At 70.0% G+C, this 56,030-nt stretch carries 55 protein-coding genes and 2 pseudogenes (1 of these 57 running past the window's edge); 23 read left to right on the forward strand and 34 right to left on the reverse strand.

Annotation, left to right across the window (positions count from 1 at the left end):
* Window positions 1-269: 269 nt before the first annotated feature.
* Both AB0C02_RS12510 and AB0C02_RS12515 read left to right on the forward strand, forming a co-directional pair.
* The gene (locus AB0C02_RS12510) at window positions 270-779 is read left to right on the forward strand and encodes a hypothetical protein (protein ID WP_357546693.1); all 510 of its coding nucleotides are present in this window, start codon (window positions 270-272) and stop codon (window positions 777-779) included.
* A gap of 186 nt (window positions 780-965) precedes the next feature.
* Window positions 966-1,520 carry a class F sortase gene (locus tag AB0C02_RS12515; RefSeq protein ID WP_357546698.1) on the forward strand — a complete coding sequence of 185 codons (555 nt, stop codon included), beginning with the start codon at window positions 966-968 and terminating at the stop codon, window positions 1,518-1,520.
* Window positions 1,521-1,536: 16 nt separating this feature from the next.
* On the opposite strand, the gene AB0C02_RS12520 is transcribed toward AB0C02_RS12515, so the two are convergent.
* From AB0C02_RS12520 to AB0C02_RS12535, 4 genes are all read right to left on the reverse strand, one after another.
* Window positions 1,537-2,535, reverse strand: a complete 999-nt coding sequence (locus AB0C02_RS12520; protein ID WP_357546702.1) for an aminoglycoside phosphotransferase family protein — start codon at window positions 2,533-2,535, stop codon at window positions 1,537-1,539.
* 179 nt (window positions 2,536-2,714) lie between these two features.
* Window positions 2,715-3,224, reverse strand: coding sequence for a hypothetical protein (locus AB0C02_RS12525; RefSeq protein ID WP_357546707.1), 510 nt, complete (start codon window positions 3,222-3,224; stop codon window positions 2,715-2,717).
* A 115-nt stretch (window positions 3,225-3,339) separates the two neighbouring features.
* Window positions 3,340-5,151, reverse strand: coding sequence for a glycoside hydrolase family 15 protein (locus AB0C02_RS12530; protein WP_357546712.1), 1,812 nt, complete (start codon window positions 5,149-5,151; stop codon window positions 3,340-3,342).
* A gap of 93 nt (window positions 5,152-5,244) precedes the next feature.
* Complete coding sequence (locus AB0C02_RS12535; RefSeq protein ID WP_357546716.1) at window positions 5,245-5,721, reverse strand: hypothetical protein; 477 nt, start codon at window positions 5,719-5,721, stop codon at window positions 5,245-5,247.
* 288 nt (window positions 5,722-6,009) lie between these two features.
* On the opposite strand from AB0C02_RS12535, the gene AB0C02_RS12540 reads away from it, so the two are divergent.
* A complete protein-coding gene (locus AB0C02_RS12540) occupies window positions 6,010-6,438 on the forward strand; it encodes a YchJ family protein (RefSeq protein ID WP_357546721.1) in 429 nt (142 codons plus the stop codon).
* On the opposite strand, the gene AB0C02_RS12545 is transcribed toward AB0C02_RS12540, so the two are convergent.
* The 8 genes from AB0C02_RS12545 to AB0C02_RS12580 form a co-directional block, all read right to left on the reverse strand.
* Window positions 6,414-6,980 (reverse strand): gluconokinase, encoded by a 567-nt coding sequence (locus AB0C02_RS12545; RefSeq protein ID WP_357546733.1) that lies wholly within the window; start codon window positions 6,978-6,980, stop codon window positions 6,414-6,416. The two genes, AB0C02_RS12540 and AB0C02_RS12545, sit on opposite strands and share 25 nt — an antisense overlap.
* A complete protein-coding gene (manD, locus tag AB0C02_RS12550) occupies window positions 6,970-8,199 on the reverse strand; it encodes a D-mannonate dehydratase ManD (RefSeq protein WP_357546749.1) in 1,230 nt (409 codons plus the stop codon). The genes AB0C02_RS12545 and manD overlap by 11 nt, the downstream gene beginning before the upstream one ends.
* Window positions 8,200-8,225: 26 nt before the next feature.
* Window positions 8,226-9,242: a sugar kinase gene (locus tag AB0C02_RS12555; protein WP_357546761.1), complete on the reverse strand. Its 1,017-nt coding sequence runs from the start codon at window positions 9,240-9,242 to the stop codon at window positions 8,226-8,228.
* A complete protein-coding gene (locus AB0C02_RS12560; protein ID WP_357546763.1) occupies window positions 9,239-9,862 on the reverse strand; it encodes a bifunctional 4-hydroxy-2-oxoglutarate aldolase/2-dehydro-3-deoxy-phosphogluconate aldolase in 624 nt (207 codons plus the stop codon). Before AB0C02_RS12560 ends, AB0C02_RS12555 begins: the two co-directional genes overlap by 4 nt.
* Window positions 9,863-9,866: 4 nt before the next feature.
* Window positions 9,867-11,015 (reverse strand): galactonate dehydratase, encoded by a 1,149-nt coding sequence (gene dgoD / locus AB0C02_RS12565; protein ID WP_357546767.1) that lies wholly within the window; start codon window positions 11,013-11,015, stop codon window positions 9,867-9,869.
* Between the two features lie 5 nt (window positions 11,016-11,020).
* Entirely contained in the window at window positions 11,021-11,836 is an 816-nt protein-coding gene (locus AB0C02_RS12570) for a carbohydrate ABC transporter permease (RefSeq protein WP_357546774.1), read from the reverse strand.
* Window positions 11,833-12,783: a sugar ABC transporter permease gene (locus tag AB0C02_RS12575; RefSeq protein ID WP_357546786.1), complete on the reverse strand. Its 951-nt coding sequence runs from the start codon at window positions 12,781-12,783 to the stop codon at window positions 11,833-11,835. The genes AB0C02_RS12570 and AB0C02_RS12575 overlap by 4 nt, the downstream gene beginning before the upstream one ends.
* 79 nt (window positions 12,784-12,862) lie before the next feature.
* Window positions 12,863-14,152, reverse strand: a complete 1,290-nt coding sequence (locus tag AB0C02_RS12580) for a sugar ABC transporter substrate-binding protein (RefSeq protein WP_357546804.1) — start codon at window positions 14,150-14,152, stop codon at window positions 12,863-12,865.
* Window positions 14,153-14,290: 138 nt separating this feature from the next.
* Between AB0C02_RS12580 and AB0C02_RS12585 the strand changes: the two genes are divergently transcribed.
* From AB0C02_RS12585 to AB0C02_RS12595, 3 genes are all read left to right on the forward strand, one after another.
* On the forward strand, window positions 14,291-15,046 hold the full coding sequence (locus AB0C02_RS12585) for an FCD domain-containing protein (protein WP_357546815.1): 756 nt from the start codon (window positions 14,291-14,293) through the stop codon (window positions 15,044-15,046).
* A gap of 121 nt (window positions 15,047-15,167) precedes the next feature.
* The gene (locus tag AB0C02_RS12590) at window positions 15,168-18,017 is read left to right on the forward strand and encodes an endonuclease/exonuclease/phosphatase family protein (RefSeq protein ID WP_357546829.1); all 2,850 of its coding nucleotides are present in this window, start codon (window positions 15,168-15,170) and stop codon (window positions 18,015-18,017) included.
* Window positions 18,018-18,155: 138 nt separating this feature from the next.
* On the forward strand, window positions 18,156-19,034 hold the full coding sequence (locus tag AB0C02_RS12595) for a GNAT family N-acetyltransferase (protein ID WP_357546836.1): 879 nt from the start codon (window positions 18,156-18,158) through the stop codon (window positions 19,032-19,034).
* 52 nt (window positions 19,035-19,086) lie between these two features.
* On the opposite strand, the gene AB0C02_RS12600 is transcribed toward AB0C02_RS12595, so the two are convergent.
* The 6 genes and pseudogenes from AB0C02_RS12600 to AB0C02_RS12625 form a co-directional block, all read right to left on the reverse strand.
* On the reverse strand, window positions 19,087-19,476 hold the full coding sequence (locus tag AB0C02_RS12600) for a DUF2267 domain-containing protein (protein WP_357546840.1): 390 nt from the start codon (window positions 19,474-19,476) through the stop codon (window positions 19,087-19,089).
* Between the two features lie 118 nt (window positions 19,477-19,594).
* Window positions 19,595-20,167 (reverse strand): GNAT family N-acetyltransferase, encoded by a 573-nt coding sequence (locus AB0C02_RS12605; protein ID WP_357546851.1) that lies wholly within the window; start codon window positions 20,165-20,167, stop codon window positions 19,595-19,597.
* A 59-nt stretch (window positions 20,168-20,226) separates the two neighbouring features.
* On the reverse strand, window positions 20,227-22,086 hold the full coding sequence (locus AB0C02_RS12610; RefSeq protein ID WP_357547735.1) for a transketolase: 1,860 nt from the start codon (window positions 22,084-22,086) through the stop codon (window positions 20,227-20,229).
* 98 nt (window positions 22,087-22,184) lie between these two features.
* Window positions 22,185-23,565: pseudogene (locus AB0C02_RS12615) on the reverse strand (MFS transporter).
* 98 nt (window positions 23,566-23,663) lie between these two features.
* Window positions 23,664-24,626: a hypothetical protein gene (locus AB0C02_RS12620; RefSeq protein ID WP_357546864.1), complete on the reverse strand. Its 963-nt coding sequence runs from the start codon at window positions 24,624-24,626 to the stop codon at window positions 23,664-23,666.
* 25 nt (window positions 24,627-24,651) lie between these two features.
* Window positions 24,652-25,092: a hypothetical protein gene (locus AB0C02_RS12625; RefSeq protein WP_357547736.1), complete on the reverse strand. Its 441-nt coding sequence runs from the start codon at window positions 25,090-25,092 to the stop codon at window positions 24,652-24,654.
* 98 nt (window positions 25,093-25,190) lie between these two features.
* On the opposite strand from AB0C02_RS12625, the pseudogene AB0C02_RS12630 reads away from it, so the two are divergent.
* From AB0C02_RS12630 to AB0C02_RS12645, 4 genes and pseudogenes are all read left to right on the forward strand, one after another.
* Window positions 25,191-25,916 (forward strand): annotated as a pseudogene (locus AB0C02_RS12630) (transcriptional regulator); the annotation flags it as partial.
* 52 nt (window positions 25,917-25,968) lie between these two features.
* Window positions 25,969-27,183 carry a helix-turn-helix transcriptional regulator gene (locus tag AB0C02_RS12635; RefSeq protein ID WP_357546871.1) on the forward strand — a complete coding sequence of 405 codons (1,215 nt, stop codon included), beginning with the start codon at window positions 25,969-25,971 and terminating at the stop codon, window positions 27,181-27,183.
* A gap of 116 nt (window positions 27,184-27,299) precedes the next feature.
* On the forward strand, window positions 27,300-28,499 hold the full coding sequence (locus AB0C02_RS12640) for a helix-turn-helix domain-containing protein (RefSeq protein ID WP_357546876.1): 1,200 nt from the start codon (window positions 27,300-27,302) through the stop codon (window positions 28,497-28,499).
* Between the two features lie 2 nt (window positions 28,500-28,501).
* A complete protein-coding gene (locus tag AB0C02_RS12645) occupies window positions 28,502-28,681 on the forward strand; it encodes a hypothetical protein (RefSeq protein ID WP_357546883.1) in 180 nt (59 codons plus the stop codon).
* Between the two features lie 269 nt (window positions 28,682-28,950).
* Here the strand turns inward: AB0C02_RS12645 and AB0C02_RS12650 are convergent, their stop codons facing one another.
* Both AB0C02_RS12650 and AB0C02_RS12655 read right to left on the reverse strand, forming a co-directional pair.
* Window positions 28,951-29,520 (reverse strand): GNAT family protein, encoded by a 570-nt coding sequence (locus tag AB0C02_RS12650; RefSeq protein ID WP_357546898.1) that lies wholly within the window; start codon window positions 29,518-29,520, stop codon window positions 28,951-28,953.
* A 166-nt stretch (window positions 29,521-29,686) separates the two neighbouring features.
* Entirely contained in the window at window positions 29,687-30,142 is a 456-nt protein-coding gene (locus AB0C02_RS12655; protein ID WP_357546908.1) for a MarR family transcriptional regulator, read from the reverse strand.
* A gap of 88 nt (window positions 30,143-30,230) precedes the next feature.
* On the opposite strand from AB0C02_RS12655, the gene AB0C02_RS12660 reads away from it, so the two are divergent.
* On the forward strand, window positions 30,231-30,629 hold the full coding sequence (locus tag AB0C02_RS12660) for a nuclear transport factor 2 family protein (protein ID WP_357546922.1): 399 nt from the start codon (window positions 30,231-30,233) through the stop codon (window positions 30,627-30,629).
* Window positions 30,630-30,660: 31 nt separating this feature from the next.
* Window positions 30,661-30,825 carry a hypothetical protein gene (locus AB0C02_RS12665; RefSeq protein ID WP_357546924.1) on the forward strand — a complete coding sequence of 55 codons (165 nt, stop codon included), beginning with the start codon at window positions 30,661-30,663 and terminating at the stop codon, window positions 30,823-30,825.
* Window positions 30,826-30,896: 71 nt separating this feature from the next.
* On the opposite strand, the gene AB0C02_RS12670 is transcribed toward AB0C02_RS12665, so the two are convergent.
* The gene (locus AB0C02_RS12670) at window positions 30,897-31,712 is read right to left on the reverse strand and encodes an alpha/beta hydrolase (RefSeq protein WP_357546932.1); all 816 of its coding nucleotides are present in this window, start codon (window positions 31,710-31,712) and stop codon (window positions 30,897-30,899) included.
* 418 nt (window positions 31,713-32,130) lie between these two features.
* Between AB0C02_RS12670 and AB0C02_RS12675 the strand changes: the two genes are divergently transcribed.
* The gene (locus AB0C02_RS12675; RefSeq protein WP_357546940.1) at window positions 32,131-32,451 is read left to right on the forward strand and encodes a hypothetical protein; all 321 of its coding nucleotides are present in this window, start codon (window positions 32,131-32,133) and stop codon (window positions 32,449-32,451) included.
* A 165-nt stretch (window positions 32,452-32,616) separates the two neighbouring features.
* On the opposite strand, the gene AB0C02_RS12680 is transcribed toward AB0C02_RS12675, so the two are convergent.
* Together AB0C02_RS12680 and AB0C02_RS12685 are read right to left on the reverse strand one after the other, a co-directional pair.
* Window positions 32,617-33,237 (reverse strand): maleylpyruvate isomerase family mycothiol-dependent enzyme, encoded by a 621-nt coding sequence (locus tag AB0C02_RS12680; RefSeq protein ID WP_357546941.1) that lies wholly within the window; start codon window positions 33,235-33,237, stop codon window positions 32,617-32,619.
* A 658-nt stretch (window positions 33,238-33,895) separates the two neighbouring features.
* Window positions 33,896-34,750, reverse strand: a complete 855-nt coding sequence (locus AB0C02_RS12685; protein ID WP_357546945.1) for a sulfotransferase — start codon at window positions 34,748-34,750, stop codon at window positions 33,896-33,898.
* Between the two features lie 463 nt (window positions 34,751-35,213).
* On the opposite strand from AB0C02_RS12685, the gene AB0C02_RS12690 reads away from it, so the two are divergent.
* Window positions 35,214-35,864 carry a carboxymuconolactone decarboxylase family protein gene (locus AB0C02_RS12690; RefSeq protein WP_357546956.1) on the forward strand — a complete coding sequence of 217 codons (651 nt, stop codon included), beginning with the start codon at window positions 35,214-35,216 and terminating at the stop codon, window positions 35,862-35,864.
* A 160-nt stretch (window positions 35,865-36,024) separates the two neighbouring features.
* Entirely contained in the window at window positions 36,025-36,264 is a 240-nt protein-coding gene (locus tag AB0C02_RS12695; RefSeq protein ID WP_357546966.1) for an SDR family NAD(P)-dependent oxidoreductase, read from the forward strand.
* Here AB0C02_RS12695 and AB0C02_RS12700 read toward each other — a convergent pair.
* A complete protein-coding gene (locus AB0C02_RS12700) occupies window positions 36,237-38,216 on the reverse strand; it encodes a zinc ribbon domain-containing protein (RefSeq protein WP_357546974.1) in 1,980 nt (659 codons plus the stop codon). The two genes, AB0C02_RS12695 and AB0C02_RS12700, sit on opposite strands and share 28 nt — an antisense overlap.
* A gap of 121 nt (window positions 38,217-38,337) precedes the next feature.
* On the opposite strand from AB0C02_RS12700, the gene AB0C02_RS12705 reads away from it, so the two are divergent.
* Window positions 38,338-38,808 carry a hypothetical protein gene (locus AB0C02_RS12705; RefSeq protein ID WP_357546977.1) on the forward strand — a complete coding sequence of 157 codons (471 nt, stop codon included), beginning with the start codon at window positions 38,338-38,340 and terminating at the stop codon, window positions 38,806-38,808.
* Between the two features lie 403 nt (window positions 38,809-39,211).
* On the forward strand, window positions 39,212-39,862 hold the full coding sequence (locus AB0C02_RS12710; protein ID WP_357546988.1) for a DinB family protein: 651 nt from the start codon (window positions 39,212-39,214) through the stop codon (window positions 39,860-39,862).
* Window positions 39,863-40,082: 220 nt separating this feature from the next.
* On the opposite strand, the gene AB0C02_RS12715 is transcribed toward AB0C02_RS12710, so the two are convergent.
* The 3 genes from AB0C02_RS12715 to AB0C02_RS12725 are packed head-to-tail and all read right to left on the reverse strand — an operon-like array spanning window position 40,083 to window position 42,522.
* The gene (locus tag AB0C02_RS12715; protein WP_357546993.1) at window positions 40,083-41,147 is read right to left on the reverse strand and encodes an ABC transporter permease; all 1,065 of its coding nucleotides are present in this window, start codon (window positions 41,145-41,147) and stop codon (window positions 40,083-40,085) included.
* A complete protein-coding gene (locus AB0C02_RS12720) occupies window positions 41,144-42,064 on the reverse strand; it encodes an ABC transporter ATP-binding protein (RefSeq protein WP_357547000.1) in 921 nt (306 codons plus the stop codon). Before AB0C02_RS12720 ends, AB0C02_RS12715 begins: the two co-directional genes overlap by 4 nt.
* Window positions 42,061-42,522, reverse strand: a complete 462-nt coding sequence (locus tag AB0C02_RS12725) for a GntR family transcriptional regulator (RefSeq protein ID WP_357547020.1) — start codon at window positions 42,520-42,522, stop codon at window positions 42,061-42,063. Before AB0C02_RS12725 ends, AB0C02_RS12720 begins: the two co-directional genes overlap by 4 nt.
* A gap of 160 nt (window positions 42,523-42,682) precedes the next feature.
* On the opposite strand from AB0C02_RS12725, the gene AB0C02_RS12730 reads away from it, so the two are divergent.
* The 4 genes from AB0C02_RS12730 to AB0C02_RS12745 all read left to right on the forward strand — a co-directional run bounded on the left by AB0C02_RS12730 (window position 42,683) and on the right by AB0C02_RS12745 (window position 44,557).
* Window positions 42,683-42,805: a hypothetical protein gene (locus AB0C02_RS12730; protein WP_357547032.1), complete on the forward strand. Its 123-nt coding sequence runs from the start codon at window positions 42,683-42,685 to the stop codon at window positions 42,803-42,805.
* A gap of 174 nt (window positions 42,806-42,979) precedes the next feature.
* Window positions 42,980-43,336: a helix-turn-helix transcriptional regulator gene (locus AB0C02_RS12735; RefSeq protein WP_357547038.1), complete on the forward strand. Its 357-nt coding sequence runs from the start codon at window positions 42,980-42,982 to the stop codon at window positions 43,334-43,336.
* The gene (locus tag AB0C02_RS12740; RefSeq protein WP_357547045.1) at window positions 43,333-44,355 is read left to right on the forward strand and encodes a hypothetical protein; all 1,023 of its coding nucleotides are present in this window, start codon (window positions 43,333-43,335) and stop codon (window positions 44,353-44,355) included. The genes AB0C02_RS12735 and AB0C02_RS12740 overlap by 4 nt, the downstream gene beginning before the upstream one ends.
* Window positions 44,321-44,557 (forward strand): VOC family protein, encoded by a 237-nt coding sequence (locus AB0C02_RS12745; protein WP_357547050.1) that lies wholly within the window; start codon window positions 44,321-44,323, stop codon window positions 44,555-44,557. Before AB0C02_RS12740 ends, AB0C02_RS12745 begins: the two co-directional genes overlap by 35 nt.
* A gap of 291 nt (window positions 44,558-44,848) precedes the next feature.
* Here the strand turns inward: AB0C02_RS12745 and AB0C02_RS12750 are convergent, their stop codons facing one another.
* Window positions 44,849-45,868 (reverse strand): YafY family protein, encoded by a 1,020-nt coding sequence (locus AB0C02_RS12750; protein WP_357547056.1) that lies wholly within the window; start codon window positions 45,866-45,868, stop codon window positions 44,849-44,851.
* Between the two features lie 90 nt (window positions 45,869-45,958).
* Here AB0C02_RS12750 and AB0C02_RS12755 point away from each other — a divergent pair, with 90 nt between their 5' ends.
* Entirely contained in the window at window positions 45,959-46,477 is a 519-nt protein-coding gene (locus AB0C02_RS12755) for a VOC family protein (RefSeq protein ID WP_357547060.1), read from the forward strand.
* A gap of 95 nt (window positions 46,478-46,572) precedes the next feature.
* Here the strand turns inward: AB0C02_RS12755 and AB0C02_RS12760 are convergent, their stop codons facing one another.
* Complete coding sequence (locus AB0C02_RS12760) at window positions 46,573-47,178, reverse strand: YdeI/OmpD-associated family protein (RefSeq protein ID WP_357547066.1); 606 nt, start codon at window positions 47,176-47,178, stop codon at window positions 46,573-46,575.
* Between the two features lie 139 nt (window positions 47,179-47,317).
* On the opposite strand from AB0C02_RS12760, the gene AB0C02_RS12765 reads away from it, so the two are divergent.
* A complete protein-coding gene (locus AB0C02_RS12765; RefSeq protein WP_357547072.1) occupies window positions 47,318-49,285 on the forward strand; it encodes a zinc ribbon domain-containing protein in 1,968 nt (655 codons plus the stop codon).
* Window positions 49,286-49,602: 317 nt separating this feature from the next.
* Here AB0C02_RS12765 and AB0C02_RS12770 read toward each other — a convergent pair whose 3' ends face one another.
* The 5 genes from AB0C02_RS12770 to AB0C02_RS12790 all read right to left on the reverse strand — a co-directional run.
* A complete protein-coding gene (locus tag AB0C02_RS12770) occupies window positions 49,603-50,100 on the reverse strand; it encodes a DinB family protein (RefSeq protein WP_357547074.1) in 498 nt (165 codons plus the stop codon).
* Window positions 50,101-50,226: 126 nt separating this feature from the next.
* Window positions 50,227-50,853 carry a hypothetical protein gene (locus tag AB0C02_RS12775; RefSeq protein ID WP_357547078.1) on the reverse strand — a complete coding sequence of 209 codons (627 nt, stop codon included), beginning with the start codon at window positions 50,851-50,853 and terminating at the stop codon, window positions 50,227-50,229.
* 246 nt (window positions 50,854-51,099) lie between these two features.
* Complete coding sequence (locus tag AB0C02_RS12780; protein ID WP_357547085.1) at window positions 51,100-51,786, reverse strand: response regulator transcription factor; 687 nt, start codon at window positions 51,784-51,786, stop codon at window positions 51,100-51,102.
* Window positions 51,783-53,729: a sensor histidine kinase gene (locus AB0C02_RS12785; RefSeq protein ID WP_357547100.1), complete on the reverse strand. Its 1,947-nt coding sequence runs from the start codon at window positions 53,727-53,729 to the stop codon at window positions 51,783-51,785. The genes AB0C02_RS12780 and AB0C02_RS12785 overlap by 4 nt, the downstream gene beginning before the upstream one ends.
* A 98-nt stretch (window positions 53,730-53,827) precedes the next feature.
* On the reverse strand, window positions 53,828-56,030 hold the 3' portion of the coding sequence (locus AB0C02_RS12790) for a hypothetical protein (protein ID WP_357547113.1). It continues 968 nt past the right edge of the window; only the last 2,203 of its 3,171 coding nucleotides appear in the window; its start codon lies off the right edge, out of view; the stop codon is at window positions 53,828-53,830.

Consider the following 56,030-nt stretch of genomic DNA (forward strand, 5'->3'; position numbering starts at 1 on the left):
CCACCGCCACAGCCTGACCGCCGCGACGCCGCCCGGCCGACAGGCCGAACGGCGTGTCATCCAACACCGCGAACGTTCGTGGTCACGGCACTAGCCCGCCTCCGTCGCCTCCAGCGAGGAAGACACGGGACGGCAACGAAGATTTCTCATTTACGCCGAGTGACCGTCGCAACCCTCCTAGTGTTGGCCACACCGGTGCTAGTCACGGAGTTGGCCACCCCGAACGACGTCCCACGCAGTCAGCGGACGAAAAGTGAGGGAAGACGCGGATGAAGGCACAGAGAAGTTTCGGATCTGCGGCGGTCGGCGTGGGTCTCGGCGCACTTTTGCTCCCGGCCGCCGCGCTCGCGGACACCACGGTCTCACCCGCCACCACCCCGGTCGGCGGGACGGTCGTACTCACCACGACGGAGTGCAACCCGGCGAACGGTGACGCGCTCTTCCACGTCACCGGGCCCGACCGGGACGAGAACATCCGATCCACCACGGCCGCGGCCGGGGGCGGGCTGAGCGCCGAACTCTTCACCGCCGGGTTCACCCTCGGCACGTACAGCGTCAACACCACCTGCGGTGACGGCAGCAACGGCGGCTCGGCCACCTTCACCGTCACGCCGATCGGCGCCACCCCGGTCGGCGGCGCCCCAGCGGGCGGCGGCGGCAAGGACGGCGACACCGGGGTGCTCGTCACCGGCGGCGTGCTGGCCGCCGCTGCGGTCGCCGGCGGGACGTACGTGCTGGTGCGCCGTCGACGGCGCGGGGCCACCACCACCGCCGCCTGACGGCCTCGCCACACCATCCCTGAGCAAGGGTGCCCGCGCCGGGCGACATCCGGCGCGGGCACCGCTCCAACGTCGGACGGAGGTGGGAACCTGTCGCCGAAGAGCAGCCCCACGGAAGGGCCGTCGAAGGCTCGGACCGCCGCCATCGTCGCCGCGGTCACGATCGCCGGAGCCACCGGCACCGGCATGGTCGCCGCCGGTCTCGGCACCACAGCCCTCCGACCACCGCAGCCGGACGCCTCCGTCGCCCCGACCGCCGAACGCTCCGGTCCGCCCGGGCCGGTGCTCCCCCGCTCCGAACCGGTCCGCGTGGCCATCCCCCGCATCGGCGTCGACGCCCCGATCGTCCCGGTCGCCACGGACGACGATGGCGAGTTGGAGGTGCCGCCGCTGGAGCAGCCGGAGATCGCCGGCTGGTACCGGCAGGGCCCCGCCCCCGGTGAGGCCGGCAACGCCGTGCTGGTGGGGCATGTGGACTCGCAGAACGGGCCGGCGGTCTTCTTCGACCTCGGCCGGCTACGCCCCGGCGACACGGTACGGGTCACCCGGGCCGACGGCCGGCTCGCCACGTTCATCGTGGACGGTGTCGGGGCGTACCCGAAGGACCGTTTCCCCTCCGACCGGGTGTACGGCGGCGGCGCGGACGCCCGGCTGCGCCTGATCACCTGCGGCGGCCGCTTCAACCCGCGCACCGGGAGCTACCCGGACAACATCGTCGTCTTCGCCACCGCCACCCGCTGACGCGCACCTGGGCCGCTCACGGTTTGTCGAGGTCGGACAGCTCCTCGTCGAGCAGCTCGGGGAGGCGGGTCACCCGCCACGGCTCGGACTCGGCGGTGATCCCCCGGCTCGGCATCTCCACGGTCATCAGCAGGTAGAGGTAGAGCCGGTAAAGGCCCAACCGGCGGCGTACGTCGGCGTCGAACGGAAACGGCGAGATCGCCTGGTACGCCCGCACCACCGGATGCTCCGGTTCGTCCTCGGTGCGCCGGAACAGCAGCGGCGAGACCAGGTCCATCAGCGGGTCGCCCCAGAGGTAGCGCTCGCCGTCGACCAGGCCGCTGAGCCGGGGCGTGCCGTCCGGGCCGTCCGTCGCGAGCACGTTGCCCGCCCAGCAGTCGAAGTGCAGCAGCGCCGGGCGGCGTACCGCGTCGAGGACGTGGGCGTGCCGGTCGACCAGTTCGCGAATCCGGCCCGCCGGCGCCGGCAGCGGCACCCGCCAGTCCGCCGCGTCGGCGAGCATGTCGTCCACCATGGCCAGATACGCGCCCCGCCAGGTGTCGGCGCTGGCTCGCCCGCCGTCGTAGCCGTAGCGGTCGCCGGTGATGCCGTGCAGGGTGGCGAGCGCGACGCCGAACTCGGCCTCGACCACGGCGGTGTCGACGCCGGCCTCGGTCAGGTCCCACAGGGTCCGGCCGGCCAGCAGGCCGGTGAGCAGCCAGTCGCCCAGCACCGGATCGCTGCCGTGGTGCAGCAGCGGTGGGGCCGGGACGGCGGGTGCCCGCTCGGCGACCAGCCGCAGGTAGCGCGCCTCGGCGCCGATCATGTCGCGTTCGTAGCGCAGCAGCGGCACGGACGGCGGCGGTCCCACTTTCAGCACCACGGCCTGTCCGTCGTCCAGGGTGACCCACCAGACGGCGGCGAACCCGCCGCCGGTCAACGGGCCGCACTCGACGACCCGGGGCGCGGGACCGAGGGACGCCGCCACGTAGCGACGGATCTGGTCGGGGTCGAGGCGGCGTTGGGTGGGGCTCATCCGGCGCGCCCCGCTGGACCGGCGGCTTGCCTTATCGACAGCTTCATATCGCGCTTCAGATTAGTGGCCCCACGGGCTGCGCAACATCCCGGAACGAGGCGGCGAGGACACCACGCGTGGTGTTTGACCATCGGCTCGGCGGGAAGACACGCGCGCCGCGTGGGCCGGTCGGCCCGACGTCACCGGACGGTGTGACCGCCCGGGCCGCGGCGCAGCAGCGAGGGAGGAGCGATGGCCCAGGCGGCCACCAGACCCAGCAGCGCTCGGAAGGCCACCGGGGCGCGGAAGGCCCCGATGCCGAACAAGGCGGCGGCGAAGAAGGTCGCGACCGCCACCAAGCGGGCGACGGGGGCGACCGCGGCCAAGACGCCGGGTGGCAAGCCCACCCCGACGACCGCCCGGGCCGCGAAGAAGAAGGACACCGCGGCCACCACCGCCACGCCCACCCGACGGCCGACCGCCAAGGCGACCGCCGCGAAGAAGGCGACGCCCGCGAAGAAGGCCCCGGCCACCAAGGCGGCGGCGAAGAAGGCACCCGCCACGCGGGCCGCCGCGAAGAAGACGACCGTCAGGACGGGCACGGCCCGCAAGGTCACGGCGAAGAAGGTCGCGGCCACCGCTCGGGCCCGCCGGGTCGCCGAGACCCGGACGCCGGCGAAGAAGGCGACCACCATGGAGTCGTTCGGCAACCGGCGGACGGCCCGGACGAGCGCCCGCTGAGACCGGGTCGCCCGGGTCGGGCAACGCGGCCGACCATGCCCCATTCGTCGGCGCTCACCGTGGACTTCGGGCCTGTCCCGGCAGTCAGGCGGATCCAGAACCCGTCGCGGGTGCGTCTCGAATCGCGAGTGCGGCCTGGACGAGAGAGGCATGGGTCAGCGTCTGGGGGTAGTTGCCGAGGTGGGCGCCGGTCGCGGGATCCAGCTCTTCGGCGTAGAGGCCGAGCGGGCTGGCGTGGGCGAGCATGGTCTGGAACAGTTCGACCGCCTCGACGCGGCGTCCGGTGCGGGCGAGGGCTTGAACCAGCCAGAACGAGCAGGGCAGGAACGCGCCTTCGGTGCCGGGGAATCCGTCACGCCCCGGCGGGTAGCGGTAGAGGAGCGGACCGCCGGCGGAGAGCCGGTCCCGAATGGCGTCGATGGTGCCGTGCACCCGGGGCGAGTCGACGCTCTCCAGGTCCAGCAGCGGCAGGACGAGCAGGGCCGCGTCGAGGTCTTCCGAGCCGTAGCTTCGGACGTAGCTGCCCGCCGTCGGGTCGAAGCCGTGCATCCGGACCTCGGCGGCAATCGCATCTCGTGTTTCCCGCCAGCGTCGACGTTGACGCTCGCGCAACGGGTGAGTCTCGGCGATGCGCAGGGCTCGGTCCAGGGCGAGCCAACCCATGAGTTTCGAATGGACGTGTTGGGCGGGTGCCCGGACCTCCCAGATGCCCGCGTCGGGCTCCTGCCAGCAACGAGCGACCAGGTCGGCGAAGCCGCGCACCGCCCGCCACGTCTCGCTGTAAAGGCGCTGCCCGGCCTGCGCGAACGCCCAGGCGGCGTCGATCACCCAGCCGTAGCCGTCGAGCTGGTGTTGGCGTGCGGCACCGTTGCCGAGTCGTACCGGGACACTGCCGAGATAGCCGGGCCAGCCGGACAGTTCTCGTTCCGCCGGCACGTGCCGGCCGTGCAGGGTGAGCAGTGCCGGCAGGCGTGGCCGCTGCAGCCGGCTGGCGTGCAACAGCCACGCGAGGAAACCGTGTGCCTCGTCGGGCTTGCCGACACTGAGGAAGGCGCTGACGCTGATGCTGGCGTCACGGGGCCAGACGTAGCGGTAGTCCCAGTTCCGTATCCCGCCGGGATCCTCGGGCAAGGACGTGGTGGGTGCGGCCACCGGGGCTTGCGCGGGCGAGTAGGTCAACAGTCGCAGGGTGAGCAGGCTTCGTGCGACGTGTTCCCGGAAAGGCAGCGATTCGTCGATTTCGGCGGTCCAGGCCCGCCATCGGTTCTCGTCCTCGAGGAGCAGTTCCCAGGCTGCGGCCGGCTCGACGTGGATCAAGGGTTCGCGGTTGGCCACGGCCAGCACGAGGGTGACGGGACGGCCTGGCCTGATCGTGATCGACGTAGGTCGACCCGGTTCGATGGTGAGCCCGGGCGCGCTGTCCAGAGACACCGCGAGCGACCCCCATGCACAGACCAGCGCCTGGCGTCGCTGCTGGACTCGGGGCCGGCGGTGCCGTACACCGAGGCGGGGGTCGAACTCGACGACGGCGTCGACCGTTGCCTCCTCGGCCGACAGGCGCCGCACGATCATCGTCGTGGGCAGCAGGCGGCCGCTGATCTCGGCCACCATGCCCTCGGTGAGGGTGAGGCGGCCGCTGCCGACCGCCCAGGTCGTCTCCAGTGTGGCGGTGTGCTGCCGGTAGCGTCGTTCGACGACCGCGGCCGGCCGGGCCGGGCCGACCCGGAACGTTCCCGCGTCCGGGCCCCCGAGCAGCCGGCCGAACAGGGGCTGACCGTCGAAGCGCGGCACGCAGAGCCAGTCGAGTCGGCCGTCACTGGCGACGAGGGCGGCGGTGCGAGTGTCGCCCAGTAGGCCGTAGTCGCTGATCGGCACCGAGGACGGAGGCCACGTCACGGCGGACCACCAGTCATGGAGATCGCTTCCTGACGAGGCGCGCGGGTGCTGGTGAGCGCAGCCCCACCGGCGGGGACAATTTCGGGGTGCGAGTCAGTCGGCCTTGAGGAGCACTCCGAGGACCACGCCGAAGATGATGTGGACGGCAACCGTGACCACGGGAGTCTGGAGGCCGTAGTTGATGCCGAGCAGGCCGGGTGGCTCCAGCACGGCCGTGCTGGCCGGGCCGGCCCGCGGCGAGGCCATGCGCGGGTGGAAACCCGGAGCCAGCGGCAGGAGCACCGTCAGCGCGATCCCGACATGGAGCAGCCCGAGCAGTGCGCCGATCCACCAGGTGGCGCGGCCCAGCAGGGCGAACGTGGCCGCGTAGCCGAGGGCGAAGCCCTGGCCGGCGCCGAGGTGGAGGAAGAACCCGACGGCCCGGGCCCGGTCGGGATCCTCGGTGACGAGGGTCCCGAGTACCAGGGGAAAGTCGAGGCGAGTCAGCCCGGCCAGTTGTGCGCTGATCAGCGCTGCGGTGAGCGCCGTAGTGGCGACGACCCCGAACAATGCCCATCCGGCCCAGTCCATTTCAGCAGTGGTCGACGCCGCGGACGTGTCGCACAACAGACCGGGTGTGAGCCCCCGAGCAGCGGCTGCCCGCCGTCGGCACGCGCCACGGCGACGTCCTCTCAGTCATCGGCCCATCCCTCGGCTGGACAACGTGAAGGTCCTACCCGGCTTTTCACCATAAGCCACCTGAACTGCGCCGCCGGCCCGGTCACCGGAAGCAACCGGCCAGGTCGTCGTCAGCGCACGGCTCGCTGGCCGAACTGCCTGAGGCACCCGGCGGGCCTGGGCGGTCATCGCTGCGGCAGGATGACCGTCGTGGCGAGACGTGGCGCCGGCCGGGGTGCGGCCGAACGGGCGAGCGGAGCCTGTCCCTGCGGGACGGGCCTGCCGTACGCAGACTGCTGCGGCCCGATCCACCGGGGTGCGTCGGCCGCGCCGACCGCCGAGGCGCTCATGCGCTCGCGGTTCAGCGCCTTCGCTCTCGACGAGGCCGACTACCTGCTGCGCAGTTGGCACTCCTCGACCCGGCCGGCCCGGCTGCGGCCGGACCCGGGGTTGCGGTGGCTGCGGCTGGAGGTCCTCGGCAGCGACCGGGGCGGCCTCTTCGACACGGCGGGCACGGTGCGCTTCCGCGCCCACTACCGCGAGGCCGGCCGCCCCGGCGCGCTGGAGGAGCAGAGCCGTTTCGTCCGGGAGGACGGCCGCTGGGTCTACCTGGACGCCATGCCCGACTGATCGCCGGCGACCGGCTCGCGCAGCGGCAGGCCGAGCCGGTCGACCGCCGCCGCGACGAGGTCGTCCGGTGACGCCGCCACCTGCAGCACCACCCCGGACTCGTCCGGGTCGAGGTGCTCCAGGGTCGCCTGCTGGGAGTCGAACAGGCTCGCCGGCATGTAGTGCCCGACCCGCCGGCCCAACCGCTCCCGGATCAGCTCCGCCGACCCGTCCAGGTGCAGGAACTCCACCTCGGGCGGCCCCTCCCGCAGCACGTCCCGGTAGGCGCGCCGCAGCGCCGAGCAGGCCAGAATGGTGGAGACCCCCTCGGCGTGCCGGGCGGTCATCCAGGTGGCCAGCGCACGCAGCCAGGGCCACCGGTCGGTGTCGTTCAGCGGGATGCCGGCGCGCATCTGGGCCACGTGGGCCTCGGTGTGAAACTCGTCCGCCTCGGCGAACCGCAGGCCGGTCAGCTCGCTGATCCCCCGAGCCACCGTCGTCTTGCCCGCCCCGGACACGCCCATCACCACGATGTGGCGGGTGGGGCGCCGCTCACCAGTCATGGACGGTGCCGTCCTGGAGCCGGTTGAACGGCAGGTACGCGCGCTGGTACGGGAACCGGGCGGCGGCCTCCTCGTCGAGTTCCACGCCGAGGCCGGGCTGCTCCCCCGGGTGCAGGTAGCCGTCGGTGAAGTTGAACGACTGGCGGAACACCTCGTTGGTGAGCGGGCCGTGCTGCATGTACTCCTGGATGCCGAAGTTGTGGATGGCCAGGTCCAGGTGCAGCGCGGCGGCCATGCCGACCGGCGAGATGTCGGTGGGGCCGTGGATGCCGGACTTGATCTGGTACTGGGCGGCGAAGTCGAGCAGCTTGCGCATGGCGGTGATGCCGCCGGTGTGCGTCACGGCGGAACGCACGTAGTCGATCAGCTGCTCGCGGATCAGGGTCTGGTAGTCCCAGACGGTGTTGAAGATCTCGCCGATGGCCAGCGGGGTGGTGGTGTGCTGACGGACCAGCCGCAGCGCCTCCTGGTTCTCCGCTGGGGTGCAGTCCTCCAGCCAGAACAGGTCGTACGGCTCCAGGGCCTTGCCGAGCTTCGCCGCCTGGATGGGGGTCATCCGGTGGTGTCCGTCGTGCAGCAGCGGCAGCTCGGGGCCGAACTCGTTGCGTACCGCCTCGAAGACGCCGGGCAGGTGACGCAGGTAGGCGCGGGTGTCCCAGTCTTCCTCGATGGGCAGCGGGGTGCGCTGCGCCGGCTCGTAGTCGTAGCGCTTGCCGTCGGCGCTGGGCTGTGCGGCCACGCCGTAGACGGCGTTGATGCCGGGCACCGAGGTCTGCACCCGGATGGACCGGAAGCCCAGGTCCAGGTGCCGGCGGATCGAGTCGAACAGCTCCGGCAGGTCCCGCCCGGAGGCGTGCCCGTAGGCCATGATCCCGGTCCGGGAGGCGCCGCCGAGGAGCTGGTAGAGCGGCATGCCGGCGGCCTTGGCCTTGATGTCCCAGAGCGCGACGTCCACGGCGGCGATGGCGGCCATGGTGACCGGGCCGCGCCGCCAGTACGCCGACCGGTAGAGGAACTGCCAGGTGTCCTCGATGCGGTGCGGGTCCCGCCCGATCAGCAGGGGCACGACGTGGTCGGCCAGGTAGGACGCGACGGAGAGTTCGCGGCCGTTGAGGGTGCCGTCTCCCAGCCCGGTCAGCCCCTCATCTGTGGTGATCTTGAGGGTGACGAAGTTGCGGTCGGGGCTGGAGACGATGACGTCCGCTGCGACGATCTTCACGCGGGGTGCCTTTCTCAGGGGGTGGGTCAGCGAATGGTGTCGCCGAGTTGCCGGAAGTCCAGGAGCGACAACTCGTCGCGGCGCGGCAGGGCCTCCCAGTCGCCGTACCCGGCGACGGCGAAGGCGCCGAGGGTGACCGCGCGGCGCAGCCGCCCGGCCAGGTCGAGCCCGTCCAGATGGCCGGAGAGGTAGCCGGCGGTGAAGGCGTCCCCCGCGCCGACGGTGTCGACCGCCGTCACGGGCAGCGCCGCCGCCTCCAGCCGGCCGTCCCGGGTGTACGCGCGGGCGCCGTCGCCGCCGAGCTTCACCAGCACGGTCGACACGCCCCGGTCCAGCAGCCCGGCCACCACGGTCTGCTCGTCGGCACCGGGTACGCCGACCAGGTCCAGCTCATCGGCGGAGGCCACGACGACGGAGGCGTGACCCGCGAGCGGGGTGAGCACGGCCCGGGCGGCGTCCCGGCTCCAGAGCTTCGTCCGGTGGTTGACGTCGAGGCAGACCAGCGTCCCGGCTCGGGCGGCGGTCTCCGCCGCCCACGTGGTGGCCTCCCGGGCGCTGTCGGACAGCGCCGGGGTGATCCCGGTCAGGTGCAGCACCCGCGCCCCGGCCGCCAGGGCGGAACGCAGGTCGTCGACGCAGAGTGCGGACCCGGCCGAGCCGGCCCGCTGATAGATGACCCGGGTCAGGTCGGCGGTCCGCCGCTCCAGGAACATCAGCCCGGCCGAGCGTTCCGGGTCACGGGTCACGTGCCCGACCTGCACGCTCTCGGCGCGCAACTGCCGCACCAGGAACCCGCCCAGCTCGTCATCGCTGACCCGGCCGGCGAAGGCCGCGCGGTGGCCGAGCCGGGACACGCCGATGGCCACGTTGCACTCCGCCCCGGCCAGGTGCGGGGTGAGCGGGCCGCCAGCGGACAGCGGCCCGCTCGAGCGCAGCGAGACCAGGGCCTCGCCGAAGGTGAGCAGGTCGACGTCGGTCGCGACGCGGGGACCCGGTAGGCGCGGGCCCGGTTCGCGCAGGGCGTCGCGGTCGGTGGCGGTCATGACACGGCGGCCAGGTAGGCGCGGGCCCGCTGACGCAGGGCGTCGAGGTCGCCGCCGGAGGCCGCGTCGCCGACCAGAGGGCCGCCCACGCCGACGGCGATCGCCCCGGCGGCGAAGTACCCGGGCAGGTCGGCCAGGCCCACCCCGCCGACCGCGACGAACGGGATGTCCGGGAACGGGTCACGCACCGCCTTCAGGTACGCCGGTCCCACCGCCGAGATCGGGAACAGCTTGATCGCCGACGCCCCCATCCGCATCGCGGTGTACGCCTCGGTCGGGGTGAACGCTCCGGCGGCAACGGGAAGGCCGCGCCGCGCCGCCTCGGGGATCGACTCGACCACGGCCGGCGTCACCACGAACTGCGCGCCCGCGGCGGCCACGTCGGCGACGTCGGCGGCGGTGAGCACGGTCCCGGCGCCGACCAGGGACCCGGCGGGCGCGGCCGCGCGCAGCGCCTCGACGGCTGAGGCGGCGTTCGGCGTGGTGAGGGCCACCTCGACGATGCGTACGCCCTCTTCGAGCAGGGCGGTGCCGGCGGCGATCGCACCGGCGGTGTCGGTGCCGCGAATGACCGCGAGGATCCGCGCGGCGGCGAGTTCGGAGGTGAGGTTGACGGTCATAGGATCACCATTCCGCGTAGGAGCCGTCGCGGTGCCGCCAGATGGGGCTGCGCCAGGCGTGCCCGCGCTTGTCCGCCACCCGCACCGCGTTCTCGTCGATCTCGATGCCGAGGCCGGGCCCGGTGAGCCGCTCGACGTAGCCGTCCACGAAGGTCAGCGGCTCCTTGTCGAGGCAGTAGTCGAGCACCTCGGCGCCGAGGTTGTAGTGGATGCCGATGCTCTGCTCCTGGATCAGGTAGTTCGGCGTGGCAAAGCCGACCTGTAGGCAGGCCGCCAGGGCGATCGGGCCGAGCGGGCAGTGTGGGGCGAGTTGCACGTCGTACACCTCGGCCAGCGCGGCGATTTTGCGGACCTCGGTGATGCCCCCGGCGTGCGAGAGGTCCGGCTGGGCGACTGCGATGCCGGCCTGCAGCACCGGCAGGAACTCCTGCCGGCTGTAGAGCCGTTCCCCGGTGGACACCGGCGTGGTGGTGGAGCGGACCAGCTCGCCGATGAGGTGCGAGTTCTCCGGAACCACCGGCTCCTCGAGGAAGAACGGCCGGTAGGGCTCGAGCAGCGGGGCGACCCGGCGGGCGGTGGCGAGGTTGAACCGGCCGTGGAAGTCGACCGCGACGTCCCGCTGGTCGCCGAGCACCTCACGGGCCGCGGCCACCCGCTGGACCACCCCGTCGAGTTCGGCCACCGAGGCCACCGGGCTCATCCGGCCCGAGGCGTTCATCTTCACCGCGGTCAGGCCCGACTCGACGGCGGCGCTGATCTGGTCTCGGACCTCGCTGGGGTCGTCGCCGCCGACCCAGCCGTACACCCGGATCCGGTCCCGGACGGGGCCGCCGAGCAGCTGGTGGACGGGGGCGCCGTAGTGCTTGCCGGCGATGTCCCACAGGGCCTGGTCGAGGCCGGAGACGGCGCTGGCCAGGATGGGCCCGCCGCGGTAGAACGACCCCTTGGTCATGACCTGCCAGTGGTCCTCGATGCGCAGCGCGTCCCGGCCGATCAGCAGTTCGCTGAGCTGCTCGACGGCGGTGCGGACGGTCTCGGACCGGCCCTCGCAGGTTGCCTCGCCCCAGCCGACGATTCCGTCGGCGGTCTCGACGCGGACGAAGAGCCAGCGGGGGGCGACGAGGAAGGTTTCGATACGCGCGATGGTGGTCATGCTGCTCAGCCCTTCGTCGCACCGGCGGTGAGGCCGGACACGATGTACTTCTGCACGAACAGGGCGATCACCATGATCGGCAGGGTGACCACGGTGGCCGCGGCCATCAGGCCGCCCCAGTCGATGCTGGCGTAGCCGACGAAGTCGAAGATCGCCACGGGCAGGGTCTTGGTGTCCGCGCCGGAGAGCACCAGCGCGAACATGAAGTTGTTCCAGGAGAAGATGAAGGACAGGATCCCGGCGGTCGCGACGCCCGGCACGGACAGCGGCAGCGTGATCCGGCGGAACGCGCCGAGGTGGGTCAGCCCGTCGACCAGCGCCGCCTCTTCCAGGTCCTCCGGCAGGCTGTCGAAGAAGCCCATCATGATGTAGACGATCAGCGGCAGCGACACGAACATGTGGCTGAGGATCAGCACGGTGTAGCCGCCGACCAGGTGCAGGTTCGAGAAGACGTAGTACCAGGGCACCAGGAGCGAGACACCGGGGATGACCCGGGCCATGAGCACGACGAGCGCGGACTTCTTCATGTTGAAGCGGCTCATCGAGTATGCGGCGGGCACCCCGAGGACGAGGGAGAGCACCGTGGCGGCGAACGCCACCCAGAGGCTGTTGCCGATGAACTGGACGTAGTTCGCCTGCTGGAGCACGGTGTGGTAGTTGCCCAGCGTGGGCGAGAAGGCGAACGCCTTGTCGGTGTCGTAGATGTCGACGTTCGTCTTGAACGAGGCGGCGACCATCCACAGCAGCGGCGCGATCAGCGAGATCACCACGACGGCCAGCGCCACCGCCCGGAACACCTTGAACGGCCGGCGCGGGTTCATCGCCCCATTCCCTTCTTGCGGTAGGTCAGAGCCCACATCACCCCGATGATGATCAGGAAGAAGATGATGAGGACCGTCGATGAGATGCCGTACTCGTTGTAGTCGAAGCTCAGGCCGTATGCGTAGACGTTGAGGGTTTCCACCTCGTGGAACGACCCGCCGCCGCGACCCTTGGTGGCGTAGAGGATGTCGAAGGTCTTGAGCGCGTCGATGCCGCGCAGCAGGATCGCGACGATCACGGTGGGCATCAACAGCGGCAGGGTGACGTGCCGGAAGCGCTGCCAGGTGCTGGCGCCGTCGATGAGCGCGGCTTCCTGGGGCTCGTCGGAGAGCGACGTCAGACCGGCGAGCAGAATCAGCACCACCATCGGCGTCCACTGCCAGATGTCGATGAACATCGTGGTCGGCAGGGCCGAGTTCTGGCCGGCCAGCCAGGGCTGGGGACCGATTCCGAACCAGCCGAGCAGCTGGTTTGCCATGCCGATGTTGGGATCGAAGATCAGCCGCCACATCATGCCGACCGCGACCGGGGTGGCCACCAGCGGCAGGAGGATGGCTACTCGGACCCACTTCTCACCGCGGAACGGCCGCCACAGCAGCAGGGCGATCGCCATGCCGAGGGCTACCTCGACGAGGAGCACGACGCCGGTGAACAGGACGGTTCGCCACGCCGCCGGCCAGAACCGGTCGGTGTCGGCGAGCACGTCGAGGTAGTTCTGGAAGCCGATGAAGTTGCTCTCGGCGCGTACCGAACCCTCGGCGTCGGTCAGGCTGAGGTATCCGGTCCACGCCACCGGGAAGATGATCAGCACGGCGACGAACGCCATGGCGGGTGCCGCGAGGAGCCACTTGCGATGCGCGTTGGCCCAGCGCGACCAGGCCGGATCCGCCGCGGGTGCCGGGCGGTCGTCGGGCGATCTGGTGACGGGTGTGGTGACGGCTGACATGGGGTCTCCGGTGGTGCTCAGGGCCAGGATCCCGGCGCGGGGTGGCGGGGCCGGTCGGCCCTGCCACCCCGCGGTCGGGCTACTTCGCCTCGTCGTCGAGGAACTTCTGGAACGCCTCGTTCGCCGCGTCCGCCGAGGCGCCCGCGTTCTTGCCGGTGATCGCGTCGACGATCGGCTGGCCGACGATCTCGCGCGCCTGGGCAACCTTCACGACCAGCGGACGGTCATGGCCGATGCCGTTGGCCGTGCTGACCTTGGTGGCCTCGGCGAGGTCCGCCGGGTAGGTCGCGGCGCCCTCCGGGTTGGCCCAGACCGAGGCCCGGGCGCCGGGGACGCCGGCCTTCTGCTGCTCCAGCGCCTGCTCCTTGCCGGCCGCCCACTCGATGAACTTCCAGGCGTTGTCCTTGTTCTTCGACCCGTCGTTGACGCCGAGCGCCCAGGACGGGATGTTGTACGGCTTCGAGCCGGCCGGGCCGGCCGGGAAGGCCGCGAAACCGACGGTGTCGGAGACCTTCGACTTGGTCGGGTCGGTGGCGTTCTTGTAGAGCGAGTTGGCCTCGGTGTAGAAGGCCGCCTTGCCCTGGGTGAAGATCGCCATCGCCTCGGACCAGCTCATGTCGGTGCTGATGTTCTTCGGACCGTGCTCCCGCAACAGCCCGCCGTAGTAGGCGTACGCCTGCTTGGCCTGCTCGGTGTTGACCGAGGCCTTCCCGTCGGCGTCCACGAAGTCGCCGCCGAAGCTGTACAGGAAGCTGGAGAACTGCGTGACGGCGGCCGCCTTGCCGGTGCGGGACACGAAGCCCGCGATGCCGGGGTTGTCGGCCGCGACCTTCGCCGCCTGAATCTTGAGCTCGTCAAGCGTCTGGGGTGGAGCGGTGAAGCCGGACTTCTCCAGCAGGTCCTTGCGGTAGTAGAGGACCTCCTGCTCGGTGATGATCGGCACGCCGACGACCTTGTCGTTGTACGTGGTGGCCTGCACCGGGCCGGCCTGGAAGTCGCTGAAGTCGAAGGCGCTGTCCGACTTGGTCCGCTCGGTCAGGTCGGCGAGGTACTTGTTCTTGGCGAACAGCTTCCCCTCCTGCAGCGGCCGGTACATCATCACGTCGAGGTCGCTGGACCCGGCGTTCAGCTTGACGTTGTACTGGTCCGAGAGCTGGTCCTCACCGAGCTGGGTGACCTCGACCTTCAGGCCGGTCTGCTTCTCGAACTCCGGCAGGGCCTTCTTGATGTTCTCCGTCCACACGTGATTCACCAGCGTCACGCGCAGGGTCTTCGACCCGCTGCCGCCGTCTCCCCCGCTGCCGCAGGCGGACAGGCCCATGGCGGCAACCACGGCCAGAGACGTACCGATTACTGCTCGACGTCGCACGTCATCTCTCCTTCACACGTGGGGTCGCCGTCCAGGGGGAAGAGCGCCACACCGTTGTAACGTCTGCTTTACGACGGGATGTTAGGCCGAAAAAGCTGACTTATTCAAGGGGTAGATCCAACTGATATGATCCGTGGCGTGGAACCGTACTCCAACGGGGGCATCGCCACCCAGCACGCCCCGGCCGAAGCCGGGCTGCACGCACGTGTCCTCGAGTACCTCGGCACCGCCATCTGCGGCGGCGAGTTCGCCCCCGGCGCGGTCCTCAACATCGACGAGCTGGTCGAGCGGTACGAGGTGTCCCGCTCGGTGGTCCGCGAGGTGCTGCGAGTCCTGGCGTCCATCGGGTTCATCGAGACCCGCCGACGGGTCGGGGTGACGATCCGACCGGCACACGACTGGAACGTCTTCGACCCGCAGGTGATCCGCTGGCGGCTCGCCTCGGACAGCCGCATCGCCCAACTCCGGTCGATCACCGAGCTGCGCACCGCCATCGAGCCGCACGCCGCCCTGCTGGCCGCCCACCGCGCCGGCCACGACGAGGCGAGCGATCTCGTCGGGCTCGCGGCGAAGATGTGGGCCGCCGGCCAGGCCGGCGACGAGGAGCGGTTCCTGCGCCTCGACATCGAGTTCCATCGGCGGGTGCTGCTCGCCTCCGGCAACGAGATGTTCGTCCGGTTGCAGGATCTGGTCGCGGAGGTGCTCACCGGCCGGCACAAGCACCACCTCATGCCCCACCACCCGCACGAGCAGGCGTTGCAGCTGCACGCCGAGGTCGCCCAGGCGATCCAGCGACACGACGGCGAGCGCGCCCGGGAGGCGATGGTCCAGCTCATGGAGCAGGCCTTCGACGAGATGAAGTCGCTCTGGGAACAGACCGCCGAGCCCCGGTGAGCTGACAGATCCGGGCAAGCTGCACAGCTCGAACAGTTCACGCAAACCTGCCACTGAATTTGGCGCTGCCTCTTCCACCGGTTCACCTCGCTTATCGATGATGCGTGCGCAGGTCACAGGCATGATCATCTTCGAGGCAGAGGTAAGAAAAGTGATCAATCGATGGACGAGGCGAGCCGCCTACGGCGCGACGGCCGCCGCCGTCGTCGCCTCAGGGCTCGCCGCGGCGTCCCCGGTGGCGGCCGCACCAGTATCGCCTGACGCAGTCATCTACGAGGTCTACGGCGGCGGCGGCAACGCGAACACCACCCTCAAGAACGACTTCATCACGTTGGGCAACCGCAGCGCGGCGCCGGTCGACGTGACCGGCTGGAGCGTGCAGTACCTGCCGGCCTCCCCGAGCGGGTCAACCCAGTGGCAGAGCACCCCGCTGACCGGAGAGATCCCGGCGAACGGCCGCTACCTGATCGAAGAAGGCAGCGGCGGTAGCGGCACCGACAACCTGCCCGTTCCGGACGCCCAAGGGATCATCAACCTGTCGGCGACCGCCGGCACGGTCGCCCTGGTCAACACGACAGACCGCCTGACCTGCAAGACCGCCGCCGACTGCGAGGCCGACACCCGGATCCGGGACCTGATCGGTTTCGGCACCGCGGTGGTCCGCAAGGGCAGCCCGGCGCCGGCGCCGAGCAACACCACCTCGGTACGCCGGGACCCGGTCCTGACCGACACCGGCGACAACGGCGCCGACTTCCGGGTCGGGCCGACGACGCCGATCAACTCTCAGGGCGAGACGGCTGGCGATCCCGGTAACGCCGGTATCCCCACCGAGCCAGGTGACCTGCGTATCCACGACGTGCACGGGGTCACCCGGATCTCGCCGTACCACAACAAGCGGGTGGCCGGCCTGCCCGGCGTCGTGACCGGCGTGCGCTTCTTCGGCACGGCTCGCGGCTTCTGGTTCCAGGACCCGAACCCGGACAACGACCCGCGCACCAGCGAGGGCCTGTTCGTCTTCACCGGCTCGAAGACCCCGGCCGGGGTGGCGATCGGCGACGAGGTGCTGGTCTCCGGCAAGCTCGTCGAGTCCCGCCTCGGCGGATCTTCGACCGACAACCTGACGATCGCCCAGCTTGAGGACTCGATCTGGACCGTGCTGTCGTCCGGCAATGCGCTGCCGGCCGCCGAGCCGCTGACCGCCACCACGATCCCGGACACCTTCGCGTCCACCGCCGGCACGAACATCGAGGCGGATGAGCTGCAGCCCGACAAGTACGCCCTGGACTTCTGGGCGTCCCGGGAGAGCATGCGGGTACGCATGACGGACACCCGGGTGGTCGGGCCGACGGACGCATACAACGCACTGTGGGTGACCACCAAGCCCGAGCAGAACCGCACCGCCCGGGGCGGCACCAACTACAAGTCGTACACGGACAGCAACACCGGCCGGGTCAAGATCGAGTCGCTGATCCCGTTCGGCGAGCGTCCGTTCCCGATGGCCAACGTCGGCGACGAGCTTCGGGGCGTGACGGAAGGGCCGGTCACCTACTCGCAGTTCGGCGGGTACGTGGTCGAGGCCACCACGCTGGGCGCGCACATCAAGAACAACCTGCAGCGGGTCGTGGCCCGCGACGCCCGGGACTGGGAGCTCTCCACCGCCACGTACAACGTCCAGAACCTGGCGCCCGCCGACCCGCAGGCCAAGTACGACCGGCTGGCCCAGGGCATCACCACGAACCTGAAGAGCCCCGACATCATCGCGGTCGAGGAGATCCAGGACAACAGTGGCGCCGCCGACGACGGCACCGTCGACCCCACCCAGACGCTGACCAAGCTCACCGACGCGATCGCCGCTGCCGGCGGGCCGCGCTACGAATGGCGCCAGATCAACCCGGTGAACAACCTTGACGGTGGCCAGCCGGGCGGCAACATCCGACAGGTGTTCCTGTTCAACCCGCAGCGGGTTTCCTTCGTCGACGTTCCCGGCGGCACCTCGACCACTCCGGTCGACGTACACGCTGGCTCGAACGGTCGGGCCGCGTTGACCGCCTCGCCGGGGCGGATCGAGCCGGTGGACGAAGCCTGGACCTCCAGCCGCAAGCCGCTGGTCGGACAGTTCCGCTTCCACGACCGGGACGTCTTCGTGATCGCCAACCACTTCAACTCCAAGGGCGGCGACCAGCCGACCCACGGCAGGATCCAGCCGCCCGCACGGTCGTCCGAGATCCAGCGGCACAAGCAGGCGACACTGGTCAAGGGCTTCATCGACAAGCTGGTGTCGGTCGACCCGCAGGCCAACCTGGTCGTGCTCGGTGACATGAACGACTTCCAGTACTCCCAGACCCTGGACATCCTCACCGGGGACGGCAAGCTCTACAACCCGATGCTGGCGCTGCCCGAGAACGAGCGGTACACGTACGTCTACGACGGCAACTCGCAGACGCTGGACCAGACTCTGGTCGGCGGCACGCTCCGGCAGCGGGTCGACTACCAGATCATCCACCTCAACGCCGAGTTCGCCGACCCGGCCAGCGACCACGACCCGCAGGTCACCCGGTTCCTGCCACGCACCGGCGACGCCAAGGTCGACGGCATCGAGGACGCCGTCTACTACGGCATCGGCCAAGCAGCAGGGATCCGGATCACCAACCTGACGACCGACACCACGCCGCAGGGCGCCCCGAGCGCCAAGGCCTGGCGCGCGACCGCCCAGGTAACCGTCACCGACCTGAAGGGCGCCCCGGTCGGCAACGTGCTGGTGAGTGCGCAGTGGATTTCCAGCAAGAACAGCCCGCAGGGCAGCTGCGTGACCGGGCCGGACGGGCGCTGCACCCTGCAGCAGGTCTTCCAGGGCATTGACAGCGCCACGCTGCGGATTACCGACGCCCGCCATGCGGTGCCCCCGTCCCTGCCGTACTACGCCCAGTACAGCGTGCCCACCCAGGTCACGCTGCACCAACCGAACGGCTGATCGTGGTGGGGGCTGGCCGGATCGCCGATCCGGCCAGCCCCCACGCCCGGGTACTGACGAACCCGATAATGCGACGGGATCGGCACTGCGGAACTGGTCCAACGGTGCCGCGATCAGACCGGCAAGATGGGGTAAATAATGACGAGTCGCACATCCGGACGGGGCCTGACGGTTCGGGGCGCCGCCCTCGGTGATCTCGAGGCCATCGCCCGCGTCGCCGAGGCGGCGGGTCAGCGGGGCGAATGGACCGGCGCCGACCCCGCGTACGTGGGACACCTGCTACGGCACGGGCGGGTCGCCGTCGCGAGCCACGAGGACCGGGTCATCGGATTCGGGGCGACCAGGGACATCGCCGGCCGGGGCGGCGTGACATCGATGCTGTGCGACCTGTTCGTCGACCCGGCACAGCACGGTCACGGCTGCGGCCGGGCGCTGCTCGCCGAGCTGTGGCCCGAGCCGGTTGCGCAACGGATGACGTTCAGCAGCCGGCACCCGCACGCGTTGCCGCTGTACACGAGCGTCGGTCTGGACGCCTGGTGGCCACTGTTGTACCTGGCCGGCGACCCCAGTGCCGTGCGGTCGCCGGCCGGTTGGACCGTGGCGCCGTCGTCGCCGGAGGCGGTCAGCAGGTTCGAGGCCGACTGGACCGGCGTCGACCGCGGCGCCGACCACGACGCCTGGACACGCCGACCGAACGGGACGGCACTGGTCGCGGCCCTCGACGGCCGGCCGCTGGCGGCCGGCACCGCGGCGGGCGCGGGCGACGACTTCGGCCTGGTGCACCTGGCTCCGGCTCCGCGTCTGTCGGACACCCAGGCCGGCGACAGCGTACTGGCGGTCCTCGCCGCGCTCGAAAGCATGGACGGCCACGTGCGGGTGTGCCTGCCGGCGCCGCACCCCGCCGTCCGTCCGCTGCTGGCGGCGGGTTGGCGGGCGACCGACCTGGACCTGTTCATGGCGACCCGGGCCGACCTGCTGGACGCGCGCCGCTGCGTACCCTCGCCCGCGCTCGCCTGAGGGCGGGCCCACCGGCGGGAATGCCACCGCCCAGGACAATCCGCCGGGCCGGTCAGGGCCTGCGGGGCACCGGCTGGGCCATGGTCCGGATCTCCGCCGGCAGTTGCGACAGCGCCTGCTCGAACTGCTGGTGCCCGACCACCGGGTCCAGGGTCTGCAGGACCGCCGACACGCCCCGCTCGGCGACGTCCCGGGCCACCCCCGCCCGCTCCGCCACCCGCCGCAGGAACTCGTCGTACCCGAACGCCTCTGGCTCCTCGGGGCGGGCTCGAGCCAGCAGCGGGCGCAGCTCGTGGGCCACGTGGTCGGCCAGGTCCGCAGCCTCGCCGCCGCTGATCCGCTCCGCGAGGGTACGCAACGTGGCCTCGGTCAGGGACCGCGCCGTCTCCGACTGGACGCTCGCCCGTGCCGCCACCTTCTCGAAGAACTCCAGGTCAGCCATGTTCGTCCTCCCGTCCCGGCGACAGCGTGGCTACCCGCGACCGACGACCACAAACGATCGCGGTACGGGCATCCGGGGCAAAGAGCCGGAAACCGGCGTGGCCCGTCCGGATGGAAGGTCAGACCCGCGCGGTCGCGGCCCGGGACCGCCACTCGCGGGCCAGGATGGCGAAGACGAGCTGGTCAGCCCACTCTCCCCGAAACAGGTAGCTCTCCACATGGCGGGCCTCCTGGCGCATGCCGAGGCGGGTCATCAGGCGGGCGGACGCGTCGTTGCGGCCGTGGCACCGCGCGTAGATCCGGTGCAGCCCGAACCCGTCGAACCCCCAGTCCAGCAGCGCGGCGGCGGCCTCCGTTGCCAGCCCGCGGCCCCCGTGGTCGGGGTGGAAGACGTACCCGAGCTCAGCCGCGCGGTCGAGCCGGCTGCGCCAGACCAACTCCACGGTCCCGATCACCCCGTCGTCGGTGACCACGGCCAGCGTCAGGCAGTCGCCCTCCGCGCGCAGCGCATCATCGCTCGCCATGGCGAGCACCGACGCCCGCGACTGCTCGCGGGTACGCGGCCCGGCGCCGCGCATCCAGCGGGCGACGTCGGGTCGGCGCTGATACGCGTACACGTCGTCAAGGTCGTCCAGCGTGACCGGGCGCAAGGTGAGTCGCGCGGTGTGGATCGGGTACGCCGGCTGGGACATCCGGCGATCGTAGGGGAACCGGTTGCTGGACCGCCGCTTGTTTCCCGGCGACCGGGTCCTCAGCAGAGGGCGCGGGCCGCCGCGACGATGGCGTGCACCCCGATGCCCGCCTGGTCCATGAGCTGGGCCGACGTGCCGGAGGTGGGCAGCCCGCGTACCGCGAGGTGGTTGACCCGCACCGGCTCGGCGACGTCGGCCAGCGACTCGAGTACGGCCGAGCCGAGCCCGCCCTCCGGGTAGTGGTCCTCGACCACCACCAGCCGGCCGCCCGTGTCCCGCACGGCGTCGAGCAGCCGCTGCCGGTCCAGGGGCTTGACCGAGTAGAGGTCAATGACCCGGGCGGTGATCCCCTCGCGCGCCAGTTCGTCGGCGGCGGCGAGGCAGTTGTGCACGGTCACCCCCGCGCCGATCAGCGCCACGTCGTCGTTCTTGCCGGAGCGGAGCAGCTTGCTGCCGCCGATCGGGAACTCGTCGCCGTTGTCGTAGAGCACCGGGTACTTGCCGCGGGTGGTGCGCAGGTAGACGATGCCCTTGCGGTCGGCCATCTGGACCACCAGGGCGGCGCAGGACACCGCGTCGCTTGGATAGAGGACCGTCGACCCCTGTACGGCGCGCAGGGCGGAAAGGTCCTCCAGCCCCATCTGCGAGGGGCCGTCCGCCCCGATCTCCACCCCGGCGTGCGAGCCGGACAGGGCGAGGTCCGCCCGGGAGATCGCGGCCATCCGAATGAAGTCGTACGCACGGGAGAGGAACGCCGCGAAGGTCGCGGCGAAGGGCCGGTAACCGCGCACCTGCAACCCGACAGCGGCCGCGACCAACTGCTGCTCGGAAATGAACATCTCGAAGAACCGGTCCGGGTACGCCTCGCCGAACTTGTCGGCGCGGGTGGAGTCACTGACCTCGCCGTCCAGCGCGACCACGTCCGGCCGCGAGCCCAGCGCGCGCAGCGCGTCGCCGTACGCGTTACGGGTGGCGACCTGCGCCCCCTTCTCGTACTGCGGCAGCTCGGGCGGCTGCGCGGCGGGGGCTTTGGCGGGCGGGACGGGCTCGGGCTTTGGCCCGCTGACCCGGATCTGCCGGACGCCGCCGAGCGCCTGCACGGCCCGCTCGGCCATGTCGGGTTTCAGCGGCTTGCCGTGCCAGCCCGGCTGGTTCTCGACCTCGGGCACCCCCTTCCCCTTGATCGTGCGGGCGAGCACCACGGTCGGGCCCGTCGCCTGCCGGGCCTGGTCGAACGCCTCGTCGATCGCCACCAGGTCGTGGCCGTCGATGACGATCGGGTGACAGCCGAACGCCTCGACCCGCCGCCGGTAGGTGTCCAGGTCCCACTCCAGCTCGGTCGGCCCGCGCTGCCCCAGCCGGTTCACGTCGACGATCGCGGTGAGGTTGCGCAGCCCGTAGTGGCCGGCCTTGTCCAGGGCCTCCCAGATCGAGCCCTCGGCCATCTCGCTGTCGCCGCACAGCGCCCAGACGTGGAACGGCAGGCGGTCCAGGTACTGCCCGGCGAGCGCGATCCCGACCCCGACGGGCAGCCCCTGGCCGAGCGAGCCGGTGGCGACGTCGACCCAGGGCAACGCCGGGGTGGGGTGCCCCTGCAGGCGCGAGTCGAGCTGCCGGTAGGTGTCCATCAGCTCCTGTTCGCTGATCGCACCGACCGCCCGCAGGATCGCGTACAGCAGCGGCGAGGCATGGCCCTTGGAGAAGATCAGATGGTCGTTGGCCGGGGTGGGCGGGTTCACCCAGTCATAGCGCAGGTGCCGGGCGATCAGCACCGCCATCAGGTCGGCGGCGGACAAGCTCGAGGTCGGGTGCCCGGACCCGGCCTTCGTGCTGCAGCGGATCGCGTCCACCCGTAACTGGGCGGCGAGTTCACCCAGCTGGGTGACCTCCTCGCCGCGCAGGGTGCGTTCTGCTTCCATGGTCACCGGTATCGCCTCCGTCCCGGCCCCGCGTCCTGCCAACCGCCTCCGCCCTCACCGTAGCCAGGAAGGCCCAATATTGTCTGGTAACCACCGATTCAGCGGTCTCGGGCCGGCGAAGCCAGGCAGAGCGCCACCACCAGATACGGCGCCAGGAGCACCGCGAAGGCCGTGGCGTTGCCGCCTGCGGTCGCGACAACGCCGTAGCCGGCGTAGACCGCGATGATGGTCAGGTCGGTGGCCATCCCCGCGACGGAGGTGACGGTCGCCCGGTTCGGCCCGGTGATCGTGGACTGCAGCCGGACGTCGGCGAGCACCGTGGCGAGTTGGAACGCGCCGAACGCGCCCCCGACGAGCGCGAACCCGGCCGGGTGGCGGAGCAGCGCGCCGGCCGCCAGGGCCACCGCCGCCAGCGCGAGCAGGGCCGCGTACCCGCGGTTGGTCAGCCGCTCCCCCAGCGGGGTCAGCAGACCGCCGAGGGTGGTACCCGCCCACACCGGCACGAGCAGCAGCGGCACGGTGTCGGCAGCGACGCCGGTGTCCCGGGCCAGCAGCGGCGCGTACTCCTCCAGCCCGCCCTAGATCGCGGCGACGGCCGGGACCAGCAACACCGCGGCCCGGACGGAGCGGTCGGCGCGGGCCTCGGCCAGGCCGAGGCGCAGACTCGCCAGCCACCCGGCGTCGTCGGGCCGGTCGTCCGCGCGGCGCGGGCCGACGGTCTCGTCCGGCCGATCGTCCTCGGAACGCTTGCCAGCTGTCTCGCCCGGCCGGTCGTCCTCGAAGTGCTTGCCGGCGGTCTCGTCCGGCCCGGCCGGGCCGGCGGCACCGACCCCGCGCAGCTCGGGGAACCGGGTCGCGACGAGCAGGCAGGCGGCGACGCTGGCCGCGCCGACCGCCCGGTAGCCGCCGAGCGCGAGGACCGGGCCGGCCAGCCCGATCGAGACGAGCACACCGAGCATCTCGGCGGTCCTCGCCCGCCCTATCGGGCGGGCGTACCGGCCGGCGGCGTCGAGCCGCTCAAGCTCGGTGAAGACCAGCGCCTCGATGGCACCCGAGCGCAGCGACCCGCCGGCACCCCAGAGCAGGAAGCCGACGGCGAACGCCGGGTAGGACGGGGCGAGCACCCAGAGGGCGAAGCCGGCGGCCGGCAGCAGCGGCGCCAGGCACAGCAGCAGCCGCCGGGAGACCGCGTCGGCCCAGGCGCCGGAGGGGATCTCCAGGAGGAGACCGGTGGCCGACCAGATGACGAACAGCGAGGAGATATGCCCGACCGAGAGGCCGGTGTCGGCGAAGAGCAGCGCGTACACCGGGTAGAGCAGGACGAGGTCGGTGAGGAACGCGTACGCGTAGAGCGTCGCGGCGAGGGGACGGACGACGGACGGGCGCGCGGAGACGAGGAGCATCGAGGCCTTCCACGGGGGACGAGACGGACACCGGTCGTACAGCGTCCGCGGCGGCCCACGGCCTCGGCCTACACAGTTAGATCAACATCGCCAGGTCATGCGTCGATGCTATCCGGCACCGGCCGCTCACGCCGGCCCCCAGATGTGAGCGGGGTGGGACCGCACCTCCAGCCTTCAGGTTGATGTCCGCTTTCGCGTCGTGGATCGGGTGTGCAAATCTGCGGCCGCGCCGAGGAAGCAGAGAAGGCCGACAAGACCGATCATCATCCGGGAGCCGGTCAGCGCCGAAGGCGGCCGGACCGCCACCACGCTGGCGAAGGCGGCGAGGAGAAACCATCCGGCGATCTTCGAGCGGGACGGTATTGGCTCGGGAGCACGCCGGCGTGCCGGGGTAGCGTCGGCATGTAGCTGTTGGAGATCTTCGTAGCCGGTGTGGCTGCCGATCGTCGAACGGGCGGCGGGATGCGCGGCGTAGTGAGCGACGGCGTCGACGATCAGGTCACGGTCGGTGCCCTCGAAGTAGATCCGGTCTCGGGGCGGCAGCAGGCCGGTGCGTCGGAGCAGCTCCGGATGGTTGTAGGTGAGCCGAACCTCGCCGCGAGCGTCAGCGGGTTGGAGCGGCTGGACGTCGGCCAGGGCATCCCAGGGAATCGTCAGTGTGCCGAAATAGCCATCCGAGCGGATGCCGTGCGGAGTCAGGATCACCCCGACTCCGCGCCAGAGGCCTGGCAGGTAGAGCACGATCGGCGCGGCAATCAGGGCAACCATCAACAGCCACCCAGGGTTGGCGGCGTGCTCGTGCCGCGCCGTCCACGAGCCCGCAAGAACGAAAACGGCGATCGCGCACAGGTGCGGCAGGGCCAAGCCCAGGAAGAAGGTGGGCCGCGGGGACCGAAACGCGCCGCCAGTGACCTCCAGACCGGTGGGAACAGCCCGCCTGGCGACCCGGACCACCAGCACCAGCACCACGAGAAGCACCACCATCGCGGCGAACATGCCCAGAATCAAGCCGGTCGGCTCCGTCGGCGACAGCGTGCCGACAACGACCACCGCTGCCAGGCCCAGCACCGCCAGCACGAAGATCGCACGGCGGTACCGGACCGCGACCATCCACCAGGCAAAGATCACGATGCCCACTGTAAGGCCGGCGCGCCTACTGGGGTCAGTCCAGACAGCGGATTCGGACCGCGACGTGCATCCACTGAGCACCGCCAGTGTCCCAGTCGATAACAGTCAACTCGGCGCGGTGATGGTCCGTGGAAACTGGGTGGCTTTCTCCCCCACCTAGGCATGTCGGATAAGTGCCATCTGAGTGAATCGTTCCCTCGACGCCCTGCCAGCTATCCGTGAGTACGGAGTAGACCGAGTCTCCATCGTCGGGCTTGCTGACGACGCCATCCGCCTCAAACGCGATCAGTCGCGTCTCCGCGTTCGACCACGTGACCGTCCCCGTCAACACCACCGCGGTCGCCGAATGCCGCTCACGGGACAACCCGACCCAATAGCCGCCGAGCCCAGCGATGACTGCGGCGATGACTGCGAGGGCTACTGAGGCCCGCGCATACCGAATCTTGGCCACAGCGGCAAGACGGCTCTCTTCCATGATCGGCACGAAAGCAGGGTAGGGCAGCGAGGCACGCAATGCGGCGACGCCCCCTCCCGGAATAACGCTCGGCCGCCGCTGCGGCCGTCACGTTGAGGTGGCAGTTGACGGTGCTGCGCGCGACGGTGCACATCGATCTTCTGCAACGTTCCGCCGCCGGCGCGCACCTGGCCGCCGCCGCGAAGCTCGCCGAGCACGGTGAGCATCCGGAGATTCGGGCGTGGTGCCTGGAGACGCAGGCGTGGGGATCGCTCACCCAGGGCGACTACCGGCGATCCATCGACCTTGCCCAGCAGGCCCAGCGAGTGGCCCCTCGGGGTAGCTCGCCGCACATCCAGGCGACCGCCCAGGAAGCACGGGTGTGGGCGCGGCTGGGTGACGTGCGCCGGACACGGGACGCGCTGGATCGCCTGGAGCGGTTGACCGCCAACCTGCCCGTGCCGGAGTGGGCCGAACACCACTACCGGTACGACCCGACGAAGGCGTTGGCGTACACGGCGACGACGCTGTCGTGGGCGGGAGACCCGGCCGCCGAGCAGGTCGCTCGCACTGCCCTGGCGGAGTTGGATCCGCGCGGTGACGGCGGCGACCGGCCACGCCGCTCCGCCTCCGCTCGTCTTGATCTCGCCATGGCGCTGGTGGCCGCCGACAAGCCGGACGAGGCCAGCGCGGTCGCCGTCGACGCGGTCCGTTCGGGCCGGGTCGCGTCATCGAACTGGTGGCGGGCGCGGGAGGTGCTCCGACGGGTGGAGCGGACCAGCACGGCAGCGGCGTCGACATTGCGCGAGGTGTACGAAAGCGCAGGCTCTTTCCCAGTCCATTAGCCGCGCGTACCGTGGGGTACACGATGTACCCCGACCGGGCGAGGTGTCTTCCGTGACCAGCCAACAGCAGCCCACTCCAGGTCAGCGTGTCGAGCGGCTCCGCCGGGCCGCCGGCCTCTCCCGCGAGCGCCTCGCCGGTATGAGCGGGCTGTCGCCGACCACGGTGAAGTTCATCGAGAACGGCCGCCGGTCGTTGACCCTGCGGGCCGCCCAGCAGTTGGCGCCGCATCTCGGGGTCCGCGATCTCGGTGATCTGTTCGGCCCGTCCGTCGCGCTGTCCCTCGATGGTCGGGCCAGTCATCCCGCCGTCCACGATGTCCGCCGCGCGTTGACCGCCTGGCACATCACAGTCGACGGCGAACCGGAGAGCACCGACTACCTGCGCGGCGCGGTCGACTCGGCCTGGCAGACCTGGCACACGTCCCGACACCAGCGGACGGCTGCCGGCGACATCCTGCCCGGTCTGCTCGACGCCACCCAGCGGGCGGCTCGGCTGCACACCGGCGACGATCGGCGGGCGAGCCTCGCCCTGCTCGCGCAGGTGTACCACCTCGCGCAGGCATACCTGGCGTGGCACGGCGACCGGGAGTTGGTGTGGCTGACCGTTGATCGCGGGATGACCGCCGCCCTGGACGCGGACGATCCGCTGGCTATCGCCCAGGCAAGCTGGTACGTCGCGCATCTGCTGCGCTCGGTTGGCCGCGCCGATGAGGCGTTGGAGCGGCTTCGGGAGGCGCGCGGGCTGATCGAGCCGCGGGTCGCGGATGGCGGTACCGAGTGGGCGGAGATGTTGGCCGATCTGCATCTGTGCGTGGCGCTGACCCGTGCCCGTAGCGGTGACCAGGGCGCGTGGTCGGATTGGGACGCCGCCCGGACGGTGGTCGACCGGGCGTTGCCCGACGGCTTCGTGGGCCTGCGGACCCGGGTGTCCCGGCCGCTGGTCAAGGTGTACGCGGTCATGTGCGCGGTGGACCTTGGCGACCCGGACGAGGCGCAGCGTCGTGCTCATGCCCTGGACCCGGCGTCGATCCCGTCGACGGAGCGCCGGGGTCGGCACTACGTGGAGCTGGCCCGTTCGGCCGACCTGGAGGGTGCACGGGAGGCGACGCTTCACCTGCTCGCGCGAGCCGAGGCGACGTCACCGGAAACGGTCCGGTATTCGCCAGTGGCGCAGGACATGGTCACCCGGCTGTGCCGCGAGGCACCGGCGGCGATACGCGCCGAGGCAGTCGACCTCGCACGTCGAATCGGTGCCACCGACCTGTAGGTACACCCCGTCACCGGGTACGTCGCGTACCCCATCTCCGGATGGGCGCTGCTTAGCGTGATCGGATGATGACGGCAGGAAAGACTACTCGGGCGTTGCCCGACCGGGGTGGCGTCGTGGGTAGTGAGCTGCTGCCGATCGGTCGGCGGGTGGCCTACTGGCGGGGTCGGCGGAAGATGTCACAGCAGGTGTTCGCCGACCGGCTCGGCAAGTCAAAGAGCTGGGTCGACAAGATCGAGCGTGGCGCCCGGTCTCTCGACAAGGTGTCCACCATCCAGGACATCTCCAATGTCCTACGGATCGACCGGGCGGTGTTGTTGGGCCGGGACGCCCAACTCTCCGCCGTACACGAACGGGCCGAGGGCGTGGACCGCGTCCGGGCGGCCCTGTCGAGGTACGAGATGGCCCTGGACCGGCAGGTGCCCCGCCGGGAAGTGCCGCCCGTCGTTCAGGTGGCCCGCAACGTCGAACACGCGTGGATCACCTACCAGCATGCCCGGTACCCGCAGCTGATCGACGGGCTGCCGGAGTTACTGATCGGGGCGCAACGCAGATACGCCCACGAGCCGCAGCCGGGGCGGGCGCCGCTGGTCGAGGCGTACCGGATAGCCGCCTCGCTGCTGGTGAAACTCGGTGCGGCCGAGCTGGCCTGGCTGGCCGCCGACAGGGCGATGACCGTCGCGACCGGTGATCCGGTGCTGGTGGCCGCCGCAGCTGTGCAGCTCGGGCAGGTGCTCCGTGCCACCGGCCGGACGCGCTCGGCGGCGCCGACAATGCGGGCCGCCGCGTACCGGATCGCCCCGCCGGACCTCGACGGCGGTCACGCGTCGCGCCTGTCGTTGTGCGGCACCCTGCTCGTCCAGGCCGCGCTGGCGGCGGCCCGGCACGGGGACGACCACGCCACCGCCGACCTGCTCGACGAGGCCGCCGACCTGGCCGCCCAGGTGGGCGACGGCCACGACCACCACCGGACCGGATTCGGCCCGACCTCGGTCGCGGCGGCCCGGGTCGTGGCGGCACTGGAGTTGGGCGACGCGGGCGAGGCGGTCGCCTGGCACGAGAAGACCGTCGGACGCGAAGGCTGGCGGTGGCTGCCCCCCGAGCATCGCGGCGCGCACCTGGTCGACGCTGCCCGCGCCTACCTCCAGGCCGGCGACCCGGCCAACGCCGGCCGCGTCCTGCTCGACGCCGACCGCACCGCACCAGCCGAGGTACGACACCGACCCGCGGCCCGCGAGGTGCTCGCCGAGGTGACGCGGCACCCGGACGCCCCGGCGACGATCGTCCAGCTCGCCGCCGCCCTCGGGGTGTTCTGAGCATGACCGCGCCGTTCCTGTCCCTGGCCCAGATCCTCAACCGGCTGGCCCTCACCACCCGTTGGATCCTCCGTGACCACCGACCCACGCCCGAGGGCATCTGCCCGATCTGCCGGACACCGGACTGCGCGGTGGCCACCGCTGCCCGCCACATCCTCGACACGATCAAACGGATGCGCTGAAGCGGTCCCGCGCCGCAGCGAGGTACCGCAGACATGCCGACCAAGCCGGACCAGAACGAGAATCCACAAGCCGAAAAGCCTCGAACGATAACCAATCCTGCCGGATCGCCGGCGATGCTGGCCGAGAGCCAGCAGACGCCAAGACGCAGCCAGGTGACACTCGGCACCGCGCATTATCTGTGGCAGATGCGGACGTCGCGCCGTACGGTTGGAGGCCGGCTACGGCTCGGCAGGATCGCGAGACCCGACGGAAAACCTCAGTTCAGGGTTCAATCTGGGCTGTGCATGGCGTGCCATTCGCGTGCGAGCATCGCGTACTGGTAGCCGTCGACCCAGCCCAGCGCGGCATGCCACGAGTCCTCGATTCCGTGTTGCTCACGCCGCATCCCCGTCTTCTCGAGCACCCGCGCAGAGGCAGGATTGTCGGCGTTACAGCTTGCGGTGACACGCCGAAGTCCCAGGCGGTCGAACGCCGCCGCGAGAAGGCCGCGGGCGAGATCACTCGCCACGCCCTTCCCCGTGGAGCCCGGCTCGACGATGTATCCGATGACCCCTTCTGTGCGCTTCGGCATCCCAGGCTGGCCCATGCCGTCTATGACATTGAGGAAGCCCATCGCGACAACAGTCCCGTCGACCTCGGCAACGCAGGAGAAGTCGGTATCACTGGTTGGCACAGCCAGCCACTCCTGGCGGAACGTCCCCGGATCGACACTCGTGCGGAGCATGAACCGGTTGACCGCGGGATCGTTGCGGAAGGACAGCAGCTGCTCGATGTCGCTCTCGCGCGCTTCCCGAAGATGGAGAAGACCGACGCGCATCGGCCAGGGGCTAGACACCATCACGGCACCCTGTCAGTCGATCGTGGGGAACGAAAAACGGTTTACTGCTCATCGGCACGTCCGGACGGCAACCGTTGACAACCTCAAGATCGCGCGGAACGCAGGAGTCCCGACGCGGCGTTGAGCGGCGTGTGACGCGGATGGCGGCTCAGCCGGCCGGTACAGGTCAGCTCGGCGTCTGCTCTGCGGGACGGCCCAGCTCGACGATGGTCCGCAGCGTAGCGCTGAACTGGTCGTACCGTTTCTGGCCGATCGCCTGCGCCCACCGCCGGCCGACGTCGCGGCTCAGTTGGGATCCGGTTCGAAAGAGGCGCCAGCCCCGGTCGGTGTACCGGATGACGCGGGCCCTGCCGTCGGACGGGTCGCGGTCCAGCCGGACGTAGTTGAGCTTCTCGAGGTCGCGGAGGAGGTCGTTGGTCGCCTGCTTGCTGAGCCGCAGTTGTGCGGCAAGCTCGGTGGGGCGCATTCCGTCGATGGGTGGGTAGCGCAGCAACGGTCGGTGGACCTCGCGCAGGTCGTCGAAGCCGGCGGCGTGGAGCTGCCCGTACACCTCGACGTGCAGCGCCTCCCATGCCATGCGCAGCAGCGCGCCGATCTGCGGCTCGTCCTCGGGGCGTTTCATGATGCTTGACAGTCTAGTACGGTCAACCGTACTTTTTTTAGTACGGCTGACCGTACTATTGGAGGAACGCATGACCTCGCGACACGAGATGGAGCAGTTGATCGAACAGCACCTCGACGCGGAGAAGGCAGGGGACTCCGCCGCAACGGTGGCTGTCTACACCGACGACATCGAGCACGATGTGGTCGGCTGGCCGACCGGACCGGTCACCGGACCGGCGGCGGCGAAGACCTTCTACGACCAGTTGATCGCCGCGTTCGTCAACGAGGACATGACCGCGACGCGGACTCTGTACGGCGAGGACTTCTGCGTCATCGAACACCGCGCGACCGGCCGTTTCCCCAACGGCTTCCTGGGTGCGCCGGGCCGCGACGAATCGCTGGTGTTCCGCATGCTGCACGTGTTCGAATTCCGCGACGGCGCGATCAGCCGGGAGAACGTCTGGCTCGATGGAGGGGCCATCGTCGCGCAGCTCACCCGAGCATGAGGCACGCGGCGGTCCACACCGAGGCTCCGCCGTGGCGGGGTCTGGGGCGCTGTGGCGGCGGTTCGCGGCGGACGACGACCCGAATGAGGAGCAGGGCCAGGTCTTCCAGTCGGTACTCCTGGCCCAGCCGGGCTACGACGATACGCCCGCAGAGGCAGCGGCACAGCTGGTCGCTGGCGGAGAACCCGGTTACTGATCCGTCCGGCCCGCGCCCTGAACCGGCTACCACCCACGCGGGCACCCCATCTGGCCGCGGACCTTGCCCGATCAGGCCCCGAGGAAACCGTCGGTCACACGCTCGAACTCGTCGGAGTGTGTCCAGATCAGCGCGTGGTCAGCATCATCGATGATGGCCAGCTGGGAACCAGCGATGCCGTCGTGGAGCATCCTCGCGTGGTGGATCGGCACCGCTTGATCGTTCGAAGCGGCGATGACGAGCGTCGGACATGCGATCTCCGCCAGCCGGCGCCTGCTGTCGAACGCCATCGTCTGCTTCCAGACGGACACCATCAACGTGCGGTCCTGGTCGGCCATGATGGCGGCGAGCCAGTCGGCACGTTCCTTGCCGAGCTGCGGCGACGCCTGTGAGACGACCACCTTGGCCGACCGCCGCATGCCGAGGACCTGCAGCATCAGCGGCAGGAGGTATCCCTCCACCTTCTCGCGACAGGTCGCCATGTTGAACGCGAAGGTGCAAGCGAGCACAAGACGGTCGCATCGACGGGGGAAATCGAGGATCAGCTGTTGAGCGATTGCACCTCCGTGGGAGTAGCCGAGCACGGTGGTGGAGTCGATGCCCAGATGGTCGAGCAATTGTGATAGGTCAAGTGCAAGCTGCGTCGCCGCGTACGGTGGCGGAAGTCCCCGACTCCGCCCGTGGCCGCGCAGGTCGGGCACGATCACGCGATGCCGGATGGCGAAGTGCTCTATCACCGGCTCGAACATCTCGCCGGTGACCATCAACCCATGCACGAGCAGGAGGGGCGGCCCCGATCCACGCTCGGTGAAGTAGAGGGGCTCAGCAGGTGATCGTGCAGAGCTCATGGCTGTCGTACGGCCTCCCGCGCATCTTTGGATCCCCATCACTGCCCCGGGCCCACGTGGCCTCGGTGACAGGGAACCTGTTCGATCGGATTGGTTTATTCACTGTCAATCTATGGGATCCCGATACCGGGCGAACGTACGCTCATCGGCACGACCGCGCGCCGAGGCCCACCGCATATCCGTGACGTACCGTAACGCCCGGTCGCTACCGAAAGGTGCCGCGCACGAAGGATTGCACAGCCAGTAGCGACCGGTGGCTGCGGGCACCGAGCCGACGGCAAGAACCCACACATCGCACTGCGTGCCTATAACGTGAAACCTGCCACCCTCAGCTTCGAACAGGCCGCCGCCGTCCGCGACGCCGCACGGGTACGCCCCGGCCAGCGGGTCCTGGTGATCAGCGCCGGCGGCGGGGTCGGCTCGTGCGCCGTCCAGCTCGCCAAGGTCGCCAGCGCACATGTCACCGGCCTCGGCGGGCCCGCCAAGCTCGACCTGGTACACGGACTCGGCGCCAACGAGGTGGTCGACAACTCGCACCGACCTCCCCGAACACCGTTACGACGCCGTCGTCGACACCGCCGACACCCGGCCGCTGTCCCGGCTGCGCCGGGTGCTGTCGCCGAAGGGCATCCTCGTCCTCATCGACGGCGAGGCGCGCGGCGGGAAGTGGTCGCAGGGCTTCGACCGAAAGCTCCGGGCACTGGCCCTGTCACCACTTCGGGTAGCGGCTGGTGACGCTGGTGACGAAGGTGAGCACGGAGAACCCTGGTGGCGCTGACCGGGCTCATCGAGGCCGGCCAGGTCGCCCCGGTCGTCCACCGGACCTGGCCGGCCTCCCCGACGCAATCCGCCACCTCAGGGGCGGCCATGCCACCGGGAAGCGGTCATCATCGTCTGGCCTCCCGCCCCGCGCCGGCGTCTCTGCCGCCCGCCGGCCGCGTGGTCAGTCGCGCTCGCGGAGAACGGCCACACCCTCACCCGTGAGGTCGCCGAGTGCGGCCTTGCGGCCAGTCATGGCCATCAGCAGCGCGATGATAGGTCCGCTGACCTCGGGGCCGCTGCCGTTTTGCCAGTCTGTGTCGGTGGCTCGCAGGCTGACGCCGGCGATCCGGTTCTTCGCGCCGATGAGCAGGTTGCTGTTCTTGTAGAAGTCGGCCACCGCCACCACGTGCTCGACCGGGTGGTGGTGGTACCCGCCGAGGGCGCGGAAGATGTCCTCGCCGTGCACGATCGTCTCGCCGAGCCAGGACAGGGTCGGGCCAGGCGGTGCCGTGCGCTTATCGACGCGCGAGCGCAGCAGGTCCACCAGCTCGGCGTTGCTCCTGCCCGCGGTGACCTGGGCGATGTCCTTGCGGACCATGTTCTGGAAGTTGAAGCCGTTACCGATCAGCTTGGCGAAGAATTTCGGCGGCGTCATCGTCGCGGTGGCAACGAGGTGCCCGACGGTCTCCCGTACCGTCCAGGTCGTGCACAACGACGGCTTGTCCCAGTCGTTGTCGGAAAGCTTGTCCAGCGCGTCGACCAGTGCCGTACGCTCGACCTTGATCATCTGCCAGGTGTCCATGCTTTTCCAATCCTCTGATCTTCGCCGCTGGTGTAGCAGACCACAGCCACCGCCGCCTTCAGGCGAAACACCCAATGTCCGCCATCCGCGGGTCGTGGGTGGCGGCGATCGGCCTAACCAGGTCGCGCGTCATTGGAGCAGCAGGGTCTGACGCTTCCGCTACACCGCGGACCGTCGGTTCGCGTTCCCGCCCGCGCGTGTTCGAGCATGCGCACCTTGACCACGTCGTGCGGCCGCTGACCGCTGCCACGGTTTCCTGACCTGGGGAAACGAGAAGCCGCAGGTCGTGGTGGGTGCAGTTGAGTGCCGTTCGATGCCGTTGGGCGCGGTTCAGGGCCGTTCGGCGCACCCGACTGCTCCCCACGTTGTTCCCCGATCCCCGGTGGTCGACCGCGCCGTCTGCCGACGCCCTGGCGCGTCGCTTCGGCGCGTTTTCCAAGGAACAGCATCGAGGCCGACGTTCACTCAGCGTGACCGGTGTGCTGAGACGGCGCTCGCACGGTCGGCGGCAGAAGCGTGCACCCGCCCATGAACGCGGGCTCAAGAGACGGCCGGAAAGTTAGGAACGGGTGGTCTGCGATGCGGTTCGGCTGAAGCAGCGTTTACCGGGCGTTCGAGGGACGCGACGCAGCGTTGTCAAGCTGGAGAGCCAGAGCCGTCACGCATATCCCATGGCCGGGATGACCTTGCCGAGTGCTTCTTCGATGAACTCGCGGGTTTCGTCGTCGAATTGGTCGTTGCGGTTCGTCAGCTTGTGCGGCTGAAAAGTTGAAGGGGTGGCGAAGTCGTCGACGTTGAGCCGTTCGAACAGGGCGCGGCGCTGCCCGGGCCAGTCGGCTGCGAGATCTTCTGCTTTCACCTCGATGTATCGCCTGCCCGTCAGGTCGACCGTGTTCTTCCAGGTGAGCCATCGGTGGTAGACCGGCTTGAGGTAGGCGAGCGCGCCGTCGACGGTGGGCGGTGCCCATGGCTGGGCCAGGTGGGATGCGAGCACTGAGACCGGGTGACGCTTGATGTGCACGATGGTCGCTTCGGGGACCAGTTCCCAGAGGAACTCCATGCACAGCAGGTTGAACGGTGTCTTCTCGCACCAGGTCGGCTTGCCCGCGTCGGCGGCTGCTCCGCCGAACATGGTGTCGATCAGGCCCCGCAGAATTCCGAGCAGTTCGCCCCGGTCGCTGAAATACCTGGGAAGTACCCGCCGGCGGCTCAGCGGCTCGAACGGCCCGGCAGGCCGGTCGGCGTTCCCGAAGCCTTCCGCGGGCGCAGGTTCGTCGTATGTGTACGCGATCAACTGCGGCCAGAGCTGTTGCACCGCGTCCCGGTAGCGCCGCTCGCCGACCAGCTCGGGAACGGTCTTGCCGCGATCGTCGCGCCGGCCGGGCACTCGTACGGTGAGGAAGTCGCTCAGCCGGTGCAGGGCGTCCTCACCGACGGTGGGGTCGTATCGATCGGTGAGCGCGTCGGCCAGGTCCCGCAGGCCACCCGGGTCGATGAGAAACCGGGTCTCCATGGGAATCCGATGGATCAGCGGATGTTCGCCGATGATGTCGGCGATCCGTGACGTTCCCGAACGACCCGTACCCGCAACGAAGATCGGTGAGGGGAAAGGCATGGCGAGCAGTCAAACTCTCAGCCCGGCGCCTGTGCAAGCCATTTATCTCCTTCACCCGCTGCTACGGGCCGGACCCGCGCCCGCCGCGCCGAGTGCGTGGACGGCCGCCTCCAACAAGCGAGCAACGAATTGTCGAAGCTTCCCAACGCGCCGCATCCCTCACACTGATGCACTGATCTCGGCAGGTCCGGACGCTCCGGAATCGCGTTCGCCCGAATGATCATCACTGACCGTAACGAGCGGTCCGCGGCAGTTGAGCATGCCGGCGGGGAGGGCGACCATCATGGTGTGCCGATCGCACGCCGTGACCAGAACCATCTGGGCGTGTCGGGCAGAGACCCACGACTCGCGGGAGAAGAATGTGACTACCGAGCTGTCGTTGATCGGTCTTTTGCGCGGTCGCTGGGTGCAGCACACTGACCCCATGAACCGTCCGACCACGTTCCTCGCCGATCCGCCGCAAAGCCCGGCGGTGACTGACGCCTACGAGGGCGATCTCGCCTCCGACGGCTACGTCAACAACCTCACCCGTGTCTGGTGCTGGCGTCCTGATGTGCTGGCGTCCTTCCAGGCCTTGCGTGCTGATCTCATGGCCGATTCAGGCCTGTCGCCAAGGGAAGTAGCCGTGATGGTCGCCGCCACCGCCGCTGCCCGCGGCGACGCTTACTGTGCACTGGCATGGGGTTCCAGGCTGGCCAAACTCAGCGACGAGGCGACCGCCGCAAGGGTGCTGCAAGGCGTTGACAGCGACCTGTCCGGACGGGAGGCCGCACTGGCCGGTTGGTCTCGTCAGGTCGTCCAGGATCCGAATGCCACGACCGAGGTCCACGTGGAGCGCTTACGCGACGCGGGTCTCAATGACCAGGAAATCTTCGAGGCGACGACTTTCATCGCGTTCCGGCTGGCGTTCTCCACCATCAACGACGCGCTGGGAGCACGGCCAGATCCGCAGCTTGCTGAGAAGGCACCTCGACTCGTCCGGGAAGCCGTCACCTACGGCCGCCACGTCTAGGCGCACACAACCTTGGCCCCCACCGACAGCGGCGCCGTGTGACGCTCGCGTTGTCAGCGGCATGTCCGTGCACGTCTGCTGACGGCGTCGGGCCACACCTGGTACCCGAGGCGCCGCCGTGGAGAAGATGGCGCTGCGGCAGGTACGTCCGGGAGGGCCAATGACCACCATGTCCGGCAAGGTGTGCCTGGTGACCGGCGGGACCAGCGGGATTGGGCGGGAGACGGCGGCCCGGCTGGCCGAGATGGGGGCCACCGTGGTCGTCGTCGGGCGCGACGCCGAGCGAGGGCGAGCGGCCGTCAAGGAGATCCGGCATCGAGCGCCCAGCGCCGAGGTGGACCTCCTGACGGCCGACATGTCGAGCGTCTCTGTTCAGCTTAGCGATCCTGTGTCGGAGTAGGTTTCCGGGATCGTTTCCCACCTGGGTGGAGTGGCGTGGGCGTGGAGATGGAATCCTGCGCCCAGCGCTGCTCCGCGTGGCTGGTGGCCGGTGGTGGGTGTGCTGATCGTGGTCACGTTCTGGTGCCGGTGGGCTGCGCGGGGCAGCCGCCGGTCCGTTGGTGCGTGTCCCTCCGGACGCTTGCCCACCCGGCCATGAGGCGGCCGGGTGGGGGAGGGTGCCCTGCGTCGCCTGGGCGCGGGGCGTGATGGCTTGCGCACGGTGGGGCCGGTCTTCGACCGGTCCACCCGGCTGATCTTGGAAACGGTGGGGGTGACGACGGCTGCGACTTCGAGCTGGTCCACGACCGACCGGATCACCATGGCACCGCTGGTCTTGTCGGTGACGGTCTTGGCTTGGTGGGTCAGGCCCCGGGCGGCGATACGCCGCCATGCCCCGTGGTCACGGTCGCCCTGCCAACCACAGCCGTCCGTGTTGGGGCAGACGGCCCACTTCCAGCCCGCCACGCTCGGCTTGTCCGGGGCCTTACGGTGCTGTAGTGGAGTGAGGCAGTGGGGGCAGTGTTTGGAGGTGTTGCGGGCGGGGACGGTGACCACGGCGATGCCCTGCTCGGCGGCGAGGTGCCGGATGCGGTCGGCGATCTTCCCGCGGACCTGTTGGGACAGGCGCGTGTTCATGGTGTGGCCCATGCCCCGGGCTTCCATAGACCGGAGGTCTTCCAGGTAGATGACGGTTGCGGTGGCGGCGATGGCCTGGTCGACGGTCCAGCGGGCGGCGGCCCAGGCGAGGGCGTCGTTGAGGTTCGTGCGGCGGGCGGACACGTGCTGGATCTCGTCGCGCAGGAGCGCGTGTTTGCCGGCGAGGGTGTGCTGCTGGTCGCCGCCGATGAGCCGCTGGTAGTGGTCGGCTTTGGTGTGCAGCCGCTCGCTCTGTCGGCGCAGCCGGTGTTGTTTGGCCAGGACACCGGCGGCCCGGAACTGGCCACCGGACCCTGACGCGGTGATCCGCCCGTCGGGCCCGAGGCGGACGGTTCCGGCGGACAGCAGGGTGTTCAACCCCCAGTCCACACCCAACGCCACCTCGTGCCCCGCGCGGCGGGCCTTCGGCACCGGATGCGAGTACGCCATGTCGGCGTGCACCTTGCCGCCGGCCACGCGCAAGGTGGGCAGGTGCAGCACCGCCGAGGCGGGAACCGTGGGTGGCAGGCTGATCGGGCAGGCCACCCACGTCCAGTCCCGATACGAACGCGGATCCGCCCGGGTCGGCAACTGCAGGCGCAGCAGCACCCTGCCCGGGTCCGTCTCGGAACGTTCGATCGTGGCCTGCTGCCGGTCACACGCGGCCAACAACAACATCCGCGCAACCCTCGGCACGCCTTCCAACTCGAACACATCCACCGGCAAACGACCATTAGCGGCCAGGAACGCGGCGGCCTGCCGGGTACGACCCTTAATCACGCTCGACGCCAGACCCTCCCCGCCAGGGATCGAGGCACGCACCCGCTCCCACTCCACCGGGACGCGCCGACGCGGGTCGGCCGGCCACGTCGACAGGACCCCGGCGGTCAGGTCAGCACGCCACTTCACCGACCGCAGAACACGCCCCGCCTGCTCCTGAACCATCCGCACGACCCGGTCATTGACCCGCACACCCACCGGAACGGTCGCCGACCAGCCCAGACGACGCAACGCCATCCACGCATTCGACGGCAACCTCCGACCACCGGCATCCACACCCGAGGCCAGCACATCAACATCAGCCGCGTTCCAGTGCCCGGCCAGCAGGGCGCCCACCATGCCCGCCACCAGATCAGCACACCAACCGACCCGCTCGGCAAGCACCGCCCGGGACACGACCTCCCCGGACGCCTCGTCCAGCCCCGTTCGCAGCAACGCACGAGCACACGCGGTCCGTACCGCCTCGCCTTCAGCCAACGCCAACTTCCGGCTCACCCGCCACCGTCCTGGCACCGCCCGGACTTGAATAGCAGACAAGCCCGGTTCTCCGCCGACCGCATCCCAAACAAACGCCCAACAACGAAAATTCTATGATCACTGTGGATCAGCAATCAATTTGCATAGCCTGCTGCGGGAACGGCTGGTGGGCAGCGCGCCGGCCCGCGTGATCACGGTGTCGTCCAATGTGCACGGATCAGTCAAGCAGATCCCGTGGGACGAACTGGCCCGCGGCGAGCCGAGCTACCCGCTGTCGAAACTGGCGAACATCCTGTTCACAGTCGAGCTGGCCCAGCGCCTGACCGGCACCGGCGTGGTCGCCAACTGCCTGCACCCGGGCCTCATCCGTACCCAGTTGGGCCGCGAGGTCCGCGGCGTCGCCAAGCTGCTCGTCGCGGCCGCCAAGCCCTTCATGGGTGCCGTCCAGACCGGCGCGGCCACCCCGGTCTACCTGGCCAGCGCCCCGGAGGCGGCCGAGGTCACCGGAGGCTACTTCTTCCGCGGCAAGCAGATCGAGCCGAGCGCCCTGGCCCGCGACCCCGAGGCCGCCGCGCGTCTATGGACCCTGAGCGAGGAGCTGGTGGCGTAAGCCGGGCCAAGATGGTCGCCATGTGGCGCGCCCGCCAGATTTGTGATCAATGGCCTGCGGAGCGGCGTACGGACCGTGACGATCGACGTGAGCCGCAGCACCGGCTCGACGGCAGATCCGGATGCTTGATCTGGCGAGGATGCCCCCGATCTCTGGTCCTCGGACGGAACCCGTTGCCAAGGTGGTGACCAGCTATGCCGTCGCCATCGGCGCATCGGTCTCGGCCAGTCACCGTGCGCCGGTCGATGCTCGTCGCCTTCGGGCTGGCCGCGTCGGCACTCGTTGTCGGACCAGCCCGCTGACATCGCCGCGATCGCCAACGGGAGGGAGAGCGCCGTGGCCCAGGATGACGCCTCAATGTTCGTCGACAGGGACCTGCGGGGCGCGGTTCAACAGGTCGACGTTGGCCGGTGCGGTGATGCGGGGCGTCGATGTGCGCGGGCTCGATATCGATGCACGGTGGCTGACGGACGGCGCACTGCTGATCAACGGTGTCGACGTCGTGCCACTCGTTGAGGCTGAACTCAACCGGCGGTTTCCCGGGCGCGAACTGAAGCATGCCAGGGATCCCGATGGCCTACGCACGGCGTGGGCGGCGCTCGAACGGGCCTGGGCGGCCGCGGTGGATCGGGTGGAGTCCATGCCCGAGGGCGCCGCTGACGTCTCGGTCGATGGCGAGTGGTCGTTCGCGCAGGCCCTGCGCCACCTCGCGTTCGCCACCGACGCATGGCTCGGCAAGGCGGTCCTGCGCCTGCCGCAGCCCTTCCATCCACTCGGCCAGCCGCACGCCGAGTACGAGACGGATGGATTTGATATATCGGTCTTTGCCGCGGGGCAGCCGACTCTCGCCGAGGTGATCGATCTGCGTGCCGAGCGGCAGGCCATGGTGCGAGACTTCCTTGCGAACGTCACGCCGGAGCTGCTCGCCGAGCCTCGCCCGACCGCGTGGTCACCCGAACACGAGGAGCCGGTCCTGCACTGCCTCCACGTGATCTTCGACGAAGAGTGGGAGCACCTCCGCTTCGCACTGCGTGACCTCGACGCGCAGGAATGAAGCCCGGCGTCCAGGTGGACACGTGGAGAGAGCTCCCTCCGAAGCGACACCAGGCTGCTTCAGACCCTGTACTGCTCAAGTGCGGCATGCGGACGGCGCTTCATCGTCAAGATGGTCGGTCGGCGTACCGGCGACCATCTTGGTTCGGGTTTCCGCATTGATATCGTCCTGCGGCAGGGTGCGATCATTGCCGAGGGGTGCGACACCTGGGCGGCTGGGGTCAGCCCGCGCTGAGGTTGGTGCGGCGGACGATCCACCAGAGGGTGGCGAGGGCCACCGCGGTCAGGCCCAGGTAGCCGGTCGCGATGATCAGGTGGAAGTCGGGGATCCGGCTGCCCGGCTGGTACTGCAGGTGGTGCAGAAGATGGTTGTCGAACTCGCAGGAAAGGATCTTGCCGCCATCGTTGTCGGGCGGGCAGAGGCGTTGCAGCTCGACGCCGCTGAGCTGGCGCCCGGAGGCGTCGAACGCGCCGGACGGCCCGTCGCCACCGTAGTCGATCATGCCGCCCTGGACGACCAAGGCGTTGTCGCGCAACAGACCGCCGTCCGGGCCGCCCACCTGTAGGTGCGCGGACAACGGCTTCATCAGGGTGGGGTAGCGCCACTGGACGAGGTAGGTCAGGCCGATGAACCCCGCGATCACGCCGAACACGGCGGGGAGCGTGCGTTTGAGCGCGGCGCCGAGTGCGACGCCGACCGCGAACCAGCAGATGCTGACCGCGACCGGCAGCATCCCGGTGTTCACGAACGGCAGGTAGTCGAACAGGGTTCCCGGAGCGACCTGGGTTTCCAGGTGTGCCAGGTGGTCGCTGACCCCGGCGACGGCCGCGGTCACCGCCGTCACGAACAGGCCGAGCATGCCCAGTTTGGTCCACAGCCAGCGCTGAGGGGACACGTCCTGGCTCCAGGCCAGCAGCAGGGTTCGCTGCTCGTGCTCCCTGGTCAGCAGCGGGACGCCGATGAACACGCCGATCAGCAGCGGCATGTACTGCACCAGCCGGGACAGGGCACCCAAGGTCAGGACCAGGCGCGAGGACCCGGCGAGCCGCAGGCCTTGCGGGGAGTTCTCCGGGCAGTACGTTTCGTGGCACTGGTGCCACAGGTCTGTCAGTTCCATGGACAGGTAGGTCATCCAGCCCACCAGGACCGCGGCCAGGACGAGCATGCTGAGCAGGGCCCCGCGGTGCTGACGCCAGGTCAGCCACAGTAGGCCGCGGACGCCCCCGGCGGACCCGAGATCGTCCTGGCGCTTCATCGAGGCGGGCGCTTGCGTGACCGGGCTCATGCCGCTGTCTCCAGATCACGGTGTGCCTTGGACGATGCCTTGAGGTAAGTCAGGATCAGCTCGTCCAGGGTGATGGGCTGGGCGGTCCAGCCGGGAGCGACGACGGCGTGCGCCGTCGGTGACGCCGGCTGCCGGAGTACGAACGTGGACTGGCGGTCGGTGTGCTGCGCCTGGACGATCGCGCCCGGGCCAGGTGGCTGGTCCGCGCGGGGCCCGGCCAGCCGCACGTGGCTGTCGAGCAACTCCTCGACATCGCCGGTGAGCACGGGCCGGCCCGCGTCGAGCAGCAGCAGATGGTCACCGACCCCACTGAGCTCGGCGATGATGTGGGTCGACAGCATCACGGTCATGTCGCTGTCGGCGGCCTCCGCCATGAGTTCGCCGGTCACCTCAGTGCGGGCCACCGGGTCCAGGTTCGCGAGGGGCTCGTCCAACAACAGCACCGCCGGGCGGGAGCCCAGAGCGACCGCCAGCGCGACCTGCGCCCGCTGCCCGCCGGACAGCTTGCCGCAGCGGCGGTCCAGGGGGATGTCGAAGCGCTGAAGCCACGACAGCGCCCGCCGCTGGTCCCACACGCGGTTCATCGACCTTCCGAAGCGGAGCATGTCCGACACACTGAAGTCCCGGTACAGCGGCTTGTCCTGGGCCAGGATCGCGACCCGACTCCCGGCAGAACCACCCCCGTTGGTGGACCTGCCCCTCACCACCGGTCGGCCGTGGACCAGCAGCGAGCCGCTGGTGGCCGCCAACGTACCGGCGATGATGCTCATCAGCGTCGACTTGCCCGCGCCGTTCGCGCCGACCAGCGCGATGATGCGGCTGGCGGGCAGTTGGAAGCTGCACTCCCGTAGCGCCCAAACGCTGCCGTAGCGCCTGCCCACGTCACGGGCTTCCACGGCGATGGACTCCTCACTCATGCGGCGCCTTCCTTCATCCGGAACCCAGCACCCGGTGTCGGTTCTGCCTGCGTCCGGTCGCCGCCAGCCTGGGCCCTGCGCACCGAGTTCTCCACGATCACCGAGGCGAGCAGCGCCTGGACGTCCTCGTCCTCCAGACCGGCCTCGCGGGCCTGGCCGAGCCACCGGGCCAGGCTGCTGCGCAAGCGGGCCATGACATGGGGATCCGCGTGGCCGAGCGTTCCACTGACGAAGGTGCCCGCCCCCTGCCGCGCCTCCACCAGGCCGGAAAGCTCCAGCTCCCTGTATGCCTTCAGCACCGTGGTCGGGTTGACCGTGCACGAGGTCACCACGCTGCGCACGGTGGGGAGTTGGTCCCCGGGCTGCAGCGTCCCGATCCGCAGCCCTTCACGCACCTGCCGCACCAGTTGGGCGTATGCGGGGACGCTGCTGGACCGGTCGACATGAAAGTTGATCACCTAGCAGCCTCCTTGTCCGCTCTATGCATCGCGGATTGTTTCGGTCAAGTAGAACACCAGCTAACCGACATGGCAAGCACGTGCCCGGACAGCTGACGGCATCGAACCGCTCGCAACACCGCCTGCCCAGCGCGATCGCCGCATCAGGCAGCAACCCGATATGCCGGCACGACCGGTCTTCTACGGCACGCACTCGGTCGACATCGACGGCGAGCTCGCCCAGCTCGACACCGACGGCTACCGGCCGCTACGGCTAGCCGAGGCCGCCTCGGCACGCCACTGACCACAGCTGGTGAACCTGCCCGGAATCCCGGATGAGCGTCGAGCCGCCGCCGCTTGATGTGTAGGACAGGGGCCCGTAGCGGCACCGCTAACCGGACGGGAGCGCCGTCGCGCTGTCAGCAACAGCCATCCTCACGCTCTGCCGTTATACCTTTGCACCCGATACATTGATGGCGTGGAGACACCGGTACGCGAACCCACGTTCCTGATCCTCACGGCGTTGGCCGCGGAGCCGCTTCATGGCTACGGACTGATCACCGAGGTAGCCCGGCTTTCCGACGGCCGCGTGTCGCTGCGCCCCGGCACGCTCTACGGCGCCCTCGACCGGCTGCTCGACGCGGGTCTGGTCACCGTCGAGCGGGAGGAAGTGGTGGACAGCCGGTTGCGCCGCTACTACCGGCTCACCGAGCACGGCGGTGACCTGCTCGCCAACGAGACCGAGCGGATGCGCCGCAACGTCGAGGCCGCAACCGCGCGGTTGAACACACGTACCCGTCGAGGCACGCCCCGACTCAGCGGAGGGATCGCATGAGCGACCTGGAACGCCGCTATCTGCGATTGGTCCGGATCTTCTATCCGGCCGGCTACCGCAACGCGCGCGGCACCGAGATCGTGGGTACGTACCTCGCTCTGTCCTCGCCGGACCGGCGGTGGCCTTCGGTCGCCGACGTGACCGACGTAGCCGGCGGCGGGCTACGCCAGCGCCTACGCGCGATCGGCGCCACCGGAATCGGCCCCGGAGTGCGGCTGGCCGCGACGCTGGCGTTGTTGACCGCCACGGCTCTCGCCGGCGGCTGGGCCATGCTGGAGCTCAATCCGTGGACGACGGCGTGGTTCGGCTTCGAGCAGCACGGCACGTCCGTCTCGCTCGGTGTCGGCGTGTGGGCGGCATGGCTGCTCGCCGCGGTGGTGCACGTGGTGGCACCCGGCCGGTGGACCCGCCTGGCGATCGGTCTCGCCCTTGTCCTCACCGTCGCCGTCGTACCGCTTGCCGCCGTCGTCGACCGGTCCCGGCCTCCGCTGTTCGTACTACTCGCCCAGGTCTGCCTCGGATTCGTGGCGCTCGGCGTTCCCGGCCAGCCGCCCGTGTGGCTACGACTGCTGCCCGTCGCCGGCGCCGCCGCGGCTCTACCCGTAGCGGCGACTTTTTCCCGTAACGGTGGCGACGTGCTCCGTGGGTACTACGGCTGGCCCGCCGGGCAGGTCCTGCCCGGCGCCGGGATGGCACTTTTCTTGGTGACGTTGCTCGTCGGGGTAGGGCTGGCGGCGCGCAACGACCTTCGTGGTGCTTGGGCACTGCTGGTGCTGTTCTGCCCGATCGGCATGCTGTGGCTGCATCCGCTGGCCGAAGAATTCGCCGTCAGCTTGTACGGCGGCGGACCGAATGCGGACTGGACGACACTGGCCACAGCGGCGATCATCGTGGCGGTTGCGGCGGCGATCGTCATGTCGGCTGCGCTGATGGTCCAACGACGGGTCGCCTTCACCCACGCCGCCGTCGAGCGTTGTACGGCGGGTGGCTCCCTCACCAGCGACAGCGCGAAGCGATAGCAGCCCGGCTAGCACCAAGCCACTGGTCGACGTCCGTCGCATCATGTTCGCCGTCGACGACATCGAGGACGTCATCGCCCGCCTGCGTACCCACGGCGCCGAACTCGTCGGCGAGCTGGCGCAGTACGAGGACAGCTACCGGCTGTGCTACGTCCGCGGCCCGGAGGGCATCATCGTCGGACTGGCCGAACAGCTCGGATGAGGTCTGCCGAAGGGACCGTGCAGCGAACCGCGCCCGACCGCCGGTGGGCCAAGGCCACCACCTGAGAAACCTCGACGGCGGAGCGCCTTGGCGTGGAGATCGAGCAGGCACTGCGGGCCGTGGGCTGGTTCACTCCCGGCCCTGATCCGGTTGTGCTCATGTCCGCGGTCAGACAACGACGATCCGGGGTTCGCCGGCGAACCATCTTGCCGAGCGCCCTCGGCAGCAGATCCGCACACGCGGCGCCATGGCGGGCGAGGAGTTCGGAGAGCGCTCGCTTCGAGACGCACATCAACCGGGCGGCGGTGCCGGACGGACACTGCCACGCGCAGCTCGTGGTGACCGCGTGCCGGACCCGCTTGGTCCTGCCGTGGCGGCTCGGAACAGCGCGGCTGTTGACCTGAGGTGGGCGGTCAGCTCGGCTGGACCGTTGATTTCGAACGGCAGCCCGATCGACGCCAGCCGGAGCGTATGCCATTCGGGGGTGTCTGGCGGTGCGTGCCATCGGCAGGTTCCGTCCGGCTGGTCGGTTAGGGTGCCCGGCGGTGGCGCGCCGAGGCGGTCCACCACGTGGGCGGCCGGTGCGTGGATGACGATGTCGGCCGGGTACGCCGGAGCCATCTGCATGGTCTGGCTGGCGAGGAAGGCGGCGACGTCTCCGCCGGGTACGTCCCTCGTGGCCGCTCGGGCACCGGTCTTGGCGGGCGTCGTGACCCGGTCCAGTCGGAAGGTGCGCCAGTCGTCGCGGTCGAGGTCGAAGGCGAGCAGGTACCAGCGTCGCCCGGCCGTCACCAGGGCGCGTGGCTCGACGTGCCGGTCCTCGTCGCGGTACCGGAACCGCAGCCGCTCGTGGTCGGCGATCGTTGCGGCGGTGGCGACCAGCGCGTCGGGGTCCACCAGCTGCGCGGCCAGGGGGAACGGGTGGGCCACGGTGGAGGAGGCCAGTGTGTCGACCCGGTGGCGCAGCCGGGCCGGCAGGACCTGAAGCAGCTTGCCCATCGCCCGTACCGCCGCCTCGTCCAGCCCGGTCACCGGCTGCGCCGCCGCTGTGCGCAGCCCGATGGCCACGGCGACCGCCTCGTCGTCTTCCAGCAGCAGCGGCGGCATCGCCGCGCCGGCCGTCAGCCGGTACCCGCCCAGCCCACCCTGCTCGGCATGCACCGGGTAGCCCAGCTCGCGCAACCGGTCGATGTCTCGCCGCACCGTCCGGCCGGACACCCCGAGCCGCTGCGCCAGCTCGCTTCCCGGCCACAGCCGAGGAGTCTGCAACAGCGACAGCAGGGACAGCAGTCGAGCACGCGAATCGGACACGGCAGCCAGTGTGCCGCCCGGCTAGGACGGAATCTGACCTATACGAGATCTACCGTGGACGCCGTCGGCTACGACACGAGGGAGATTGTCATGAGCAGCACCCCACCGGCCGGATACACGACCGTCGCGCCGTGGATCGTCACGCCGGACACCGGCCAGTTGCTGGACTTCATCACCGCCGTGTTCGACGGACTCGAGCTGGGCCGGGTACCGCTGGAGGACGGGACAATCGGCCACGCCGAGATCCGGGTCGGCGACACCGTCCTGCTCGCCTTCGACCAGCAACCGGACTGGCCGGCCATGCCGTCGCTGCTGCGGGTCTTCGTTACCGATGCCGACGGGACAATCGAACGCGCGGTCGCCGCCGGAGCCCGCGTGATCACCGCACCGGCCACCCAGGCCTTCGGTCAGCGGGGCGGCCGGGTACGTGACCCGTTCGGCAACATCTGGTGGATCAGCACGGTGGTCGAAGATGTCGCACCCGAGGTAGGAATGCGGCGGCTCGCCGAACCGCGGTACGCCGAAGCGATGCGCGACGCCCAGGAGACCCTGCACCGGGAACTGAGCGGCCGCGCCGACAGCGTCGTCAGCCGCCCGCTGATCGCCTGAGCCCGCACCTGCCTGTACGGCGTGACGGTACACCCCCGCGCGTACGAGTACGCCCCGCGAACCCGCTCGGCGGCTACTTGATCATGAAATGCCGATTACGGCAAGTTCGGAGGCTTGGCCTTCTGCGGGTAAATCGTCTCGTGCCGGGCCAACATGGCGACGAACTCGCCGATCTTCCGCTCGCGGGTCTGCGCCCGCTTGGCGGCATTGACGCGGTAGATGAGAGCGAACCGGTTGGTTTTGGTGAGCACGTCGAACATGGCCTGGGCGGCGGGGTCGGCAGCGATGGCGGCGAGGAGGTCGGCCGGCACCTCGGCTTCCGACGGCGGGGCGTAGGCGTCCGCCCACCGCCCGTCCGCCTTCGCGGCTTCTACCGCGACGCGGCCTGGGGGCAGCATCCGCCCCTGCGCTTCCAGCCGGTCCACGTGGGCAACGTTGCGTTGTGACCAGGAACTGCGGGCCCTGCGAGGGGTGAACCGGATCCAGGAGGTTTCCTGATCCCGTTTACGGGCCTGCCCGTCGATCCAGCCGAAACACAGGGCCTCGTCGACCGCCTGCTGCCACGTCAGCGTCGTGACGGTGCCACCCTTCCTGGTCAGAGCGAGCCAGACACCAGGCGACGCGGCGTGGTTGGCCGACAACCACACGCGCAGCGCCCCGGCGTCCGCAACGATCAACTCATCCAGTTCGGCGCTGCCCATGACTGCAGGCTAAGCAATTTGATTACTGATCCACAGTGGTCATAGAATTTCCGTTGTCGGGCGTTTTGTTTGGGATGCGGTCGGCGGAGAGTCGGGCTTGTCTGTTGTTCGAGTCCGGGTGGTGCCGGGACGGTGGCGGGTGAGCCGGAAGTTGGCGTTGGCTTCAGGCGAGGCGGTGCGGACCGCGTGTGCTCGCGCGCTGCTGCGAACGGGCGTGGACGAGGCGTCCGGGGATGTCGTGTCCCGGGCGGTCCTGACGGAGCGTGTCGGTTGGTGTGCTGATCTGGTGGCGCGCATGGTCGGCAGTCTGCTGGCCGGGCACTGGAATTCGGCTGATGTTGATGTGCTGGCCTCCGGTCAGGATGCGGGTGGTCGGAGGTTGCCGTCGAATGCGTGGATGGCGTTGCGGCGGCTGGGTTGGACGACCACTGTCCCGGAGGGTGTGAAGGTCAATGACCGGATCGTGCGGATGGCGCAGGAGCAGGCGGGGCGTGTTCTGCGGTCGGTGAAGTGGCGTGCCGACCTGACCGCCGGGATCCTGTCGACCTGGCCCGCCGACCCGCGTAAACGCACTCCGCTGGAGTGGGATCAGGTTCGTGCGGCGGTCCCGGGCGGGCAGGGTCTGCCGTCGACTGTGATCAAGGGTCGTACCCGGCAGGCCGCCACGTTCCTCAACACCAACGGTCGGTTGCCGGTGGATGTGTTCGAGTTGGAATGCGTGCCGAGGGTTACGCGGATGCTGCTGTTGGCCGCGTGTGACCGGCAGCAGGCCACCATCGAACGCAGCGACACCGACCCGGGCAAGGCGCTGCTACGCCTGCAGTTGCCGACCCGGGCGGATCCGCGTTCGTATCGGGACTGGACGTGGGTGGCCTGCCCGATCAGCCTGCCACCCACCGTCCCCGCCTCAGCGGTCCTGCACCTACCCACCCTGCGCGTCACCGGCGGCACGGTGCGCGCCGATCTCGCCTACACGCATCCGGTGCCGAAGGCCAAGCGCGCCGGGCACGAGGTGGCGCTGGGCGTGGACTGGGGGCTGAACACCCTCCTCACCGCCGGAACCCTCCGGCTGGAGACGGACGGTCGGATCACCGCGTTAGGGGCCGGTGGCCAGTTCCGCGCCGCCGGTGTCCTGGCCAAACAACACCGGCTGCGCCGCCAGAGTGAGCGGCTGCAGACCAAGGCCGACCACTACCAGCGGCTCATCGACGGCGACCAGCAGCACACCCTCGCCGGCAAACACGCGGTCCTGCGCGACGAGATCCAACACGTGTCCGCCCGCCGCACGAACCTGAACGACGCCCTCGCCTGGGCCGCCGCCCGCTGGACCGTCGACCAGGCCATCGCCGCCACCGCAACCGTCATCTACCTGGAAGATCTGCGGTCGATGGAAGCCAAGGGCATGGGCGCCACCATGAACACACGCCTGTCCCAACAGGTCCGCGGGAAGATCACCGACCGCATCCGACACCTCGCCGCCGAGCAGGGCATCGCCGTGGTCACCGTCCCCGCCCGCAACACCTCCAAACACTGCCCGCAGTGCCTGACCCCGCTACGGCACCGTAAGGCCCCTGACCAGCCGACCGTCGCGGGCTGGAAGTGGGCCATCTGCCCCCACCATTCCTGCCGGTGGCAGGGCGACCGCGACCACGGGGCCTGGCGGCGCATCGCCGCCCGCGGCCTCACCCACCAGGCCAAGACTGTCATCGACAAGACCAGCGGGCACATGGTGATCCGGTCGGTCGTGGACAAGCTCGAAGCCGCGGCCGTCGTCACCCCCACCACAGCCAGCCGGACGGACCGGTCGAAGACCGGCCCCACCGCGCGCAAGCCACCACGCCCTGCGCCCAGGCGACGCAGGGCACCCTCCCCCACCCGGCCCCACAGCCGGGCGGGCAAGCGTCCGGAGGGACACGCACCAACGGACCGGACCCGGCTGCCCCGCGCAGCCGACCGGCACCAGAACGTGACCACGACCAGCACACCCACCACCGGCCACCAGCCACACGGAGCAGCGCTGGGCGCAGGATTCCACTTCCACGCCCACGCCACCCCACCCAGGTGGGAAAACGATCCCGGAAACTCAATCCGGCTCAGGATCGCTTAGCTGATCAGAGACGCTATCGCTACGCCGTTGCCGCAGCCTCTGCCTGTGGGCCAGACCGAGTCGCCGGGCGGCCGGCGCGCCGGCCGCTCGGCGTCGGGGCAGGACCTCGACGCTCAGGACGGTCCCGACGTCGGGCCGGCATGTCGGACTCCTCGTGCACGTGCCGGGTGCTGCGAGCGTCGTCCACGACCACGGGCCTCTGACAACCGCCAGCGCCATCCACGGTGGCGGCCAGACGCCGTACGAGCCGGCCACGCCCGGCGATCCAGCCGTAGCGTCGACCGCTCGGTCTACGGCCATGAGCGGACGTCCGCGCCCTACTCGTTGATGAGCTGCTCTCGAAGAATGTCTGCGTGCCCACAGTGCTGGGCGAGCTCGCGCAGCACGTGGAGATACATCCACCGCAGCGGAAGCTGGCCCCGCCGGTGCCCGTGAAGGATGTCGTCCAGACCCAGGGATGACGTCGCATGACGTGATGCTTCGCAGGCTTCGCGGTGTGCGTGCTGCACGGTGGCGATCGTGTCGTCGTCATCGAGGATGAACGACTCGTCTGGCCTCGCAGGGATGCCGATCTCAGCGCGCGACCGGCACGTGACGGCTTCGTCAAACCAGACCTTCTCGACGAAAGTCGCATCCTTCACAAGACCCAGCAGCGTGGTCCGGGAGGCCACCAACGATCGGTGCACCTGTCCCTCCGTCAGCCCGTCCAAGCAGCCATTGAGCGCGCCGCAGTGCTCATCGAGGGACGCCTCGAACTGTGCACGGGCTGGCTGTGCGACGACTTGGTCGCCGAAGGTAGGCGGGTAGGAAGGCATCGGCGAAGCATTCCAGACCGTCGCCCAGGAGAACTTGCGGACATCGGCACGAGCGGTCGGCTGACTTGTCGGTCTCGCAGGTGCGGCCCCTGACGCCCTATCGGCGGCAACTGGGGATGCCTGCGCTCATCGGGCAGGACTGGCCACCTCGTCCGCAAGGTTGAACGTGGCACCGCATTCGCGACAGCTCACCCGACCAAACAAGTAGGTGAGTGCGGTCGCCACCGACTCGTGGCCCAGCCGCAACGCCTCGGCGTGCAGGCGCGTGGCCAGTTGTGAGCAAAGCCCGGGTTCGATCGAGGAATCGTCAGACTGCAGGTCGATAAGCAGGTCCTCATCGCACGCCGGGCACTGCACGTCGACTTCCCCGTCGTTGATGCGATCGAGCTCCTTGCCCCAGACTTCGTCGCCGTCGGAACCGAGTACGGCTTGCTGCAGGTATACGAACGTCGTGTCGCTGGACCCGCCGGACGCCAGGCATTCAAGGGTCAGTGCACGCAATGTGGCGATGTCATCGGCGTACAAGCCGCGGCTCTTGTCGTCGGCGTCTACGGCGATGAACCCGGCAAGTACGACGGCGCGCTCGCGGTCTTGAGGACTGAAGTTGGCGCAGGTCCGGGCCAACCAGGGCAGCAGAACGGCGCTTGCGGGATCGCAGGTGCCCTGGTGACACGACTCTTGCCAGATGAAATCCCACGCTGGGGAAGCGGGATCGTCTGCGGCGGCATCCAGGGCCTCCTGAAGGCTTGTCACCTACGAAGCCTCCCACAACGATCGACTTACTCATCTCGGCTACTTAGAGACTTGGTCCAGGACCGGTTTTCGGCCATGAGCGTACGCCGGTGGGGCGTCATCCTCGGAGCAGCGACGCTGGCTGTCGGGCGTCGCGAGAGTGCGCACCCGGTCCCTGAGCGCCCCCGAGTGATGAACCACCACGGGCGCGCCGACCTCGACGTCCGCGACTACGACGGGCTGACCGACACCGTCATCCGGCTGGGCTCAGTCAGGGTCCCGCGACGAGCTGTTGGTCCATCGGGAAGGTGGGGTGCCGAGACCTTCGTCCCGGGCCGCGGCGATCGCCTCGGCCCGGCTGTTGACCTGGAGCTTGACCAACAGGGCGGAGACATTGTTGCGGACGGTCTTCGGGCTCAGGCCGAGCTGCTGGGCGATGGCGGGGTTCGGATGGCCGCGCGCGAGCAGTTCGAGCACTTCCCGTTCCCGCACGGTCAGCTGCGGAAACGGAGTCGGTCCGGCGGGGCCGGCGCGGAACAGCAGCCCGGCACGGGCCGCCACCGCCGAACCGAGCACCAGGTCCCCGCTGGCCACCGCACGGATGCTGCGCTCCACGTCGGCCGGGTGCGCCCCCTTGAGCAGGTAGCCGCGGGCGCCGGCGCGCATTGCCGCGACCAGCGAGGCGTCGTCGTCGAGCATGGTGACCACGAGCACCGCTGCCTCCGGATGGTCCCGGCTGAGCACCCGCGTCGCGTCGATCCCCGACCCCTGCCCGAAGTGCAGGTCCATCAGGACGACGTCGGGCCGGACCGTGGCGATCAGGTCGAGTGCCGCCGGCACCTCGGCGGCCTCGCCGACGCATTCGATGCCGTCGAGGGTGGAGAGCAGGGAGCTCATGCCGAGCCGGAACACGGGATGGTCGTCGACGATGACGACCCGGACGGTGGCGGTCACGATTCCTCCAGTGGAATGCTCAGGCACACCGTGGTGCCGCGCGGCTCGGCAGGGCCAATGCTCAGCGTGCCGCCGACCCCGTCCGCCCGTTCTCGCATCGCGGGCAGGCCGACGCCGGTGCGGCCGGCGCGGATGCCATTGCCGTGGTCGGTCACGGTCACCCGCAGTTCCTGTGGCTGCCGCTCCAGCAGCACCGTGCACCGGTCGACGCCGGCGTGCCGGTGCACGTTGCGGACCGCTTCGGCGGTGACCCCGTACGCCGTGGTGGCGACGGCGCCCGGCAGCAGGTCCAGGGGCTGGGGGGTCCGAACGGTGACGGCGAGACCGGCGCGGGCGTACTGCTGTCGTAGCAGTTCAATGGCCGGCTCGAGACCCCCGTCGGCGAGGACCGGTGGCAGCAGTCCGTGTGCCAAGCCCCGGACGTCCTCGGCCCGGGTGTTCAGTTCGGTGATCAGGCGGTCCAGCAGGTGCCTGGCCCGTTCGGGGTCGCGTGGGACGAGGTTGCGGGCGGCCGCCAGGCCGAGGCCGATGCCGCTGAGGGCCGGGCCGAGACCGTCGTGCAGGTCTCTGCGCAGGGCCCGCCGCTCCTCGTCGCGGGCCTCGGCGAGCCGACGGCGGGACCTGGTCAGTTCGTCGTTCGTGCGGGCCAGGTCCACGACGGTGGCGACGACCGGGGCGAGGCCGGTGAGGGTCTCCGCCTCGCGGGCACCGAGCAGTTCCCCCGGCGGCGGCCAGGCGTGCAGGTAGCCCACCGTGCGGTCGGCGCTGGTCAACGGCACCGTCATCGGCGGGCCGGGTGGCCCGTCCGGCGGTTCGGGGCCGTCCTGGCTGATCCGCACCTCCGCGAGGCGCAGCGCTCTCGCCACAGCGGGACCGAGTTCGGTGGCGCTGTGCAGGCTGCCCGCCATCCGGCGGATCAGCGGCTCCGGGCGCTCGCCGTACACCAGCCGGTCGACCTGGCGCTGCACCAGCTGCCGGATCGGCTGGAACCCCGCCGCGATGGCTGCGGTGACCATCAACTGCGGCACCGCCGACGCCGACGGCAACAGGCCGTCCAGCGTCGCGACCGCGGCACAGTACGAGGCGATCACCGCGGCGGTCATCAGGTACCACACCAGCGTGCGCCGGACCGCCAGCTGGAGCCCCCACAACTGCTGGCGGAGCACCACCACGGCCACCGCGGCCGGGAAGAACGCCTGCGAGGCGAGCATGAGCAGGGCCGGGGCCGAGGCGGGCAGGTAGGGCGGCAGCACGGTGACGAGGAAGGCGAGGGTGAGCAGGCCACTGCCGACCGTCGCCCAGCCCATGCCGTGCCGCTGCTCGGCCGGACCGCGCCGCCAACGCCAGGCCGCGCCGAGCGCGGCGAGCGCGCCGAGGACCACCAGCGCGTACGACAGCGCCGACGCCGACCGCGCCACGACCGCGGTACGCAGTTCCTGGGCGCCCGCCGGTAGCGCGACCACTCCGCGTGGCGCCGGGGCGGTTACCATGAGCACCGTCATCAGCAGCACGTACCCGGTCCCGATCCCGACGCCGAAGCGTCCGACCCAGACCGGCGGACGGTCGGGCAGCAGCCAGGGCATCACCACGACCAGCGCGTACAGCCCGGGGACCCACGCCCACGAGTGGGCCGAGAGCAGCCAGCCCGGACCGGAGTGCAGCAGTCCCCATTGGGCCGCGAAGGCAGCGACGGAGCTGCCCACGGCCGCCGCCGCGACGATCCATCCGGCGAGCCGTCCGCCGCCGCGTTGCCGGTTGAGGATCAGCCAGGCCGCCGCGCCGTAGACCACCCCGTCCATCAGGTCCACCAGCGAGTAGAGCTGGGTGACGCTGAACGGTGGCAGGGCGACGCACCAGGCGACGATGGCGCCGACGGTGCCGGCCACGGTCACGGCGAGCACCGTGTGGGCGGCGATCCGGCGGGGGGCGGGAAGCTTCGGCATCGTGCCCACTGTCTCAGTCCTTCCGCTACGCTGCCGACGACTGTTCGGCCGAGGACGGGACGCGGACCGGACCACTGTGGCCCGGTCCGCGCCGTCGGTCAGCTCTGCGCGGCGACCTTGCCGGTCACCCGCACCTGGTCGATGACGGTGGCGATCTCCGGGAGCGTCTCCGTGTAGACGTTCGCCGCCAGGCGCTGCGAGTAGGTCTCGTACAGCGCCCCGAGCTGGTCGGCCCAGCCGATGGCCACCGCGTGGATGCAGTTGCCGAGGTACTCGTTCGGCGAGCCGGGGCTGTCCGCGCCGGAGCAGCTCGGCGAGTAGATGTGCTGCTGGTCCTTGCGGGGGTCGATCTCCGTGGTGCCGCTCGGGCAGGGATCACCGGCCGCAGCCTGCGTACAGGGCGCGTAGTCCGCCTCGGCGATCTGGTACGCCCGGTTGATGTTGGTGCGTGGCCACTCGTGCCCGACGGGTGCCCCCGCGATGCGGTAGTTGCTCGGCAGCATCTCATCGCCGAACAGGTAACCGTTGAGTGAGGCGTCGGCCTCCAGCGCCACCGGGAAACCGAGCTTGGTGTACGCCTGCAACAGCCGTACGATCTCGGTGATCTTGTCGCTGCGGGTCCGCAGCGCGGAGGTCGGGTCGGCGAAGGCCCGGTTGACGACCTGGTAGTACTCCTTCTGCTTGCCCCACAGCATCAGGTTCGCCTGGCTGCGGGCGATCCCCAGCCGCTCCGGGTTGTCGGCGGAGCCGGCGTGGGTCTCGAACGCGGCGCGGTGCGCGCCGTCGTTGTACTGCATCACGTACTTCTCGTCATAGCAGTAGCCGGTGGGCGGGTTGCTCCGCACGTCCTGCGAGCAGATGATCCCCGCCGGGTTGGTGTTGCGGTACGACCGGACGTCCATCCAGAAGTCGCCCTGGTTGAGGCTCATCTGTTCCCGGACGGTCAACTGCAGATCGGCCGTGGTGATCTCGCGCTGCCCGTTCGACCGGGTGTCTCCGTTGACGAACACGGCGTCGTAGCAGATCCGGAAGTGCGGCTGGAACCGGTCCCTGGTGCCGTATGCCAGCAGCTGGAAGGCGTTGGGCAGCTCTCCCAGCTGAACGTTCGCGGGGATCTGCGTGCTCGGCAGCGGATTGCCGCCGTCGCAGCTTCCCATGACGTTGCTGCGGGTCTGGTTCTTGTTGTAGGCGACGACGTTCCGGCCGCTGCTGTCCGGCCGCGGGCTCCAGTACTCGTTGACGTTGGTCAACCGTCGGGGTGGCGCCTGATCCGGCCCGTACCAGGGGTTGTACCCACCGGCGGTCACCGAGTCGCGCAGCCGGCGCAGTTCGGCCGACTGCGCGTTGACCGCGCTCTTGTAGCCGTCCACGAGACCGGTGAAGAGCGGGTTCCGGTGCCCGTCGGTCGGCTGGCTGAACCGCTTGGCGGCGTCCAGAATGGTCTGTCCGGAACGCTGGATCCGGGCGGCGAACGAGTTGGTCCCGGTCATGTCCCCGGCCAGCGTCGGGTTCTCCAGCGCCAGGGCGTTGTAGGAGCGGGCCGCCATCAGCCAGACTCCGGCGTGCGGCACCTTGGTCGTCGCCGGGTACCCCTGGTCCCAGTTGCGGGCCAGGTACGCGAGGTAGTCGATGGCGCCGTACGGGCCCTTCTCGTCCAGCACCCGCTGCGGGTTCACCCCGGCCTGCGACCATTCGGCGGGGGTCAACACGAACGGCGCCCCGGTGCTGGTCGAGGTCGCGGTGGTGAACAGCCGCCCCTCGGCCTCGTCGTACTGTGCGGTGGTGAGAGTACGGCCGGTGCGCGCCGTGTAGCCGACAAAGGTGTTGATGACGTACTCGGCGTCGCTGAGCGCGCTCTTCTTCAACGCCTCCTGCATCGACAGGCTGAGCTGGTCGACCCGACCCTCGAGCGCGTTGAGCTGGTGCTTGATCGCGTCGATGTCGCGGACCACGCCGGCGATGTCGGTGCTCATCCGGTTCAGGATGCTCATCAGGTCGTCGTAGATCAGCGAGAGCATGTTCTCGATCCGGTCGAACCGGTCGTGCATCTCCGTACGCAGGTTCGCCACCTGCTCACGCAGCTTGCCGATCTCCTGCATGACCAGCTCGTGCTCGGACGGACCGGAGCCCAGGAACATCGGCGCCAGGGTCATCACCGCGCCGAGGATGTTGCCGGTGAGCACCACGGTGCTCAGCGCGCCCAGCGCGTCGCTGAGCCCGAGACCAGCCACGGTCGGCAGGTACTGGTTGATCGCCGTGGCGATGCTGACCGCGGCCTTGCCGAGAGCGAGGACCTGCTGG

It is taken from the genome of Micromonospora sp. NPDC048999 (assembly GCF_040649295.1).
Classification (GTDB): domain Bacteria; phylum Actinomycetota; class Actinomycetes; order Mycobacteriales; family Micromonosporaceae; genus Micromonospora.

Excerpts from the sequence above, each read along its gene's own strand:
- AB0C02_RS12545 (WP_357546733.1), bottom strand. The coding sequence starts at position 6,980 with ATGACTGGTGAGCGGCGCCCCACCCGCCACATCGTGGTGATGGGCGTG.
- AB0C02_RS12770 (WP_357547074.1), bottom strand. The coding sequence starts at position 50,100 with ATGCCTTCCTACCCGCCTACCTTCGGCGACCAAGTCGTCGCACAGCCA.
- AB0C02_RS12675 (WP_357546940.1), top strand. The coding sequence starts at position 32,131 with ATGTCACCGGCCTCGGCGGGCCCGCCAAGCTCGACCTGGTACACGGAC.
- AB0C02_RS12605 (WP_357546851.1), bottom strand. The coding sequence starts at position 20,167 with ATGTCCCAGCCGGCGTACCCGATCCACACCGCGCGACTCACCTTGCGC.
- AB0C02_RS12670 (WP_357546932.1), bottom strand. The coding sequence starts at position 31,712 with ATGGGGATCCAAAGATGCGCGGGAGGCCGTACGACAGCCATGAGCTCT.
- AB0C02_RS12755 (WP_357547060.1), top strand. The coding sequence starts at position 45,959 with ATGAGCAGCACCCCACCGGCCGGATACACGACCGTCGCGCCGTGGATC.
- AB0C02_RS12720 (WP_357547000.1), bottom strand. The coding sequence starts at position 42,064 with ATGAGTGAGGAGTCCATCGCCGTGGAAGCCCGTGACGTGGGCAGGCGC.
- AB0C02_RS12555 (WP_357546761.1), bottom strand. The coding sequence starts at position 9,242 with ATGACCGCCACCGACCGCGACGCCCTGCGCGAACCGGGCCCGCGCCTA.
- AB0C02_RS12740 (WP_357547045.1), top strand. The coding sequence starts at position 43,333 with ATGAGCGACCTGGAACGCCGCTATCTGCGATTGGTCCGGATCTTCTAT.
- AB0C02_RS12655 (WP_357546908.1), bottom strand. The coding sequence starts at position 30,142 with ATGAAACGCCCCGAGGACGAGCCGCAGATCGGCGCGCTGCTGCGCATG.
- AB0C02_RS12520 (WP_357546702.1), bottom strand. The coding sequence starts at position 2,535 with ATGAGCCCCACCCAACGCCGCCTCGACCCCGACCAGATCCGTCGCTAC.
- AB0C02_RS12730 (WP_357547032.1), top strand. The coding sequence starts at position 42,683 with ATGCCGGCACGACCGGTCTTCTACGGCACGCACTCGGTCGACATCGAC.
- AB0C02_RS12760 (WP_357547066.1), bottom strand. The coding sequence starts at position 47,178 with ATGGGCAGCGCCGAACTGGATGAGTTGATCGTTGCGGACGCCGGGGCG.
- AB0C02_RS12570 (WP_357546774.1), bottom strand. The coding sequence starts at position 11,836 with ATGAACCCGCGCCGGCCGTTCAAGGTGTTCCGGGCGGTGGCGCTGGCC.
- AB0C02_RS12610 (WP_357547735.1), bottom strand. The coding sequence starts at position 22,086 with ATGGAAGCAGAACGCACCCTGCGCGGCGAGGAGGTCACCCAGCTGGGT.
- AB0C02_RS12515 (WP_357546698.1), top strand. The coding sequence starts at position 966 with ATGGTCGCCGCCGGTCTCGGCACCACAGCCCTCCGACCACCGCAGCCG.
- AB0C02_RS12535 (WP_357546716.1), bottom strand. The coding sequence starts at position 5,721 with ATGGACTGGGCCGGATGGGCATTGTTCGGGGTCGTCGCCACTACGGCG.
- AB0C02_RS12645 (WP_357546883.1), top strand. The coding sequence starts at position 28,502 with ATGACCGCGCCGTTCCTGTCCCTGGCCCAGATCCTCAACCGGCTGGCC.
- dgoD (WP_357546767.1), bottom strand. The coding sequence starts at position 11,015 with ATGACCACCATCGCGCGTATCGAAACCTTCCTCGTCGCCCCCCGCTGG.
- AB0C02_RS12625 (WP_357547736.1), bottom strand. The coding sequence starts at position 25,092 with ATGGAAGAGAGCCGTCTTGCCGCTGTGGCCAAGATTCGGTATGCGCGG.
- AB0C02_RS12715 (WP_357546993.1), bottom strand. The coding sequence starts at position 41,147 with ATGAGCCCGGTCACGCAAGCGCCCGCCTCGATGAAGCGCCAGGACGAT.
- AB0C02_RS12560 (WP_357546763.1), bottom strand. The coding sequence starts at position 9,862 with ATGACCGTCAACCTCACCTCCGAACTCGCCGCCGCGCGGATCCTCGCG.
- AB0C02_RS12595 (WP_357546836.1), top strand. The coding sequence starts at position 18,156 with ATGACGAGTCGCACATCCGGACGGGGCCTGACGGTTCGGGGCGCCGCC.
- AB0C02_RS12785 (WP_357547100.1), bottom strand. The coding sequence starts at position 53,729 with ATGCCGAAGCTTCCCGCCCCCCGCCGGATCGCCGCCCACACGGTGCTC.
- AB0C02_RS12600 (WP_357546840.1), bottom strand. The coding sequence starts at position 19,476 with ATGGCTGACCTGGAGTTCTTCGAGAAGGTGGCGGCACGGGCGAGCGTC.
- AB0C02_RS12650 (WP_357546898.1), bottom strand. The coding sequence starts at position 29,520 with ATGGTGTCTAGCCCCTGGCCGATGCGCGTCGGTCTTCTCCATCTTCGG.
- AB0C02_RS12590 (WP_357546829.1), top strand. The coding sequence starts at position 15,168 with ATGATCATCTTCGAGGCAGAGGTAAGAAAAGTGATCAATCGATGGACG.
- AB0C02_RS12685 (WP_357546945.1), bottom strand. The coding sequence starts at position 34,750 with ATGGAGACCCGGTTTCTCATCGACCCGGGTGGCCTGCGGGACCTGGCC.
- AB0C02_RS12575 (WP_357546786.1), bottom strand. The coding sequence starts at position 12,783 with ATGTCAGCCGTCACCACACCCGTCACCAGATCGCCCGACGACCGCCCG.
- AB0C02_RS12510 (WP_357546693.1), top strand. The coding sequence starts at position 270 with ATGAAGGCACAGAGAAGTTTCGGATCTGCGGCGGTCGGCGTGGGTCTC.
- AB0C02_RS12695 (WP_357546966.1), top strand. The coding sequence starts at position 36,025 with ATGACCACCATGTCCGGCAAGGTGTGCCTGGTGACCGGCGGGACCAGC.
- AB0C02_RS12680 (WP_357546941.1), bottom strand. The coding sequence starts at position 33,237 with ATGGACACCTGGCAGATGATCAAGGTCGAGCGTACGGCACTGGTCGAC.
- AB0C02_RS12540 (WP_357546721.1), top strand. The coding sequence starts at position 6,010 with ATGACCGTCGTGGCGAGACGTGGCGCCGGCCGGGGTGCGGCCGAACGG.
- AB0C02_RS12660 (WP_357546922.1), top strand. The coding sequence starts at position 30,231 with ATGGAGCAGTTGATCGAACAGCACCTCGACGCGGAGAAGGCAGGGGAC.